Source organism: Microcoleus sp. AS-A8, assembly GCA_039962225.1.
Taxonomy (GTDB): domain Bacteria; phylum Cyanobacteriota; class Cyanobacteriia; order Cyanobacteriales; family Coleofasciculaceae; genus Allocoleopsis.
On record JAMPKV010000003.1, the window covers coordinates 346,027 to 403,697 of the forward strand.

The 57,671-nt window shown below is 47.2% G+C and carries 53 protein-coding genes, 1 tRNA gene and 1 pseudogene (1 of these 55 running past the window's edge); 22 read left to right on the top strand and 33 right to left on the bottom strand.

The features are described 5' to 3' along the window. Nucleotides 1-10: 10 nt before the first annotated feature. Nucleotides 11-478: a DNA phosphorothioation-associated protein 4 gene (locus tag NDI48_07030; GenBank protein MEP0830964.1), complete on the bottom strand. Its 468-nt coding sequence runs from the start codon at nt 476-478 to the stop codon at nt 11-13. A gap of 76 nt (nt 479-554) precedes the next feature. Here NDI48_07030 and NDI48_07035 point away from each other — a divergent pair, with 76 nt between their 5' ends. Further along, the gene (locus NDI48_07035) at nt 555-1,550 is read left to right on the top strand and encodes a site-specific integrase (GenBank protein MEP0830965.1); all 996 of its coding nucleotides are present in this window, start codon (nt 555-557) and stop codon (nt 1,548-1,550) included. A gap of 494 nt (nt 1,551-2,044) precedes the next feature. On the opposite strand, the gene NDI48_07040 is transcribed toward NDI48_07035, so the two are convergent. After that, nucleotides 2,045-2,701, bottom strand: coding sequence for a 1-acyl-sn-glycerol-3-phosphate acyltransferase (locus tag NDI48_07040; protein MEP0830966.1), 657 nt, complete (start codon nt 2,699-2,701; stop codon nt 2,045-2,047). A gap of 176 nt (nt 2,702-2,877) precedes the next feature. Between NDI48_07040 and NDI48_07045 the strand changes: the two genes are divergently transcribed. Next, nucleotides 2,878-4,452 carry a metallophosphoesterase gene (locus NDI48_07045; GenBank protein ID MEP0830967.1) on the top strand — a complete coding sequence of 525 codons (1,575 nt, stop codon included), beginning with the start codon at nt 2,878-2,880 and terminating at the stop codon, nt 4,450-4,452. A gap of 45 nt (nt 4,453-4,497) precedes the next feature. Then, entirely contained in the window at nt 4,498-5,148 is a 651-nt protein-coding gene (gene hpsU / locus NDI48_07050; protein MEP0830968.1) for a hormogonium polysaccharide biosynthesis acetyltransferase HpsU, read from the top strand. Between the two features lie 20 nt (nt 5,149-5,168). On the opposite strand, the gene NDI48_07055 is transcribed toward hpsU, so the two are convergent. The 3 genes from NDI48_07055 to NDI48_07065 form a co-directional block, all read right to left on the bottom strand. After that, nucleotides 5,169-5,378 carry a hypothetical protein gene (locus tag NDI48_07055; protein MEP0830969.1) on the bottom strand — a complete coding sequence of 70 codons (210 nt, stop codon included), beginning with the start codon at nt 5,376-5,378 and terminating at the stop codon, nt 5,169-5,171. Between the two features lie 340 nt (nt 5,379-5,718). Next, on the bottom strand, nt 5,719-6,933 hold the full coding sequence (locus tag NDI48_07060; GenBank protein ID MEP0830970.1) for a helix-turn-helix domain-containing protein: 1,215 nt from the start codon (nt 6,931-6,933) through the stop codon (nt 5,719-5,721). Nucleotides 6,934-7,229: 296 nt separating this feature from the next. Next, complete coding sequence (locus NDI48_07065) at nt 7,230-8,411, bottom strand: RtcB family protein (GenBank protein ID MEP0830971.1); 1,182 nt, start codon at nt 8,409-8,411, stop codon at nt 7,230-7,232. Between the two features lie 313 nt (nt 8,412-8,724). Here NDI48_07065 and NDI48_07070 point away from each other — a divergent pair, with 313 nt between their 5' ends. The 4 genes from NDI48_07070 to NDI48_07085 all read left to right on the top strand — a co-directional run bounded on the left by NDI48_07070 (nt 8,725) and on the right by NDI48_07085 (nt 10,932). Then, on the top strand, nt 8,725-9,615 hold the full coding sequence (locus tag NDI48_07070) for a methyltransferase domain-containing protein (GenBank protein ID MEP0830972.1): 891 nt from the start codon (nt 8,725-8,727) through the stop codon (nt 9,613-9,615). A gap of 8 nt (nt 9,616-9,623) precedes the next feature. Next, a complete protein-coding gene (locus tag NDI48_07075) occupies nt 9,624-10,352 on the top strand; it encodes an HAD family phosphatase (GenBank protein MEP0830973.1) in 729 nt (242 codons plus the stop codon). A gap of 62 nt (nt 10,353-10,414) precedes the next feature. After that, a tRNA-Ala gene (locus tag NDI48_07080) sits at nt 10,415-10,487 on the top strand. 232 nt (nt 10,488-10,719) lie between these two features. Next, entirely contained in the window at nt 10,720-10,932 is a 213-nt protein-coding gene (locus tag NDI48_07085) for a hypothetical protein (GenBank protein ID MEP0830974.1), read from the top strand. Between the two features lie 218 nt (nt 10,933-11,150). Here NDI48_07085 and NDI48_07090 read toward each other — a convergent pair whose 3' ends face one another. Further along, on the bottom strand, nt 11,151-11,786 hold the full coding sequence (locus NDI48_07090; GenBank protein ID MEP0830975.1) for a hypothetical protein: 636 nt from the start codon (nt 11,784-11,786) through the stop codon (nt 11,151-11,153). A gap of 122 nt (nt 11,787-11,908) precedes the next feature. Next, complete coding sequence (ribD, locus tag NDI48_07095; GenBank protein MEP0830976.1) at nt 11,909-13,066, bottom strand: bifunctional diaminohydroxyphosphoribosylaminopyrimidine deaminase/5-amino-6-(5-phosphoribosylamino)uracil reductase RibD; 1,158 nt, start codon at nt 13,064-13,066, stop codon at nt 11,909-11,911. 320 nt (nt 13,067-13,386) lie between these two features. Between ribD and NDI48_07100 the strand changes: the two genes are divergently transcribed. Both NDI48_07100 and NDI48_07105 read left to right on the top strand, forming a co-directional pair. Further along, nucleotides 13,387-13,944, top strand: coding sequence for a Uma2 family endonuclease (locus tag NDI48_07100; protein ID MEP0830977.1), 558 nt, complete (start codon nt 13,387-13,389; stop codon nt 13,942-13,944). A 61-nt stretch (nt 13,945-14,005) separates the two neighbouring features. Then, nucleotides 14,006-14,371 (top strand): annotated as a pseudogene (locus NDI48_07105) (nucleotidyltransferase domain-containing protein). Nucleotides 14,372-14,488: 117 nt separating this feature from the next. Here NDI48_07105 and NDI48_07110 read toward each other — a convergent pair. The 5 genes from NDI48_07110 to NDI48_07130 all read right to left on the bottom strand — a co-directional run bounded on the left by NDI48_07110 (nt 14,489) and on the right by NDI48_07130 (nt 19,858). Next, the gene (locus NDI48_07110; protein ID MEP0830978.1) at nt 14,489-14,791 is read right to left on the bottom strand and encodes a hypothetical protein; all 303 of its coding nucleotides are present in this window, start codon (nt 14,789-14,791) and stop codon (nt 14,489-14,491) included. A 33-nt stretch (nt 14,792-14,824) separates the two neighbouring features. Further along, a complete protein-coding gene (locus NDI48_07115) occupies nt 14,825-15,493 on the bottom strand; it encodes a hypothetical protein (protein ID MEP0830979.1) in 669 nt (222 codons plus the stop codon). Between the two features lie 111 nt (nt 15,494-15,604). Next, complete coding sequence (locus NDI48_07120; protein MEP0830980.1) at nt 15,605-17,251, bottom strand: GUN4 domain-containing protein; 1,647 nt, start codon at nt 17,249-17,251, stop codon at nt 15,605-15,607. 10 nt (nt 17,252-17,261) lie between these two features. Continuing rightward, on the bottom strand, nt 17,262-17,687 hold the full coding sequence (locus NDI48_07125) for a hypothetical protein (protein MEP0830981.1): 426 nt from the start codon (nt 17,685-17,687) through the stop codon (nt 17,262-17,264). A 170-nt stretch (nt 17,688-17,857) separates the two neighbouring features. Then, nucleotides 17,858-19,858 (bottom strand): serine/threonine protein kinase, encoded by a 2,001-nt coding sequence (locus NDI48_07130; protein ID MEP0830982.1) that lies wholly within the window; start codon nt 19,856-19,858, stop codon nt 17,858-17,860. 336 nt (nt 19,859-20,194) lie between these two features. Between NDI48_07130 and NDI48_07135 the strand changes: the two genes are divergently transcribed. Further along, nucleotides 20,195-20,992, top strand: coding sequence for an HAD hydrolase-like protein (locus tag NDI48_07135; protein MEP0830983.1), 798 nt, complete (start codon nt 20,195-20,197; stop codon nt 20,990-20,992). Between the two features lie 42 nt (nt 20,993-21,034). Here the strand turns inward: NDI48_07135 and mreD are convergent, their stop codons facing one another. The 3 genes from mreD to NDI48_07150 form a co-directional block, all read right to left on the bottom strand. Beyond that, nucleotides 21,035-21,580 (bottom strand): rod shape-determining protein MreD, encoded by a 546-nt coding sequence (gene mreD / locus NDI48_07140; protein MEP0830984.1) that lies wholly within the window; start codon nt 21,578-21,580, stop codon nt 21,035-21,037. Nucleotides 21,581-21,633: 53 nt separating this feature from the next. Beyond that, nucleotides 21,634-22,386 (bottom strand): rod shape-determining protein MreC, encoded by a 753-nt coding sequence (gene mreC / locus NDI48_07145; GenBank protein ID MEP0830985.1) that lies wholly within the window; start codon nt 22,384-22,386, stop codon nt 21,634-21,636. 114 nt (nt 22,387-22,500) lie between these two features. Continuing rightward, the gene (locus tag NDI48_07150; GenBank protein MEP0830986.1) at nt 22,501-23,508 is read right to left on the bottom strand and encodes a rod shape-determining protein; all 1,008 of its coding nucleotides are present in this window, start codon (nt 23,506-23,508) and stop codon (nt 22,501-22,503) included. 349 nt (nt 23,509-23,857) lie between these two features. Between NDI48_07150 and NDI48_07155 the strand changes: the two genes are divergently transcribed. Then, nucleotides 23,858-24,223 carry a single-stranded DNA-binding protein gene (locus NDI48_07155; protein ID MEP0830987.1) on the top strand — a complete coding sequence of 122 codons (366 nt, stop codon included), beginning with the start codon at nt 23,858-23,860 and terminating at the stop codon, nt 24,221-24,223. 106 nt (nt 24,224-24,329) lie between these two features. Here the strand turns inward: NDI48_07155 and NDI48_07160 are convergent, their stop codons facing one another. Further along, nucleotides 24,330-25,073 carry an SIMPL domain-containing protein gene (locus tag NDI48_07160; GenBank protein MEP0830988.1) on the bottom strand — a complete coding sequence of 248 codons (744 nt, stop codon included), beginning with the start codon at nt 25,071-25,073 and terminating at the stop codon, nt 24,330-24,332. 237 nt (nt 25,074-25,310) lie between these two features. Between NDI48_07160 and NDI48_07165 the strand changes: the two genes are divergently transcribed. The 5 genes from NDI48_07165 to sds all read left to right on the top strand — a co-directional run bounded on the left by NDI48_07165 (nt 25,311) and on the right by sds (nt 32,171). Next, on the top strand, nt 25,311-25,754 hold the full coding sequence (locus NDI48_07165; protein ID MEP0830989.1) for an EVE domain-containing protein: 444 nt from the start codon (nt 25,311-25,313) through the stop codon (nt 25,752-25,754). Nucleotides 25,755-25,903: 149 nt separating this feature from the next. Then, nucleotides 25,904-27,346: a cation:proton antiporter gene (locus NDI48_07170; protein ID MEP0830990.1), complete on the top strand. Its 1,443-nt coding sequence runs from the start codon at nt 25,904-25,906 to the stop codon at nt 27,344-27,346. A 358-nt stretch (nt 27,347-27,704) separates the two neighbouring features. After that, nucleotides 27,705-29,183, top strand: a complete 1,479-nt coding sequence (locus tag NDI48_07175; GenBank protein MEP0830991.1) for an N-acetylmuramoyl-L-alanine amidase — start codon at nt 27,705-27,707, stop codon at nt 29,181-29,183. Between the two features lie 159 nt (nt 29,184-29,342). After that, nucleotides 29,343-30,155, top strand: coding sequence for a glutamate racemase (gene murI, locus NDI48_07180; protein MEP0830992.1), 813 nt, complete (start codon nt 29,343-29,345; stop codon nt 30,153-30,155). A 1,044-nt stretch (nt 30,156-31,199) separates the two neighbouring features. Further along, a complete protein-coding gene (sds, locus tag NDI48_07185; GenBank protein ID MEP0830993.1) occupies nt 31,200-32,171 on the top strand; it encodes a solanesyl diphosphate synthase in 972 nt (323 codons plus the stop codon). Nucleotides 32,172-32,702: 531 nt separating this feature from the next. Here the strand turns inward: sds and NDI48_07190 are convergent. Next, entirely contained in the window at nt 32,703-33,200 is a 498-nt protein-coding gene (locus tag NDI48_07190; GenBank protein ID MEP0830994.1) for a hypothetical protein, read from the bottom strand. 88 nt (nt 33,201-33,288) lie between these two features. Between NDI48_07190 and hetZ the strand changes: the two genes are divergently transcribed. The 3 genes from hetZ (at nt 33,289) to NDI48_07205 (ending at nt 38,121) form a co-directional block, all read left to right on the top strand. After that, the gene (gene hetZ / locus NDI48_07195) at nt 33,289-34,452 is read left to right on the top strand and encodes a heterocyst differentiation protein HetZ (GenBank protein MEP0830995.1); all 1,164 of its coding nucleotides are present in this window, start codon (nt 33,289-33,291) and stop codon (nt 34,450-34,452) included. Between the two features lie 4 nt (nt 34,453-34,456). After that, the gene (locus NDI48_07200; protein MEP0830996.1) at nt 34,457-35,590 is read left to right on the top strand and encodes a hypothetical protein; all 1,134 of its coding nucleotides are present in this window, start codon (nt 34,457-34,459) and stop codon (nt 35,588-35,590) included. 200 nt (nt 35,591-35,790) lie between these two features. Continuing rightward, a complete protein-coding gene (locus NDI48_07205) occupies nt 35,791-38,121 on the top strand; it encodes a DUF3488 and DUF4129 domain-containing transglutaminase family protein (GenBank protein ID MEP0830997.1) in 2,331 nt (776 codons plus the stop codon). A gap of 91 nt (nt 38,122-38,212) precedes the next feature. On the opposite strand, the gene NDI48_07210 is transcribed toward NDI48_07205, so the two are convergent. The 3 genes from NDI48_07210 to NDI48_07220 all read right to left on the bottom strand — a co-directional run bounded on the left by NDI48_07210 (nt 38,213) and on the right by NDI48_07220 (nt 39,228). After that, nucleotides 38,213-38,479: an MFS transporter gene (locus NDI48_07210; protein ID MEP0830998.1), complete on the bottom strand. Its 267-nt coding sequence runs from the start codon at nt 38,477-38,479 to the stop codon at nt 38,213-38,215. A gap of 55 nt (nt 38,480-38,534) precedes the next feature. Further along, entirely contained in the window at nt 38,535-38,786 is a 252-nt protein-coding gene (locus NDI48_07215) for a hypothetical protein (GenBank protein ID MEP0830999.1), read from the bottom strand. A 154-nt stretch (nt 38,787-38,940) separates the two neighbouring features. Then, nucleotides 38,941-39,228, bottom strand: a complete 288-nt coding sequence (locus tag NDI48_07220; protein MEP0831000.1) for a DUF1830 domain-containing protein — start codon at nt 39,226-39,228, stop codon at nt 38,941-38,943. Between the two features lie 1,070 nt (nt 39,229-40,298). Here NDI48_07220 and NDI48_07225 point away from each other — a divergent pair. Further along, on the top strand, nt 40,299-43,970 hold the full coding sequence (locus NDI48_07225; protein ID MEP0831001.1) for an EAL domain-containing protein: 3,672 nt from the start codon (nt 40,299-40,301) through the stop codon (nt 43,968-43,970). A gap of 27 nt (nt 43,971-43,997) precedes the next feature. On the opposite strand, the gene NDI48_07230 is transcribed toward NDI48_07225, so the two are convergent. From NDI48_07230 to NDI48_07265, 8 genes are all read right to left on the bottom strand, one after another. Next, complete coding sequence (locus NDI48_07230) at nt 43,998-44,654, bottom strand: TVP38/TMEM64 family protein (protein ID MEP0831002.1); 657 nt, start codon at nt 44,652-44,654, stop codon at nt 43,998-44,000. 37 nt (nt 44,655-44,691) lie between these two features. After that, nucleotides 44,692-45,687: an arsenosugar biosynthesis radical SAM protein ArsS gene (gene arsS / locus NDI48_07235; protein MEP0831003.1), complete on the bottom strand. Its 996-nt coding sequence runs from the start codon at nt 45,685-45,687 to the stop codon at nt 44,692-44,694. A 49-nt stretch (nt 45,688-45,736) separates the two neighbouring features. After that, the gene (locus NDI48_07240; GenBank protein ID MEP0831004.1) at nt 45,737-47,311 is read right to left on the bottom strand and encodes a molybdopterin-dependent oxidoreductase; all 1,575 of its coding nucleotides are present in this window, start codon (nt 47,309-47,311) and stop codon (nt 45,737-45,739) included. A 111-nt stretch (nt 47,312-47,422) separates the two neighbouring features. Then, nucleotides 47,423-47,872: an ATP-binding cassette domain-containing protein gene (locus NDI48_07245; protein ID MEP0831005.1), complete on the bottom strand. Its 450-nt coding sequence runs from the start codon at nt 47,870-47,872 to the stop codon at nt 47,423-47,425. Further along, on the bottom strand, nt 47,847-48,725 hold the full coding sequence (pstA, locus tag NDI48_07250; GenBank protein MEP0831006.1) for a phosphate ABC transporter permease PstA: 879 nt from the start codon (nt 48,723-48,725) through the stop codon (nt 47,847-47,849). The genes NDI48_07245 and pstA overlap by 26 nt, the downstream gene beginning before the upstream one ends. Further along, a complete protein-coding gene (gene pstC / locus NDI48_07255) occupies nt 48,718-49,572 on the bottom strand; it encodes a phosphate ABC transporter permease subunit PstC (GenBank protein MEP0831007.1) in 855 nt (284 codons plus the stop codon). The genes pstA and pstC overlap by 8 nt, the downstream gene beginning before the upstream one ends. Next, nucleotides 49,553-50,407, bottom strand: a complete 855-nt coding sequence (locus NDI48_07260) for a phosphate ABC transporter substrate-binding protein (protein ID MEP0831008.1) — start codon at nt 50,405-50,407, stop codon at nt 49,553-49,555. Before NDI48_07260 ends, pstC begins: the two co-directional genes overlap by 20 nt. A 339-nt stretch (nt 50,408-50,746) precedes the next feature. Beyond that, entirely contained in the window at nt 50,747-50,911 is a 165-nt protein-coding gene (locus NDI48_07265) for a hypothetical protein (protein MEP0831009.1), read from the bottom strand. A 218-nt stretch (nt 50,912-51,129) separates the two neighbouring features. Between NDI48_07265 and NDI48_07270 the strand changes: the two genes are divergently transcribed. Both NDI48_07270 and NDI48_07275 read left to right on the top strand, forming a co-directional pair. Next, nucleotides 51,130-51,960 (top strand): endonuclease/exonuclease/phosphatase family protein, encoded by an 831-nt coding sequence (locus NDI48_07270; GenBank protein MEP0831010.1) that lies wholly within the window; start codon nt 51,130-51,132, stop codon nt 51,958-51,960. After that, complete coding sequence (locus NDI48_07275; GenBank protein MEP0831011.1) at nt 51,953-52,441, top strand: hypothetical protein; 489 nt, start codon at nt 51,953-51,955, stop codon at nt 52,439-52,441. The genes NDI48_07270 and NDI48_07275 overlap by 8 nt, the downstream gene beginning before the upstream one ends. Before the next feature lie 46 nt (nt 52,442-52,487). Here the strand turns inward: NDI48_07275 and NDI48_07280 are convergent, their stop codons facing one another. From NDI48_07280 to NDI48_07300, 5 genes are all read right to left on the bottom strand, one after another. After that, entirely contained in the window at nt 52,488-52,793 is a 306-nt protein-coding gene (locus NDI48_07280) for a metalloregulator ArsR/SmtB family transcription factor (protein MEP0831012.1), read from the bottom strand. Nucleotides 52,794-52,886: 93 nt separating this feature from the next. Then, nucleotides 52,887-53,855, bottom strand: a complete 969-nt coding sequence (gene arsM / locus NDI48_07285; GenBank protein ID MEP0831013.1) for an arsenosugar biosynthesis arsenite methyltransferase ArsM — start codon at nt 53,853-53,855, stop codon at nt 52,887-52,889. 367 nt (nt 53,856-54,222) lie between these two features. Further along, the gene (locus NDI48_07290; GenBank protein MEP0831014.1) at nt 54,223-55,593 is read right to left on the bottom strand and encodes a serine/threonine protein kinase; all 1,371 of its coding nucleotides are present in this window, start codon (nt 55,591-55,593) and stop codon (nt 54,223-54,225) included. A gap of 61 nt (nt 55,594-55,654) precedes the next feature. Further along, nucleotides 55,655-57,052, bottom strand: coding sequence for a serine/threonine protein kinase (locus NDI48_07295; protein ID MEP0831015.1), 1,398 nt, complete (start codon nt 57,050-57,052; stop codon nt 55,655-55,657). A 149-nt stretch (nt 57,053-57,201) separates the two neighbouring features. Then, nucleotides 57,202-57,671: the final stretch of an ATP-binding protein gene (locus NDI48_07300; protein MEP0831016.1), read on the bottom strand. It continues 898 nt past the right edge of the window; only the last 470 of its 1,368 coding nucleotides appear in the window; the start codon falls outside the window, past its right edge; the stop codon is at nt 57,202-57,204.

A 57,671-nucleotide genomic window follows, 5' to 3' on the forward strand; every position in this document is an offset into this window, starting at 1 on the left:
CTCAAAACAGTTATAAAAACCGACTCAAATCAAAATCCCCTTCAGGCGTTTCTTTTTTAAATCTTTCACCACTCAAAATCAACAGTAGCCGTTCAGAATAATCTACCGCTCCCCGCAACCCGTCTCGCAAAATTTCCAGCCCCCCATTGGCATATTCTTCAAAAATATGGATGCGTTTCTCCTCAGCGATGTCATCCGTGGGGGAGAGGATTTTGGCTTCTTTGGTTTGTGCGATCGCCAGTAACTTCAACACGCGATCGTATCCCCTGGAAACAAATACCTCTAAGGCAATGGGTGAGACTTCTTTGGTGGAGATGGTGCCCAAAGGCGATCGCTTTTTGCGCTTTGCCCCTAATGCGGCGGCAAACACCATCGCATCGGCATACGTTTGGAAAGGCCCCGTGGAACTTTCTGAGACGACTAAGGATTTGACCAACTCGGCTTTATCCTTAGCCACCCGAATTCTGTTTGCACCCATCGCCTTCTAATTCCCATAACAGTAATTATCGGATGTAAGAATGATAACATGAGTAAAAAATTCCACAATTTTTACCATGCAGGTTGCTGCAACACCAAGCCAAATCACTCCTCAACCTTCCAACCTAGCGGTTACTACCGCCAACCTCCTAGAAGTCTTTGCCGAGTTTCTTAATATTGATGTTGGTGCTGGCGATGCCGCGTCGGATACCCTGAACACATACCGCCGCCAAGTTCAGCAATTCGTTGATTGGTGCGATCGCCAAAAACTCCATCCCGCAGAAGTCACGAAGGACGACATCAAGCATTACCGCCGCTGGATGGTAGAAAAAAAGAAATTTAAGCCAGCGACTATATCATTAAAATTGTCCGTAGTCAAGCGATTTTATCAAGCCGCCGTAGAACAAGGGCTGATTTCTATAAATCCAGCCGCTGGCGTGAAACCCCCAAAGGAAAAGCGCGACCCAGCAGAACGCATTTCTTACCTAGAAAAAGCTGAAGTCGAGCAATTTCTGGAAGCCATACCCCAAGATGGAACCCTCAAAGCAGCGCGAGATAAAGCCCTGCTAGCCATTATGACCTTGGAAGGTCCACGTACAGTAGAACTACATCGAGCCAATATATCTGATCTGGTTAAGCAGGGAGGAAATATGGGAATTCGGGTAGAAGGGAAGCGAAATATTCGAGTTGTTCCTTTAACTCCAGATATTGCCAACCTTCTGATGATTTACCTGGAAACGAGGAAAGAGAGTGGGGAAACACTCAAACCATCCACCCCACTATTTATCGCCGTAGGAAATCGGGCCGGTGGACAGCGGATTTCTCGGCGTGGGATTCGGCTGATAGTGGATTACTATCTCCACCAAACCGAACTCAAGCAAACACCAGGGAGAACAATATCAGCTCATAGTCTAAGACATACAGCGGGGACTCTTGCCCTAAGGTCTGGTGCAGAGTTACGCCAAGTGCAAGATTTGTTGGGACATGCCGATCCCAGAACAACCTGTATTTATGCACACATCGCTGACCGTTGGATGAATAATCCAGCGTTGAAACTAGGAATTAAACTATAACCGTCTTAAATCATTCATGCGAACCTCTCTTTCTCTTCTCTGTGCCCTCCGAGCCTCTGTGGTTGGTTAAAAAAAGCCAACTTTACCAAGTTTAGAATTCCTACAGAGCGGATTGTAACAGACTCCTGTTCCGTTAAATTACGGAGACTTCAAAATAGCTTCTTATTTTTTTCAGTAGTTTTCCTGTTTTTTTTTCAATGAGTATGAAGTATCAATGAAGATACCCTACAAAAGGTATGAAGATGGGATACTACGATTTTAATGACCATTTCTGGTCACCCCTTGAAGTCTGCGCTCAAGCTCCTAAAAAACAGTCTTCAGAGAAAAAGATTAGGATAACAAATCTGATACACACTATCTTTAGCGTCACGTCTCGCTCCAACAAGAGCGTGACGAAAAAAGCGAGTAGCCTTATCCATTAAGTGTCTTAATAATAATTCACTATCTAATTTCCATAAAAGCTAGCAAGCCGGGTGCATCCCACACAGCCTCTCTCATGATGAATTGATATTTTCTAAACCCTTGAGTAACGAGTCTTGTAAAGCTTGAGTCAGTGCAACAGCGGTTTGCTTATCATTCTCCTGACGGTATTCATGGGAGTAAAGAGGAGAACTGATATTGATCAATATGTTGGCACAGGGATTAGCACCTGGGTCATAGCGAATTGCGATCGGAACAATAGGAATTTCCACACCTTCTGGTATCTTCGCTTCAGCTTGCAGAACCAAACGCGCTAAACCCGTTTTGAGCGGGCGCAAGGGTTGGTCGCGGACAATTCCCCCTTCGGGAAACATCACCAGTTTCTTCCTCGCTTGCAACAGTTCGATCGCACAGCGCATAGTAGAAACAGTCGGATGATTTAAGTCCACAGGAAACGCTCCTAGTCTTTCAATCAACCAACCCTGGAAGCCCTCAAACTGATTAGCATTGGTCATGAACCGTAGCGGTTCAGTACTGAGTAAAGAGATGACGAGTGGGTCCCAACGACTAAAGTGCTTAGGAGCAAGAACCACAGGGCCAGATTCCGGTAGATTTTCAGCTCCTTGGAAGATAATTTGCCCAAAATAAAGACTCAGAAAAATACGATGGACGGGGAAAAGTGTCCAGTAAAGCCAAGGCATTACAGAAGCGGCTGGTGGAAGAGACTTCATCCGGTTGAGTCACCTGTTGCTGTTTCGATGAGTTTTACTGGTTAAGCAGTTCTCGATTGCCTACAATACACCCGAAGCCAGGTCGTTTCGCTTAGCATGACAAATAACAAACAAGTGTTGCGTAAATCCTGAAATACAATCCTCGCTGAAGAATACCATCTGGGAGTTATCCAAGAATGAAATTCGTGTCCGATCCACCCATCTCCGTCAAAATCCGCAAGATGAAGCAGCGGGTGCGGTGGGGTGACCCAGTCATTGTAGAACGGGGAATCGACCAAACTCGGATGGTGTTAGACATCAATGAGTCAGATAATCCTGAATTTTCCTTCTTAGTCGTGGGGGATAGTGGTGCAGGACCCCAACGTGGTCATAACCCTCAACGACAAATCGCTGAACTGATGCTCTCACAGCGCGATACCAGTGATTTCGTGTTGCACACAGGCGATGTAATCTACCTCGTTGGCTCCAGCGAGTACTATCAAAAGAACTTTATTTCCCCCTATCGAGAGTTTCTAGTCGGTGGAGAGGAGTACAAAAAGATTGCCTATGACCAGATGGTCTTCAACATGCCGTTTCTCCCCGTGCTAGGAAACCACGACTACTACGACCTACCTTGGTTGTTTGGTTTGATGACAGGGACGACACTCCCCCTGCGCCGACTACTCTGGTCAAAACTAGATTTTGACATTGGCTGGCAGGGATCGGGTCAAGGCAGGGTTTATGCACAGGCATTCATGGATTACCTAAAAGCGTTTAATAACAAGGAGGCATTTGTCCGTCACTTAGACCAGCATTACACCGCTCAAACCGATACAGGACCTTGCCTACGTTACCAACCCGGACATTTCACCCGCTTACCCAATCGCTATTACACCTTTCGTTTCGGTGGGATCGACTTCTTTGCCCTTGATACGAATACCTTCAATGCACCATCACCCCTGCCCAGCACAAAAGAGGGTGATGAACTCCGTCGCGAACTCTATCAGCGCCGAGACGAGTTAGAACGTTCAGAGGAGAAAATCCTCAACGCTTGTGAGCAACTCAACCCCGACAACCCGGAGGAAGCGGATATTCTTGATGATCAGCAAGCTAAGTTGGAGCAGATTGAGGAAGCCAAGCTGGACATTGAGAAACAACTGACCACCGACAAAAACATTGTTACCGATTTTGAACAACTCGAATGGCTCAAACAAGGGCTGATTGAATCTTGGAATACCCAAGAGGTGCGCGGACGTGTCCTCTATTTCCACCATCCTCCCTACGTCACCGAACTTACCAAGTGGGACCAAGGACAAACGATGGAGGTTCGTTATCATCTGCGCCGTGTTCTGGATGCGGTCGCTGAAGCGGTTGGGGAACTGCCACAGGGGCGTCCCATTGTGGATTTGGTGCTTTCGGGTCACGCCCATTGCTTAGAACATCTCTATACGGGTGACACCGGACACGCCGACTCTCACATTAACTGGATTGTCTGCGGGGGTAGCGGTTACAGTCTGCGTCGCCAACGGGCTGAGGGTTCGGATTTAAGTGAGCGGTTTAGGGATAATGAAGGCGATCGCATTCGTCAAGTCGCAAAATCCCGCCTTTTTGTCGGTCGGCATGGTCATGGCTCAAAGAAGGGGCGACCCTATTCGTTTATCCGAATTGATGTCAAAGCCGGTTGCCCTCCCAAGTTCGTTGTTAGACCCTTGATTGCCGAGCGATTGGGGCGACAGTGGAGTCATAGCCATCTAGAACCCTTTGTCATTTAACATCCCCATATCGGACAAAGATTATTCTTATTGCATTTTGAACTTATGGATACAACCCCACCGACTGAGTTGTCCCAGAAGCCGGAAGTTACGGCTAATCCGGGAGACTTCGCTGAACAGCCCGTTTTAGATCAGCCACCCTTGATTGATTTACGTCAATATGACTCATCCAAGTACGAGCGCGGGCGTCCTGGATGGTTTGTTTTACTTTGGTGGTTGGTGCAAGCGATCGCCTTTCCCTTAAGTCCCCATACCTTCAACGGCTTCCGCAAATGGCTACTACAGTTATTTGGGGCAAAAATTGGTAACGGCGTGATCATCCGACCCACGGCCCGTTTTACCTATCCTTGGAACGTGGAAATTGGCGACTACAGTTGGATTGGGGATGATGTGGTTTTTTACAGCCTCGATCACATTCGCATTGGCTGTCACGGCGTGATTTCGCAAAAATGCTACCTCTGTACCGGTAGCCACGACATCCAAGACCCAGGATTTGGTCTAATCACCGCACCCATTGCGATCGGTAACGGCGTCTGGATTGCTACAGATTGCTTCATTGCCCCAGGCGTTCAAATTGGAGCCAATGCGGTGATTGGGGCGCGTAGCAGTGTTTTCAGCCATATCCCAGCCCAACAGGTATGCTGGGGTACACCCGCACGCCCCCACTATCAACGGCAAGTCCGGCAGAAAGCCTAAAAAGATAGGGATTTTTATCCTTACTCTTGAATCTCAGTTTCAGGTAAAAGAATCGTTGTTTCAAAACCCACCCTGCCAAAATCTGGTTCCGGCCCCATCTCCATTTCAATCGCATAAATCCACGTCTGATTTGAATTAGGTCGGTAGCTTTTGATTGTGCCTACACCGCCGCTAAAACTAACGGTTTGATTTCGAGTAAATCTGGGTACCATCGTAGAAATTGAGTTCATAAATCTGAAGACTCCTTTGGGGCTGGGGTCATGAGCGAGCGTCTACTGATACTATTTCCCTGTATCTTTGCCTGCCAGGGGACATGATTGTGCCCTACCGTTTATCTTCTACGCGATGACATAGCGATCAGTATGATTAAGCCACTGAGTCAAAACTTCTTAATATAGAAACCCTATCAAGCAAAGATGATGTTTACAGTTGTATCTAAAATGTACTTGCCGATAGCTCTATCGAGAGATTTGATTTGATTAAATATGTAATCTATCGAAGGATATAACTTTATTAAAATTACTTGTATCCCAGAAAACCTTAGACAGAAACATGCATCTAACCCCTTTCCTACTGATCTCTCACAATCAGATGGTGCTTAGCATCAAATGTAATCATCCCTTGTTTCTGTAACTGACCCAGTAGTCGCGTAATCGTCACTCTGGTAGTACAACAAGCATCGGCAAGATCTTGATGAGTCAGGCGAACGCTCAAACGAGTGCCTTGAGCCACAGGCACGCCAATTTCCTGCTTTAACAACAGCAACAGATGATGCAATCGTTCTTTAACTTGTCGCTTTCCAGAAATGGCTAACAGCAATTCTGTCTGACGTAGCCGCTGACTAATTTGAGGTAACAAAGTTTGGGATAGAGAAGAACAAGCGCTGATCTCTGCTGGAGAAAACGATCCTAACTTAACCGTCTCCGAAAGAGCGGTGGCTTGATAGGTAGGAAGGGAAGTCATTGTAGAGCCAAAAGGCATCGATGGTACTGCCAATCCCATGAGTACCTCATCACCGGTTTCACTCATCGTATTCAGCTTCACCACACCTTGAGCAACGACCCAAAGGCAAGTCGGTGAGAGGGGGATAATCTCTCCTTTAGAATAACTATGCAGGGGACGATCCTGGAAAAGGTTGTGGCTATTTTTGGAGAACGCCTTTTGAGACGCCTGGTAACTGGGGAGTTCGCGCAATATCCAGCGCAAAGAGACCACTCTGTGTTCATGGTCACAGACTGTATCTATAGTTACATCGACTTCAATGCATTCACTATTACGAGGCTGTAAACCTAATGTCCAGTTTTGCACCAAGTTACGCTGCTGCAACTGGTTGAGTTTGAAGCGAAACGTCGAACGCTCTTGTAAAGGAATAAAGTTGATCAGCAGTTTGTCTCTCAAGTGCGACAGATCAAGGTTGAGCAGCCTAGCCGCAGCACGGTTAGCCTCTTGAATTTTGCCTTGTGCATCCGTAATTAGATATGCATTTGGCATGAACTCGAAGAGTTCTTGGTAGCGCTGGCGTTCCACTTCTACCTGCAATCGCGTGAGGGCTAATTCCTCAGACTGCTTGTACAGCTCCTCAACAGCGACTTGCAACTCTTCCGAGGCGGTACCGAGTTCCTTGAAGGCGGTGGGCAGTAAGAAGTCTGGTTGCTGAGATACCGGAACATTCGCGCCCTCGTACAGCTCAGCTAAGCGCCAGTTGATCACCTGTATCCGCTTAGCGAACGCATCGACATTCACCATGTCTAAACCTCCGACACTCATGTTATCGAGCTGAAGCATAGGAGATTACCTGCTTTTTATGCACTGACCAATCGAGAGATTTAAAGCCCGCAATTGTCAAGTCTTATGAACCTAAGCGTAGAACATCGAAAATCATTGATGTTTTTGTTTAAACAATTGTCACTTGGTTAAATTTAATTGTATACAGTGTTACATATCACCTTAACGGTTAGCCCATTCTGTGGCTGCCTGTCCACGCCAGTAAAGGGATTCCTAACTCAGTCGTAGGGTGGGTATTAACCACCCTAGTTAAATTGATCCGTTTTAGCTGAATCAGGGGGTTTTGGGGGAGGATGTCACCCTTTCACACAGACGACTTGCTTGAGTGTGGCCACAACTTCAACCAAATCAGACTGATTATTCATAACCTCGTCGATTGGCTTGTAAGCGCCTGGAATTTCATCCAAAACACCCTCATCTTTGCGGCACTCAATCCCTTGGGTTTGCTCAATCAAATCATCCAACGAGAAGTGCTTCTTCGCCTTGCTGCGCGACATCTGACGTCCTGCACCGTGGGAACAAGAGCAATAACTGTCATGATTACCCTTACCCTTGACGATGAAAGACTTTGTTCCCATCGAACCAGGGATGATGCCGTAATCTTCTTCGCGTGCCCGAACAGCTCCCTTGCGGGTGACGTAAACGTCTTCACCAAAATGCACTTCCTTCTCCGCGTAGTTGTGATGGCAGTTCACCTCCAAAAGAGCCTTGGTAGGCTTGCCACCCGCGAGATGTTTCTCAATAATTCGCTTGAAGCGAGCCATCATCACATCGCGGTTAACGCGGGCATAATTCTGCGCCCACTGCAAATCCCGCCAGTAAGCCCCAAATTCGGGGGTTCCGGCGACAAAGTAAGCTAAATCTGGGTCAGGAAGAGATGTTTTTGTCATTTTGGCCAGTTCTTTTGCCGTACTGATGTGGCACTGAGCTAACACATTGCCAATGTTACGTGAACCGGAGTGCAGCATGAGCCACACTTGGTTCTCGGTATCGATGCAAACTTCAATGAAATGATTGCCCCCACCGAGAGAACCCATCTGTCTCATCGCTTTCCCTTGCAAATCTTGCACCCCTCGATGCAGTTCTTTGAAATCAGCCCAACGCTGCCAGTTCGCCACCGATTTTTCAATGTCTTTGTTCTCGTTAAAGCCAACCGGAATAGCGGCTTCCAGCTCTAGGCGAATTTTCTTGAGTTTACCCTCCAATTTGTCAGCCACAAATGGCGTTTTGATTGCAGCCATTCCGCAACCAATATCCACACCGACAGCCGCAGGCATGAGAGCTTCTGTTGTAGCAACGACAGAACCCACTAAGGCTCCCTTGCCCAAGTGAACGTCTGGCATTAATGCCACATGCTTGAAAACAAATGGCAGAGAAGCCACATTTTTTGCCATCTTGGTTTCTTCTGAACCCAAAGCGTGATTCGCCCAAGAAAGAACTGGCGCTGGAGTGGAAATTTTTAACTGTTCGTATGGCATAAACGTTTGCCTCTAAAAAATATCGGTGATTTATGGAGGAAGAGTTTTGTACAACGACTGATGTTTAGCTCAAGTCATCCGTAGCTAAAGATTTCTACGGGCTAGCTCTGAGATGAGGTTCGTCGTACTACATTAACACTACAATTTGCAAAACTAAATTCCAGAATGCTCTTGTACTCTCCTGTGGGTCTTTCACGCCAAAGTTAATGGCTCAGAGAGAAACTACATTACAATTTGTAAAGAAGGCAAGGTTTTCAACGGCTCTGCCCTCGATTGTGTCAAGAGCAATCCACACAACCCCACGTCTACTCCTATGGCAGTTCGTAAGGACACAATTTGGGAACGCTTCTTATCGCCGATTGTCCGCAGCTTGATTGATGAAGAAAAGTTACGGCAGTTGTATAACAGTATCAATTGGCAAGCCGAGAGCGATCGCTTGTCTAATCCTCAGGTCATTTACCCTCACTACTACAGTAGCCAAAACTTCCACGGCATCGAGGGGGGATACCTCAACCGCAGTGCTGCGGTTACCTACGATCCGATTACCCAGTATGTGCTGCCACCCAATGAAACTTGGGTACGCCAAGGCTTAATTGATCGCATTGGAGGAACACCGCGACGGATTCTCGACTTAGGCTGCGGTACGGGTTCCACCACCCTGATGTTGAAGCAAGCCTTTCCCCAAGCCCAGGTGATGGGATTAGACTTGTCCCCTTATATGTTGGTAATGGCGGAGTACAAAGCCAAAGCAGCAGGGTTAACGATCGAGTGGCGTCATGGTAATGCCGAAGAGACGGGATTGCCAGATGCGTCGTTTGACTTAGTGACAGCATCCTTATTGTTCCACGAGACACCACCCACCGTCGCGAAAACCATTCTGCGAGAAAGCTTCCGCTTGCTGATTCCAGGAGGAGAAGTATTAATTTTGGACGGCAATCAGAAAACCTTGCGTCAAGTAGATTGGCTCACAGAAGTATTTGAAGAGCCGTATATTAAGGATTATGCGACCGAGAGCGTTGAGGCGGGGATGGGTGCCGCCGGCTTTCAAGCGGTACAAACTCATGACCATTGGTGGATGCATCAAGTCACGCATGGCATTAAACCTACCCCAGTGGACAACTCTGCCGCCACCTCCCGACAGGGGTTCACCAGCAGCACACCCCAAGATTTTGGTTCACAGGGCACTCCTGCCCCAGCGTTTTAGCAGTAGGCATGACATTAAAGGCAGTTCTGTTTGATTTCAACGGCGTCATTATTAATGATGAGGCCATTCACCAACAGCTCGTTGAGGAAATTCTCCTACAGGAAAATCTGCGTCCCTCATCCGATGAGTATCGAGAAGTTTGTTTGGGCAGGAGCGATCGCGTTGGTTTAACCGAGTTACTCAAGCGTCGAGGACGATTTGTTACAGAAAGCTACTTAACCCAACTGATCACCCGTAAAGCCCAAGCCTATCAACATAAGCTGGAAGTGCTAGAAAAACTGCCGATTTATCCAGGTTTAGAGGATGTAATTTTCCAAATTCGCGCCGCGCAGTTACCCTTGGGGGTGGTGAGTGGGGCGCTGCGTTGTGAGGTGGAATTGGTACTCAATCGTGCGGGGATCGCTCAAAATTTTGCCGTGATTGTTGGGGGTGAGGACATTAAGGAAAGCAAACCCGAACCGGATGGGTATCTTTTAGCCGTTGAGCGACTCAATCAAAACTATCCCACCCTGAAAGCACAAGCTTCAGACTGCCTAGCCATTGAAGATACCCCAGCCGGCATTGAAGCCGCGAAACGAGCGGGGATGCAAGTGGTTGGCGTGGCGAATACCTATCCGTTTCACATGCTCCAGCGTCAAGCCAACTGGACGGTAGATTATCTTCACGATTTAGAATTGGATCGGGTACAGGAGGTTTATGAACGCCGTGAACATCAGCCCGGTGCTAGGACGTGTTAGAATAAAAAACGGTGACTCCCCACTCAGCGGTGAGGATTCAATCCAAAATCCTCTCTCCTTAGGGGGAATTAGCTCAGTTGGTAGAGCGCTGCGATCGCACCGCAGAGGTCACCGGTTCGAGTCCGGTATTCTCCATGTGTAGATATATCAAGATAATTGTCACTTTGTTAAGTGTTTTGTAACTCTTGTATCAACTTATGAGATCTGCTCGCTGTTATCTCTAAATCGGTTATTGTAAGAAAGAAAAGAGGATTCTAAAGGAATTCTTAATATCTAGCCGTGTTTCAAGGAATAACCTCACGGTGTTGTAAGACCAGTGTTCCCCTTCCCCTGCCCAGCAAGGGTTTTTACCTAGAAAGGAGATTTTATGACTCCCACAATGCTGCGTCAGCTGTGGTCTTTAATTGAAACGACCCAGGCCAATCTTCTACTAAAACTGGATGATGCAACTTTAGTTCAGTGGCTACTGAAGCAATACAATCAAGGACGAGCGCTTAACCACGAAGAGATTCACTTGTTAAGTGACTACCTCAACAATCGCGTATCTCTCATCCGGGATCTAGCTCAACAACGTTGTTAACGATCCGGACAATAGACACACCATCGCTCTTCTACCTACAAGATTGCGCTTCGGCATTACGGAATCGCAGGCATAATGCATACTTCAGTTCTATGTCTGTCCTCTGGTGGCTGATGAACTGTTGCGCTTGCAAGTTACCTGAGGAAGGTTGCTCTATTTACTCGTGCTTTTTGGTGAGAACGAGCTTGAGTTATTGAATGATTCAAAGATAAACGTTCCTATTGAGCTGGGGGGAAATTTTGCGGCGGGATATTCTCATAGGGCAAAGAGGGCGAGGCTGATTTCCCCTGAGATTGGGCGTTGGTGAGCAGATGAGATACTAACGTATAACCAAAATAGGAAGGAATGGTGAGTGCCATCAGAAATGCGATCGCACCGATCCAGCCTTGTGGTGTAAAGGACGACCCGTAATGGCAACGATAGGGGTCATGAGGAAGCTGTGACGAATCGAGAACATTGCGTAAAGCAATCAATCGCTTAAACCGCACTCGTCGATCATCGAGTTTTTCCAGCATAATCCAACCGGAGATAGCCTCTTCTTCACACAGCTTTTGCAAAACAGCAGGATTGCGAAATAAGTCGCGACTGGCGCGTACAATTTTAAATTCCCAACCCACTAGATTCGAGTCTGTTGATGCATGGCTGGAATAAGCCGCAGAGTCAACCTTCCCATTCCGTTGCGGCGTTTCTACCGATCCTAAGTTGTCTTTTGAGTCGAAAAAGGTCAAAATTTCTTCCTCCTCATGATGTTGCTGTCTGGTAACAATTTGCCTCCAGCGCAGCCATCCACTCACCACCACAGCCTGCCAACCGAGATTGCCAGCTAGCAGGCTCCAAATCGTCACTTCAAGCATTTTTAGGTCGTTCTTCCTCTATTTGGGTGGCAGGCTAATTGGTTGCAGGTTAACAGGTTGCAGATTAGGAGAGGTTTAAACATTGCAACCTCCCAACCGCACAACCTTCTAAGCTTCAACGTTCAACCCTTCAGGGGTAAATACCCCTCAACAACGTAATCTGGCCCCATCTGACGCCAAGTGACGCGTTCTAGGGTGAGAGCATCAGTCATCGTTGCCAACCCCAAATCCCCAACCGGTGAGGGAGCCACCTTGCCACCGACGATTTTGGGGGCAATGAAGGCCAAGACTTTTTGCACTGCGCCATCTGCAATTGCTCTGGCGGCTAAAGTTCCCCCACACTCCCACAACACGCTAGAAAGTTGTCTGTTATACAAGTACTCCATCACCTTCGCGGGGGTTAAGGGTGTCAACTCCACCACCTCCACTTTCTTTTTCACCAGCTGATGTTGGAAATCCGGAAGAGCGCCTACTTCGGTCAACACCAAGGTGGGAGCGTCATTGGTTTGCCAAAGATGGGCGTTTAAGGGCAAGTTGAGGGTGCGACTCATGACCACTCGCAATGGATTATGGCTGTCTGAATGATGGCTGGTCAGGTAAGGATTATCTAGACGCACCGTATTTCCGCCAACAATCACAGCATCACAAGCAGCTCGCAGTTGATGCACCTGCGCCCGTGCCTCCTGACCTGTTACCCAAGTGCTGTGACCACTGATAGTAGCAATTTTGCCATCTAACGTCATAGCATACTTTAAAATTCCCAGAGGACGCTTGTGAAGAATGCGATAAATAAAAGCTTCATTGAGTTGACGACAAGCTGCTTCTTCGACACCCACCACCACTTCAATTCCCGCTGCCCGTAATCGAGCCACACCGCCCCCTGCAACCAGTGGATTCGGGTCAACCATACCCACCACAACCTTCGCTACACCCGCTGCCACTAAAGCTTCTGAACAAGGTGGTGTTCGTCCGTAGTGATTACAAGGCTCCAGATTGACATAAATTGTGGCTCCCCTCGCCTTTTCGCCAGCCGCACGTAGAGCAAAGATTTCGGCATGGGGTTGACCGGCAAACGGATGAAACCCTTCCCCCACAATCTCCCCATTTTGGACAATCACAGAACCCACGAGGGGATTGGGGGTCGTTCGTCCGAGGGCACGACGGGCTAGTTCGATGCATCGTTGCATTATAGCGCGATCAAAGGGCGTTCCTATTTCTGGTGGAGACGCCGCTAACGCCTGTTGAGTATTGGTTTGGGCGTCTGCGGAAGAGTTTTCCATGAGCTTGCTGTTGTTAGGCTTACCCCTGAGTTTAGTTAATCAGCATGTTGCAAGCATATACTTTTGTTGCCGTCGCCCTCACCTGATGCTGGCGACACTGGATCTGATCTCGCAACGTTCCGAATTCCGAGGGGACTCACTAATTTAGCAGCCAATTACGAGGATTGTCACAACCGACGATGACGGTTTACCAGATAAAGGCGTTCTACAAAGCGGTGAACAAGACTGTTGAGGAACGGCCTAATTCCCTATTGCCGTTGAAATCAGAGGCTAATGAGGCGAAGTAGGATAGAGGTGTCAGCTACCCAGTTGTATTGCTCATGGTTAATACAGGAACCCAACTTACTCTAGAAGAATTTCTAGCTCTCCCCGAAGGAGATGTAAACTATGAGTTTGTCGATGGTCAGGCAGTTCCTAAAGTGTCTCCAAAATATTTCCACTCGACTTTACAGGCAGCTCTATTACTCCTCATACGTACCTGGTGCAAGGGCAAAGGTAGAGTTGGTTCAGAGTGGGCAATTCTCTTAAAGCGTCAGGGGAAAGATTGGGCACCTGTACCGGATTTGACGTATATCTCCTATGAACGTCTACCCAAAAGCTGGAAGCATAATGAAGCTTGTCCTGCCCTTCCCGAACTGGTTATTGAGATTATCTCTCCCGACCAGACGATGAAAGAATTTGAAGATAAGGCTAAGGACTACTTTGCTGCTGGTGTATCACGAGTTTGGGTTGTAGACCCTGAAGGTATCAGCATTAGGGTCTTCTTTCCAGATGGGTCTAGTCAGGTTTATAGGGATACCACGTCCATTGTGGATGCACTACTTCCTGGCTTGGAAGTAACAACAAGGCAGGTTTTTGAAGAGGCGGACTTGTTGTAGCGATCGCATGTTTATTTAAGTTTTACATAATAAATGAAAGTACTGCATTGGGGAACAGCGTATGAGCAACAACTTTGTCGAAAAGCTACCAAAAGAGCAGATCGCTGAGTTCTGCGATCGCTGGAAGATTACCGAATTGGCATTGTTTGGCTCGATTTTACGGGATGACTTTCGCCCAGACAGCGATGTGGATGTGCTGGTGACGTTTGCACCCGATGCCTAATGGGGCTTATTTAAGGTTGCTGAAATGCAACAAGAATTAGAAGGTATTCTGGATAGAGATGTTGATTTTGTCAGCAGACGAGCTATTGAACGTAGCCACAATTGGTTACGTCGAAAAGAGATTTTAGGTACGGCAAAGATTTTTTATGTCAAGAGACAACCAGACACTCCTAGACCTTGCGAGGTCAGCACGACTGATAATTGAATTTTTTGGGGTGAGGATGAACTCGCACGGGTGCAACCCTCAATTTACTGGTGCGGTCGCATGGTAGCCAATTTCGGAATGAGCGACCGCACTGAGACAGCTCTAAATATTTGGGGACTAACGCAATTGAATCTTATCTATACAAATGGTGCCTGAACCATACTTACTTAGAAAGGCAATGTAAATCTTCTCGATTTTACTTTTTTCAATTTTATTCTCGAAATGGCTCAGTGGAATGCTTATCTTTTTCCAATCACTAGATGCGACAGCTGAATAATCTGGGGGTTTTTTATTGCTTATATCTATCAGACCCACTTCAAATTTTCCGCTTCCAGAAGCACTTTTAATCTCAAAATCCAAGGTAGAGAACTTTGAGATGTCAAAACCATTATCATTATCCCAGTATACCGTCCATCCCATACTACTATCCCCTGGCTTTTTATCAGGAAATTCCTATTTGAGCTTGAGAACAGGTGAACTAGAGCCGCCACAATCTCTATCATTTGATGAAACATACGGGGAGGGGGAGGTAAATGGCTTGTCCTTGGGGTTTGAGCTTGTGTTTGGATATACCCAAGGGTCTTCTTTGCCATTGCCCACTTGAGGGAATATCTTACACAAATTTTCCGTAGGAGAGCATGGTGGAAATTTGGACTGGAATTGCCAATAGATCCCACCAATGCCGACTACGGCCAGAGTAGTGACAATACCTCCTCCGGTTACAAGCAGTGCTTTTTTTCTCTTGTCATTCGGTTTAGGTTGATCTTTTGATGGCGGCTCTTCTGGTTGGGGTGGATTTGGATTATCATCCTTAGCAGTTTCAAGGCCCTCAACCAGGTAACGAGTATAAGTTGATAAATCTGACCCCTGCGGTGCCAACGAAGATTGAACGTGTGTTGAAGAGGTGAGGACAACTTTCCCCTCTCCCCCTAGTTGGTTCTTGATATCCACAGAACCATCATCTTTAGCTAACCAGCCCTTGGCGAATGCCCCACTAAAGCAACAATCTAGAATCACCACCTGTCGCCGACAAATACTGTTGCACATGTAATACTGCACAGAGCTGGCTGAAACGGCTGTTGATTTGAGGAGTTCTCCTTGGAGATTTTTGCGATGGTACAACTGGGAATTTCGGACTGAATTGTTGTGCTGACAAAGGTTTACGATCTCGCAGTGGCGTATGAGTGCATCGCTCCCCCAATTTTAGCTCCTCATCAAGAAGGCGATTGAGTGCTACTCCTCACAAGCCTCAACCCGATAAAACAAACCCCCCCCAAAAAATCCCCCCGCCACAAACCCACTCACAAACACCCACCCCGGAAGATGACCTTCCGGCGCATCCAGCGAGAACCTCAAATTCCGATAGCCAACCCAGAAGTCATTCACCCGCCAACCAACCCGGTTGCCAAAATATTTCCAAATATCTACCTTGTCGTCCTGAATCGAATTCTCAATCTCCATCCAAATACGCTTTTGAACACTAAAACCGAAGCGTTCATTACTATACTTAACCCATAATTCATCAATAGTATGAAGAGCTTGACAAGGAAACACTTCCATGTCTGATTCTGTTAGCCACCCCTCTTGTTCTCGACCCGAAACTTTAAGCATCACCACCTCAGTTTCCCGATCAGCCTTTTGCCATTCTCCTGCTGCCAAAAACTCTTGCAATCGCCTATAATCGACTCCCTCTTCTTCTTTTTCTTCCTCAGAATCTAGTTCACCCGTGAGTTTTCCCAACTGAGCATCAAGTGCCACACGAGCAAGCTGAGTTGGGGATGAATCTGAATCCAAAAAGGCGAATGCAGATTCTATTTGTGCAAGAATTCGCATTTCAATGGGTGCGATATCTTCATCTCTAAGGCTCAAAACTTTTTGTAAATCCTGTAACTCACCACGAATGTAATCACTTAACGGGTATTCATGCTCGATCGCCTCCCGTAGTGCCTGCTCGTATTCGTGTACTTTTTTCTTATACTCTCGATAAGGCTTGAGAACTTCCGCCTCAATTAGTACCGCCTCCTCCCTAGGCAGTCCCAAACTGCTGCATTTGGCATTTAAGATTCTGCGTCCCACCGGCGAAATCTTGCCGCGATAAACATAACGTTCAACTTCTTTGCGATACTTTAGTTTTGGGTCACCAATAGGGACTTGAGCGAGGATAATTTTATACCCTTCCTTAACTGTATAAATTTCGGGTTTCATCGCAGGAGAGGCTTTCTGAACTCTGATACTCGCGTACTCATGCAACTCATCCGCCGAAATCACATCATCTTCATCTAAATCCGCTGCACCTGTCTCAATCCCCTCAACCAAGAAACGAGTATAAATCGAGAGATCTGATCCTTCCTGGGCGAAAGAATATTGAGTAGAGGTGGAAGACGTGAGGATAACTCGTCCCTCCCCACCGAGTTGCGTTCTGATATCCACAGAAGCGTCATCCTTCGCTAACAACCCTTCAGCAAACGCGCCACTAAAGCAACAATCGAGAATCACCACCTGTCGCCGAGCACGGCTATAGCTCATGATTTCCTGCACAAATCTGGCTGCGATCGCCGTAGATCGGATTAATCCTCCTCGCTCATTTTTGCGCGTCGCACGGGTTGCTAAATACAGAGTCCCACTCTCATCCTTGACACCGTGACCGGAAAAATATAAGAGTAAGAGGTCATCCCGGTTGCGATCGCCAAACAAATTCTCAATCGCAATTCCCATCTCCTGCGGTTCCGGATCGATCAGCGGAATTACTTGCTCAAAATCACCCATATCTGGGTGCTGCCAAACCCGCTGCATAGCCGCCACATCGCTTACCGCAGCAGGAAGCTGATTGAAACCAGCTCCATATTGGCTGACTCCAATCAACAATGCCACCTTAACCATTGATCATGTCCTAACTTCCTGCTGCTAAAAAGTCCTTAGCTGCCTCAATCGCGGCAGTTAATTCTTGCTCACTATAGGCTTTAACTTCAAGTTTTTTGCCGTTAGCCTCTACTGTTAGCTCAATCGGCTTACCCGACAATCGCTCCCAGATAAATCCCAAAAGTGCCTTGATATTGGCTAGATTAACCTCAGCCTGCAACAGTCCAATCAGAAATGCTGCATCAAGTGGCTTGCTGCCTGCGGGTGGATTTGGCTCTGGTATGCGATGAACTTGCTTGACTTCATCAATGTCCTTCATTTGTTGAAAAAGACGCTGTGTCAAGGTTTCCAGTTCCTCTGGAGCTAAATCCGGCTGTGAATTTCTCAAATCGATGGTAACGTCTAAATCCGAACCTTTAGGGGCTATCGCAACCTGAATATTGGATGTACTCGCCATTCCCAACCTTAAGTATCGTAGCTACAATTTAATACAAGCCCCGTCAAGTCTTTATCGCCCACGAATGGACTTGGCTGTTTTGAATTGTAGCGTCTCTTACTATTTGAGAACACGTTGACTAATATTAAATGGGACAGTTTTTAGCACGGCTCATCTGAGCCAAACTGACCCTAATTCGGCATTCGCCAAATTTTAATCGTACTGTCAGCACTGGCACTGACTAATTTCTTTCCATCGGGTGTTATCAAAAGTGAATTCACTGAGCTAGAATGCTCCTTCAGTGTTTGGATTTCTTTTCCGGTGGAAATATCCCAAATTTTGATTTCATGATCAGCACTGGCACTGACTAATTCTTTCCCATCAGGCGTCATAGCTAAGGGCTTCACGGGGCTGGAATGTCCGGTGAGAGTGAGGAGTTCTTTTCCAGAAGATAAATCCCAAATTTTGATAGTATGGTCAGCACTGGCACTCGCTAACTTCCTACCATCCGCCGTTATCGCCAGGGAATTAACTGAACCGGAATGTCCGATGAGGGTGAGGAGTTCTTTCCCAGAAGATAAATCCCAAATTTTAATAGTATTGTCAGCACTAGCACTGGCTAACTTCCTACCATCCGGTGTTATAGCGATGTAATTTACATAACTTGAATGTCCGGTGAGAGTGAGGAGTTCTTTCCCAGAAGATAAATCCCAAATTTTGATGGTATGGTCAGCACTGGCACTCGCTAATTTATTACCATCAGGGCTGATAGCAACATAATTCACATAGCTAGAATGCCCCTTCAGGGTTCTGATTTTTTTCCCCGAATCAAAATCCCAGATGGCGATTGTATTGCCAGTACCTCCTGTAGCCAGTGTCTGCCAATCTGGACTAATGGCGAAGTAATTAATCGGGATAGACGCTTCAATGAGTGTGCGAATTTCTTTTCCTGTAGAGAAATCCCAAATTTTAATCTTCTTATCGGCACTACTACTGAGTAAACTCTTCCCATCCGGCGTCATAATTAGGTAATTAATATAGCTACCATCTCCAACAATTGTGTTGACGAGTAAGCTAGCTGTAGGAAGATGGTTGTGGGAAAGCTGCCAAATACCATAACCTCCTAGCATCAGAGTCAGAGCCGCTACTCCTCCCATCAGCCATCTTTTTTTAAATGCTCTATCTTTGTGTTCGACCACAGAGAGATTCTCATAATATTGACTTGAAGTATAGCCATCTAAATGGGTTACTAATTGGGGTTGAGTCGCGTCTTGGGGAATCTTATAAATACTGGCAATTTCGTCTAAAATTTCCTGAGTATTTTTATGTCGCTTAGCGGCTGTGGGAGCCATTAGCTTATCGATTAAATTGGCAAACGGTTCAGAAATATTCAGAGCCAGTTTCCGCCAATGACAAGTATCCGTTAAGGGTTCATAGATGGCTGAATCCGTAGCCTGCTTACCTGTCAGTAAATAGACAAAAGTACGACCTAAAGCATAGAAATCGGATTGGGGCACGGCATGACCCTTTTCTTGCTCAGGGGGTGTGTATCCAGCCGAACTAATCTTGGTTACACTCCCTGCTCCGCCGACATCAGCCAGGTAAGTAAAGGTCAACTCTCTAGCCGTCCCAAAGTCAATTAATACCAATTGACCATTGGAGCGAATCATTATATTCTCTGGTTTAATATCCCGATGAAAATAGTTTTTTTGATGAACTAGATGCAAAATTTCCGCTAGCTGTTTTAACCAGTTAAACGCTTGCTTTTCTGAAATAGGGTGATTGCCTTGCTGCTTCATCCATTGCTTTAAGTTGAGTCCATCAATTTTTTCCATGATGATGCAATGCACGGGTTCGGTGCTATTGTTGGGAAAAAACTGAAAGTACCCATCTGGCTCAACTCTAGGGGTGCCAGGATGGTTCAGTTGGCTCAAGACAGCAGCTTCTTGTTGGAATAGCTCGATGATTCTGGGCTTATCGTTATGTTTCTGTTTAAGGATTTTTAGGAGTTTGGGGATTGCTCCATAGTAAGCTTCATAAACCTTGCCAAAACCGCTGCTATCACTCAGCAGACGCATGACTTGATAGCGCCCTTGTAGTAACAACTCGGAGCCACAATTGCGACACACGCGATTGTTAAGATTGGCTGGATCATTGGGCTGAGGACACTTGGGATTAATACAGTAGCTCATGGCTAGCTACCTCGTTGTTGTATCCCTAATCATAGGATGGTCATTGAGAAATCATCTAGTCAAGGAAATATTAATTTTATTCCCTAGGAGAGTAGAAAAACCCCCTGGTAGGGGCTATGACAGGGATGGAGTTCTCTGGTGAGGAGTATCTCTCCAAACCGATACTGGTTCACCCGTCATGTCATCTGGTTAAAGGCTCAATCTCCAACTCGGTCAGCCTTATATATTAAATCGATGATTTTAATACAAAATGTTGAAAAAACTGCACTAAACTTCGTGATAGAACTGCTAAGGTGTAAAGAAGCATTTCAAAAGAGCCAAGAAAGATAAAGATATATGAGCGGCGTTGCTACCTCCGACCTGCAACCACCCCAATGCTACCCACGTCACACCCCTGTTCCTCGATCGCATCAGCTAACCGTTTTTTGCGACTTTGATGGCCCAATCGTTGATGTCTCCAAGCGCTACTACAGCACTTATCAATTGGCATTGGCGGATACTCAGGAGTTCTACCAGCGTCAAGGTATAACTTTGCCCATTCAGAGACTCCAGAAACAGCAGTTCTGGCAAATGAAGCAAGATCGTGTCCCGGATGTAGAAATTGCGATGCGCTCAGGTTTACAGGGGGAGCAAATCGATTTCTTTTTGGGGCGCGTGATTGAGATTGTGAATCAGCCTGCCCTGTTGAATCTAGATCGGCTGCAGCCGGGAGTGAGTTGGGCGTTGGCTTTGCTACATTCTCAGCGTGTGCGCTTGGTGTTAGTCACGCTGCGCTGTCAGGAACAAGCGACGCAGATTTTAAGAAACTATGGATTGACTCGTCTGTTTAGTGGCATTTACGGCACCAATGACTGCGATGCTGCATATCACAACTATGCGGAAGGGAAAACACAATTGTTAGCCAAAGCGATTGCCGAACAATCTGCGATCGCTGGATGTTCAACTTCTAGCTGGATGATTGGTGATACAGAAGCCGATCTGGTAGCTGGACAAGCCCTGTCCATCCCTACAATCGCCCTCACCTGTGGCATCCGTTCTCGAATGTACCTCAAGCAATTTCACCCGACTCACATCCACACAGACTTACTTACTGCTGCTCATTACATCTTAGAAAGTTTGAAGTTTGAAGCCTAAAGGATGAAGAAGGCAAGGGGTTAAAGGGTTTATTTTCATCCTTCATGATGCCTCAAGTACATTGATCTGCTCCCACCAACGATTGAGCGGATAATAAAGAACGGGTGCCCAAAGACTACTAAGAATTGCAGAAGAAAGTGCGATACGCTGGTGGTCAGCCCAAATTTCGGCCAGGTTGCGATCGCCCATAAAACTATACTGAATCGCGGTCACCGTCTCTCCAACGACCGCCATACCAAATACAATTAACGCGACAGAAATAAAATCTTCCTGTATATAACGCTGCTTTTGAATCCGAGCCGTCAAGATTCCGACTAAGGCAAGGCTAATGATATGAGTTGGCTGAGGGGAAGTCATGCCATCTTGAATCAACCCCAGCACCAGCCCTGCTAAGGCTCCCTGTAAAACTGTACGCTTGAGGCTCCAGGCAACGACCCAAATTAACAGCCAGTTTGGAGCAATACCCAGTAATTCCATCCCCGGTAAACGTGCCGGTAACACGAGCAAACAGAGCATGACCGAACCAAAAGTCACTACCCAATTAAGAATTTGGCGAGCCCAGGGGGAAAACTGAGAAACGTTGTTCATTGCTCATTCATCATTAGTCATGAATAATTAGTCCTTGGACACGAGTACGCGGACTAATGAGTAAAAGTTGTTCCTTTCGGATAAACCTTGACCCATTCCAGGTAACTCACGGGTGCCGTCAACTCAATGACGGCTTCGGGAGCCGGACTTTTATCAAGGTTTACAGACTCCACACGCCCCAAGGGTAAACCGGGTGGAAAGAGTTGGCTAACGGGCGAGGTTGACACTACATCACCCCGTCGGACATCTGGCACCTTATCAAAAAACTGTAATACGGCACGATTAGAGCCTTGTCCTCGAATGAAGCCCATGCTACGACTACGGCTGAGTACAGCCCCCACCCGACTGGTGGCATCGCTGATGAGCAAGACACGACTGCTATTTGGTGTCACACTAGATATGCGGCCCACTAAGCCACCCGGTGCCATGACAATATCGTCGACCTTAATGCCCTCATTACTTCCTCGACCTAAGGATACTTGTTGCCACCAATGGTCAGCACTACGTCCCACAATCGGAGCAACAATTCCTGGTTGTTTCTGAGTTTTAGAATAATCTAACAGCTCTTTAAGCTTTTGGTTCTGGCTTTCAAGTTCGACTAAGCGCTCTTGTAGTTCCACGACTCGCGCATCAGTAAGGCGCTCTTCTTTTGTTGGACCGACTTGAAAGGGACGAGTTATCAACTGGTAAGTTTCATAGATTGCTGCCCCTTGGGTCTGGCGAACCAACCAGGCAGCACTCAATGTTAGTCCTCCCAGCACAATAGCTACCCCATGCCGGTCCCACCAACGACGCATTATAAACATAGCTCTCTAGCAACGCTCAGCGTTTGGCTGACGTGTATCTTCTAGGGTTACAGGTATAGGGATTGTGTAGTTAAGAATATAACTCCTCAAAGCGAGATATTCGCTCGCTGAGCTTTACATATGGCGAGAACGCCCACTAAACACCCGTTCTAACTGTTTGAAGTTCTCTAGCACTCGACCCGTTCCTAAGACAACGCAGCTCAAGGGATCGGCTGCCACATGGGTGACAATTCCGGTTTCATGACTGATCAGTGTATCCAGCCCTCTTAGTAAAGCGCCGCCACCCGCCAGCATAATGCCCCGGTCAATAATGTCAGCAGCGAGTTCTGGAGGAGTCCGTTCGAGCGTCCGCTTCACCGCATCCACAATAACTGAAAGCGGTTCTGACATACTTTCACGGATTTCAGGTCCTTTGATGGTGACAGTTCGTGGTAAGCCAGAGAGCAAGTGTAAGCCCCGTACTTCCATATTGGCATCATCATCGTAATGAGTCGGGTAGGCTGAACCAATCTGAATTTTGATTTCTTCAGCGGTGCGTTCCCCGATAACCAAGTTATGAACCTTTTTCATGTACTGGGTAATCGAGTCACTCAGTTCATCTCCAGCAACCCGCACGGATTCACTCAGAACCGTCCCCTGTAAACTGAGTACGGCGACTTCAGTGGTGCCGCCACCAATATCAATGATCATGTTGCCTGTTGGCTCGGCTACAGGTAGCCCAGCGCCAATCGCTGCTGCCACAGGCTCATCTATTAAGTAAACATCTCTTGCGCCCGCCTGAGACGCGGCTTCCATGACAGCCCGTCGTTCGACGCCTGTCACACCACTAGGAATGCCAATCACAATCCGAGGTGAAACCAAAGTTCTGCCTTCATGAACCCGCCGGATAAAATGCTTAAGCATCAATTCAGCGGTATCAAAGTCGGCAATCACGCCGTCGCGGAGAGGACGAAGGGCAACCACATTCCCTGGGGTTCTGCCCAACATTTTTTTGGCATCCTCGCCTACGGCTAGCGGAACTTTTAAGTCCTGGTCCATAGCGACGACGGAAGGCTCTTGAAGAACAATGCCTTTTCCAGATACGTATACTAAAGTATTAGCAGTACCCAGGTCTATACCCATGTCCCGTGATAGGGAAAAGCGACTGAAAAAACCCACTCGTTTCTACGCCCCCAAAGTCAAATGCTGCTGTATACGACCGAAATGTAACTGAACCGTAACCGATGTGGATTCTATTACGTTTCTTGAGCTGAGTCTAGTGAGGTAAAGCAATTCATTATCAGAAATCATCAACAATCAAGCTGAAACTATCATTCATCTGAAGTCATACCTCATCCGGGCGAAAGTTAAATTCAGTATATTCCTTCCTTATTTAAAGATTTAGTAAAGTTTCCCCGCCTCAGTCATTGTTATTGTCTGGTTAAATTCGTTAAAGTAGATCCGCAAGATAAGTACAAGAGTACTAAAAACGATGAGTCTTAACGTTGTCAATCTAGTCGGTCGGGTGGGTGGAGATCCAGATGTGAAGTATTTCGAGTCTGGCAAGGTTAAGTGTAAGCTAACGCTGGCAGTGGATCGGCGGACGCGTAACAACGATCAGCCTGACTGGTTCAATCTAGAGCTATGGGGTAAGACGGCAGAAGTTGCGGCTAATTATGTCCGAAAGGGGAAGTTAATCGGGGTTCAAGGGTCTCTGAAAATCGATCACTGGAGTGATCGAGCAACAGGAGTAGAGCGTTCAACCCCAATCATCCAAGTGGAGCGCCTGGAATTGCTAGGTTCTAAGCGAGATAATGACACCAGCGCAGTGGAGCACTACAACGATACAGAATTTTAATCGTTTGCCATTGTCGGGGTGTCGGCTTAACTATAGCTTATACTCGGTGTTAAACAACAATCTCCAGAGGCAGAACTTCCTTCCCTACTAGCCTGTACTCTCAGAACTAGTAGCTGATTTGTAGCGTTACAGATGCCTGCACCTCTTGTTCACCGCCAATGATCGGTGAGGTAGCCAATCGACTCTCTAATGCATCCTGACCCGTGAAAACCGACATCGGTGAGGGTGGGGTAGCACCATTGAGTTGAATGCTGACAATGTCTTTACGGGTGAGATTGAGGGTACTCAAAACAGCATCGGCTTGGCTTTGGGCATCCTCTGTAGCTTTCCGCAGGGCTTGTTTTTGCGCTGACGCGATCGCATCATCAGACGCCGTAAAACTAACACCCTCAATCCGCGTCGCACCGACTTGAACCGCATCATCCAAGAGCTTACCGGCTTGCTCGGTAGAGGTGCGAAAACTAACTGTATTAGTACCTGAATAACCGGTGATCTGGGGTGCCTTGTTGTTTTCGGAACGATAAACTGGGTTGAGTCGGATGCCCGTCGTTTCTAACTTTTCCACATTACGCGATCGCAGCAACTCCACCACAGCCGATGCTCGACGCGCCACTTCCTGCTGAACCTCTGTCGCCGTCTTCCCCTGAACTACAACACCCAACTGAACCTGAGTCTTCGTTGTAGAAATTGATTCCACACCACGCCCAGTTACGGTAAGGGTTCGTAGCAGTTTCTCCTGTGCCAGCGTCGGGTTTGTCAGCATCAGAGTCAGGAGCCCCACCATTACAGAAACAGTCGGCAACCGCTGAGTAGAGACATGGCGGAAACGAGAAAGAAAAGTTTGATTCATGTCAAGGATTCTCCTAATCTGAAACAAGGCTAAATCTTCCTGACCCATAGAATTTTTAGGCTTTCGTTAGAGTCGTAGCGTAAGAGGTATGACTGAAAAAACAGCATGACTTGATATCATGAACCTGTCGTTGGCTTCTACTGTGCCACAATAGAGCGTCAAAATTTTCAGCCGTTACCGTTTTAGCAACTAGGCTACAGTTGCCTTCTTTTAATTTGTAGTTTTTCTCTTCAACCAATGGCCTACTGGCTACTCAAAAGCGAACCCCAAGAATATTCCTACACCGATTTAGAGCAAGCTGGATGTGGCATCTGGGATGGTGTCAAAAATCCTCTTGCCCTGAAATATCTCCGTACCATGAAATTAGGGGACAAAGTATTGATTTACCACACAGGCCAAGAGCGGCAGGTCGTGGGGATGGCTGAAATTATCTCATTGCCCTATGCTGACCCTAAACTCAATGACCCTCGTCGTATGGTTGTGGACATTCGCGCCGTGCGATCGCTCCCCCAGCCTGTTACCCTAACACAGATCAAGCAAGATCATCACTTCACGCGCTTCGACCTCGTCCGTCTGCCTCGACTTTCCGTCGTCCCCGTTTCTGCTGAATATTGGCAGCGAATTCTTCAACTGGCGGGTGAGTCAACTTTTTGTATAGCACTTAACTGCCCAGCAGAATAAACCCGAGGAAGGCTTGATTTCGTTAAGAAACTTGTAGAGTAGAAAGAATGAATTTTTCGCAACTACCACGAATGGCTGACATCACTGCCTGGGTGAGTTTCTTCGACCCTACCAACCTGTTTTCATCTTTCGGGACTCACCCTCTGCTGATGGCAGAGGCAACTCCCAAGGAATCAGCAAACGAATCACTGATTCTCGCAGGAGTACTACTGAGTTTGGTCGTGATCTACTTCGCCAGCAAACTGGGCGGTGAGATTTGCGCTCGACTGAACTTACCACCCGTATTAGGGGAACTCGTAGGCGGTGTAGTCGTAGGAGTCTCTGCTCTTCATCTGTTGGTGTTCCCAGAAGGCAGTGCAGATGTAAGCAATTCTTTGCTGGTAAGCTTTCTCCAAACGACAGCGGGTTTGAGTCCAGAAGCCGCCGTTTCAGTGTTTCAAGCCCAGAGCGAGGTGATCTCGATCTTGTCAGAATTAGGCGTCGTGATTCTATTGTTTGAAATTGGACTGGAGTCGGATCTAAAAGAACTCATCCGCGTTGGTCCTCAAGCGGCTGTTGTCGCCGTTATTGGGGTCGTAGTTCCCTTTGCTGCTGGTACGGCTGGATTAATTTATTTATTTAATATTCCCCCTATCCCGGCGATTTTTGCGGGTGCGGCTTTGACCGCCACCAGTATTGGAATTACGGCAAAAGTTCTAGCAGAAATTGGTCGTCTTAGTTCTTCAGAAGGTCAAATTATCATTGGTGCAGCCGTTCTGGATGACGTCCTTGGAATTATCGTTTTGGCAGTTGTTGCGAGTCTGGCGAAGACGGGTGAAATCGAGATCGGCAACGTCATCTATCTGATTATTAGTGCGGCTGTTTTCCTGGTTGGGTCTATTTTGTTAGGTCGTTTCTTAAGTCCCTATTTCGTTGCCTTAGTCAATGAAATGAAAACTCGCGGTCAGCTATTGCTGACAGCACTAATTTTTGCCTTTATTTTGTCCTACATTGGCGCTGTCATTCACTTAGAAGCGATTTTGGGAGCCTTTGCGGCGGGACTGGTTCTAGCAGAAACCGATAAGCGCCGGGAATTAGAAGAACAGGTGATTCCCGTTGCCGATATGCTTGTCCCGATTTTCTTTGTCGTCGTCGGGGCAAAAACGGATCTGGGTGTTCTTAATCCAACCGTTCCTGCTAATCGAGAAGGCTTGATTTTGGCGGTTTTCCTGATTGGAGTCGCGATTCTGGGTAAGGTAGTTACTGGTCTGTTTGTATTCGGTCAACCTGGAATCAACCGCTTAGCCATCGGTGTTGGGATGATTCCTCGAGGCGAAGTGGGACTCGTTTTTTTGGGTGTAGGCTCGGCTAGTGGTGTCCTATCACCAGCTATGGAGGCTGCGATTATCATGATGGTCATTTTAACAACCTTTGTCGCCCCTCCCTTCCTGCGATTAGTTTTTCAGGAATCCGAGTTGGAGACTACACCTTCAGAAATACCGGCCTTAGACGCTGCAAGTATAGAATCGGTGGCTGTAGAACCAGCAGTCAACCGACAGCAGGAGTCATTTGAGGACATTGAAGCGATTGAGGAGCGAAAGAAAGGTTCGTGAAAACTGAGTTTCATGGATTAATCTTTTCAAGATTGCTCTTGTTCGTACACAACCCAACCTATATTTTTGATTGGGGAAATTCTGTGTATACTATTTCTCCTGAAACTTAAGTTTGCTAGTCTACGTCCCTTGAGGTTGACTGTCTTGAGCAGACAGATGCCCATTCGTATGCATTGAAGAGTGCGGCAAAAGGCTGGAGTCAGAGTTGGAACAAACGTGTAGTCAGAAATCATTAAGATGTCTTGACAAACGTGAAGAAACGTGAATAAATTCTTCACGCCTACAACTCCCTTGATCTTGGTTCATCACCCAACCGCTGTTTCGATGCAACACCGCGCTTTAACGAGGAGCAATAATTGTGAAATTTCGCTGGCTACTAGTACTTCCCAGCTTTTTAATAGTTTTTCTTCTTTCATCTGCCGCCCAAGCGCGTCAACTTCTACAGTGGCGTTTTGATAACAATCAGAACCGATTGGTGTTTATCACCGACAGTGGGGTTCAACCGAAGGCGTTACTGATGACCAATCCGACACGGATAGTCATTGACCTGCCTGGGATTGAGCTGGGACGCCCAACCACAAATCAACGGGTGAGTGGGGCGATTCGAGAAGTTCGCGTGGGACAACTGGACAACAATACAACTCGGATCGTAATTGAATTAGCGCCCGGTTACACCTTAGATCCGAAGGCCGTGAAATTCCGAGGGCTTTCGCCACGAGAGTGGACGGTGCAATTACCTACACCTCAGCGGATAGGGCCATCCCCTAGCCAACCCCCTGGAAATACACCTCCCAGGAATCAATCCTCCCAGATCCCACCGTTGCTGGGCACACCCAATCGACCGATTTCTACCTCTGATGCGGGTAAAGTAGCGACGATTGAGTCCGTTGAACTGGCTAACAACCAGACTCAGCTTTTAATTCGGGCTGACCAACCGGTCAGGGCGATTAGCACTTGGGATGCGATCGCCAAAGCTTACCGCATTACAATCCCCTCCGCTCGACTGGCTCAACGAGTCAGAGGACCGCAACTCGATGCCAATAGCCCTTTGTCGCGGGTACTGCTCCGGCAGCAAGATTTACGCACGGTTGTGATTTTGGTACAAGCGGCAACAAATGTCCAGATTGGGGAACTCAATCAGCTTAATGACGAGCTTTTGGCGCTACAACTAACGCCCTCCCAACCCGGAACGCCGCCCATCAGCTCAATTCCTGTGCCACTACCGGAAAGGGATACTCCTGCGCCACCCCCTGCTATCAATAATCCACCTGTGTCATCTCCCCGTGTACCCAAGGGGCGCGTTCTGGTCATTGTCGATCCGGGACACGGTGGCAAAGATCCGGGTGCGATCGGCCTTGGTGGATTGCGAGAGAAAGATGTTATCCTGCCGATTGCCCAGCAGGTAGCCTCACTCTTGGAACAACAAGGTATCCAAGCCGTGATGACGCGAACATCGGATTACTTTGTAGACCTGGCACCACGAGCCACTATGGCTGAACGGGCAAATGCCGACTTATTTGTCAGCATCCATGCTAATGCCATCGGTCCTAGCCGCCCCGATGTGAGTGGCTTAGAGACGTATTACTACTCAAGTGGTCAGCGCCTTGCCCAAACCATCCACAGCAGCATTTTGCAGAATCTGGATGTTAAAGACCGGGGTATCCGACGAGCGCGGTTTTACGTCCTGAGAAAGACTTCTATGCCATCGGTCTTAGTAGAAGTTGGTTTTGTCACGGGAAGAGAAGATGCCGCCAAACTGTCTAACCCAGCTTACCGCAGCCAGATGGCACAAGCGATCGCTCGTGGTATTCTCCAGTACATTCAGCAAAATAGTTAAACATCTTTCTCCTAACAAACATCGGTGATCAACTTTTCCACCTCCTCCCTCAGTGACCCTCACGGGCAAAATCCCTCTGACCCTTATACCGCTGACTTTCCCAGCGAGGAAACCGATAATCCTGCTGATCCTGCCAAGGAAGAACCACAGCAGCGTCGTATCGGTGTTTTCGACAGCGGTGTTGGTGGTCTCACCGTTTTGAGAGAACTCTATCGACAACTCCCAAACGAATCGATACTTTACTTTGCTGACACAGCGCGCCTACCCTACGGCACAAGGTCGCGTCATGAAATTGTGCAGTTCGGTTTTGAGATCTTGAGCTGGATGGTGCAACAGGACGTCAAAATGGTTGTCCTGGCCTGTAATACAAGTGATGCTCTAGCGTTGGAAACCTTACGACGTGAGTTTAACCTGCCAATTTTGGGGCTAATTTTACCAGGTGCTCGTGCGGCGGTTCAGCAAGGTCGGCGCATTGGGGTGATTGCCACCCCAGCAACGGCTTCTAGCAATGCTTATCGGCGTGCCATATCTGAGATTGAAGCGACAGCACAAGTCTGGCAAGTTGGCTGTCCAGAGTTTGTGCCGTTAGTTGAGCAAAACCGTGTCCATGATCCCTACACGGCTGAGGTGGCGCGGCAGTACCTAGACCCTTTACTACAGCAGCGAATCGATACCCTGATTTATGGCTGTACTCATTATCCGCTTCTGGCTCCCGTCCTGCGGACAATCCTACCTCCAACCGTCCAACTCGTTGACCCGGCTGTACATGTCGTGGCGGCGGCGGCACAAGAACTGGACATCCTCGGACTGAGGAATAATCGCGCACCGCTACCAACTAGCTTTTGTGTGAGTGGTTGTCCTCAGCAGTTTGCCCAACTCTCTGTGCAATGGCTGGGCTGCACTCCAGTGGCTGAAAAAGTATGTCTGCCAGCCGTATCCTCCCCGGTGGCTCCGCTAGAATCAGTAGAGTGATCGCAGCTCTAACCAATGGGAAATCTTCTTTCATGGTTAGAGGTGGCGAGGAGAGAAGCACAAAAAAAACGCCCACAAGGGGCGGTGTATTGGTCTTTAGGGAATAAAAAATTAATCTTGAATTATATGGGAGAGAGACTAAGAACCCGAAAAAATCCTGATTTTAGTCTCTCCCCCATTCGGAGCCACTTAAGATACACTACTGGCCTTTTGAACGTTTGACGCTGGCCTTATAGGAGGTGTTAACTCATCAGAGGCTAATGAAGTTACACTACTCATCTGAAATAACCATCCTTCAACCTCATCGGTCTGATGGGTTTGCTCGGTTGACACGAAAGGAGCGTAAGCGTCGGTCAAAGAGTTGTCCACGTAACGCGAATTCTTGATCGTCCGTTGCGCTAGAGTCAATAGCAGATAAATTGTTAATAGATAACCAGTCGCCAGAAGAGGAATAATCACAGGCATATCCATATAAATCATAGTGTGGACAAGAGGGAGGGAAAGGAAAAGTCAATACAAATTCTTCCAACAGCGTCTTCCAAATCCTTATGGACTCAAGACACTGTTGGCATACAAATATCTAGGGAGACAGAGTACGTTCCCTCTAACTTCACTGTTGGTTCCCGTAAGTCAAGTTTCTGAACAGGACGTTGCGGCTCGGCTCAGAATCTCTGCCCAGCGAGAATTTTATTATGTCTGACAGACAACCGTCCCCAGTGATACCACTGGGGAGTTATCCCGAAACATCAGGCACTATGCCTACTGAATGCGTATTACACCATCGGCATAGGGGAATATTTTCCTCTATCACCTTGGAATCAATAAATGTATTAATTTTTTGAAACCCTTACTATTTAGATTAACACAACAATCCTGGCGAGTTACACTAATTTTTTCAGGGACTTAATATGTCGATACAAACCCTGGTATTACGCTTGGGTACAGCGATTAATCCAACAAAACTTCCCTGTAGGGGACGCTTCGCCTAAAATTAAAAAAAGAAATTGTAAACTTTCGTAACCTAATCTCTGAGTCGGCTGATCCATGACCTCAGTAACCTCCCTTTTCGCCCCTGTAGAAGCAGACCTGTGTCTGCTGACCGAGAACTTAAAGAACCTGGTAGGTGCCCGTCACCCCATACTCTATGCCGCAGCCGAACACTTATTCGGGGCACAGGGAAAGCGAGTTAGACCGGCAATCGTGTTTTTAATTTCGCGAGCCACCATGCTCGACTCCGACATTACCTCGCGACATCGTCGTCTGGCCGAAATTACAGAAATGATTCACACGGCGAGTCTGGTTCATGACGATGTCGTCGATGAGGCCGAGGTACGTCGCAACGTTCCCACAGTCCATAGTTTGTTCAACAACCGTGTGGCGGTACTCGCTGGGGATTTCTTGTTCGGTCAAGCCGCTTGGTACCTGGCTAACCTCGGCAATTTAGAAGTCGTCAAGCTGTTGTCAGAAGTGATTAAAGACATGGCAGAAGGCGAAATTCAACAAGGGCTGACTCGATTTGATACCACCCTGACGATGGAAGCCTACCTGGAGAAAACTTATCGTAAAACAGCTTCACTTCTGGCGAATAGTGCCAAAGCCGCGGGGCTACTGAGTGGTGTCTCGGCGGAGGTGGCAGAAGACTTGTACTCCTATGGGAATCATTTTGGGTTAGCCTTCCAAATTATCGATGATATCTTGGACTTTACCGGTTCGACGGAAGCCTTAGGTAAACCAGCCGGCTCGGATTTAATTAGTGGCAATCTTACCGCCCCAGTTTTATATGCCTTGGAAGAAAAACCCTATCTAGAGGTACTCATTGAGCGAGAATTTGCCCAACCTGATGATATTCCTCAAGCCCTCGCTTTGGTTAAAGAGAGTCAAGGAATCGAACGTTCCCGCGCCTTAGCTGCACACCACGCTCAGATAGCCGTACAAAGCTTGGCTGTTCTCAAGCCCTCAACATCGGCTCAAACGTTGATAGACTTAGCGGATTATGTCCTGAGTCGTTTGTACTAAGTACAGTAAGTACAGCCAATCATTCGTCACCCCTATTCATCCAGTTCCGACTTTTGTGAGTTCCTTATCCGTCCTAACCATGAACACTTCATTGTCGTTTCTTTACATAATATTGACAAAGCCAAAGAATAATAAGTACCTTTACAGAGACTGCCTAATTTTTCAGGAGTCAATCCAGGTTTTGTGACAAAACTTAAGGATTAAATAGCCAGTTGTGTGAGTATCGAGTCAGAATAACAGTAGGTAAGTACACAAGCCATTTCAAAGAGTGCCAAGAGAGGGTCACCCGTGGAACCGTGGAGTGAAGCTCACTCGTAGTGCCTTGCGGCTCCTGATCGATGGCTGCACTCTAAAATGGAAATGGATCAAATTCACAAAACCAGGGTTCAATCTGCCGCTACGAAGCTCTTAGGATGGAGAGGGAGTAATCCTTGCTAGACGCCCTCCGCGTTGGGCTAAGGACTAAAAAGCATCTCCCCATCAAGAGAAAGGTTGAATCTACCATCTTTATTAAAAGTTGGCAAGAGGTACTCAAGCAATATCTGGAGGAAGCTTGCTAGGATATGACCTAGGTACGGACTGGCTGTGTTGCAGTTGCGTTTGAATTAAAGTTTGTAGCTCATCTCGACGTACCTCTGTCCCAGCAGCTAGATTACCGGGTGTATCGAAGAAAACTATACTTGTAACGGCGTCTAGCGCCAACATTTGGAACAGAATGTGAGTGACAGGTACAGCAGCAGCGAGGATTTGAGGGTCAGAAACCGACTGAAAATCAGCAGCATCTTTGAGAGTCCCAAAAGCATAAATAACATTTTTCTGGATCTCAGGTTGAGCGCGATTACTCAGTGTAGTGAGAAGCCAACTCTCGTCAAGAGTTTGGAGAATGTGATACTCCGAATGTCGTAGCTGAGTGGCAACGAGTTTGAGTACAGGTGCGATCGCTTCCATAATTTGAGGCGTCGTCCCGTCTTGTGGTGCATTGTCAATCAGAACTTGAATTTGTAGGTCTAAATTCATGAGAACTGTCATCAATGGTGCTGCTATCTTGAGTCTAAACCCAGATCAAAACAGTCGAGCGTGCGGAAAGTGTTAGGGTCTTTGTTAACCAATGAAAATCATGAGGGAAGTCTGCCAGGGCGTGGAGGCAATTTTTCAGCTGCTGTATAACGAATTCCGGCAGTCTGTTCGTGCTTCCGATCAGAATTGCCGCGACGTGGCAGCACGTTTAGCCGATGAAGTCAGTCGAATCTGTAACGAAAGCAGTCGAATACAGACTTCAGGAGATGTTGAGAGTTGGGCGCATACCCTGGCAACCCATCGCCTCAAGCAAGTTTTAAGCTACTACAAACTGGGGTCACAAAGGGGACGAATTGAGCTTCAGAGTACTCTGAGTGCGATCGTCTACCGCTACATTACACCCCCACAGGCACCAGCCAGCTACCAAGCGCGGCTGACCTTAATCGAAGATTTCTTACAAGGATTCTACGTGGAAGCCTTGAATGCCTTTCGGCGGGAGAACTTAATTGATGCCACTTATCGTCCGCGAAGTCTTTTGGAGTTGGCGGAATATATGGCCTTTACCGAGCGTTATGGGAAGCGGCGTATTCCCTTACCCGGTCGTCGATCTCAGCAATTAATCATTCTGCGAGCGCAAACTTTTTCCCAACAGCAACCGCCAGAAACCTCGGTTGATATGGATACCGCCGCTGAAGGTGCAACGCCAGAGTCCGACACGAACTGGAATGATGCAGCGATCCAGCAAGTACGGGAGATGATGGTCGCCTCCGAACCCGAACCCCTAGAAGCGAACCTGCGGGATACGGTGATTGAGGAATTACTCGCCTATTTAGAAGAACGTCAGCAACATGATTGTGCCGAATACTTTGTCTTACGCCTGCAAGACCTCCCCACGAGCGAAATAGAGGAGTTTTTAGGCTTAACCCCTCGACAGAGGGATTATTTGCAGCAACGCTTTAAGTATCATTTAATCCGGTTTGCCCTATCTCACCGATGGGAACTGGTCCATCAGTGGCTTGAAGCGGATCTAGAGCGGAATTTGGGACTGACGCCGTGGGAGTGGCAACGGTTTCAGACCAAGATGAACGCCACTCAGAAAGAATTACTCGATCTCAAGCAGCAAAGTCGCTCAACGAATGAAATTGCCCAAGCCTTAGGTTGTACGGTTACCCAGGTGGAAAAGCGTTGGTTTAAATTACTCGAACTTGCCTGGGATATTCGCAATAGTTCAGTATCCGGATCTGGTGCATCTCAAGATGAATAGTGACATGTATAACAACTCGGACACCTTATATAGCCGTTTAATTACCTGGCTACTAGAAGAGTCCGTTCCCGCTGCTTCACCCCCGGCAGAGGGTCAGGCAGACCATTCTGTCTCTCCTAAGGAACTTAAAGCAGCGGATTTTGAATTGGAGCCAATAGACCCAGTTGATTTAGAAGAGTTGAACATTGCATCTTTTAACACCAACGAAGCGGATCAATACCGCGCATGGGCAAGTTCGGACCCGATCCTTGCTCGTGAGGACGATGTACCGGGCGGTTCAAGCCGCCCTTACGACTTGGGAGAAATGCCGACCGTGCAAAACCGTTTCCAGGCAATATTAAAACGCCGACTACAAGCTGAAATCGAACGTCATCCCCCCTTATTTCCGTGGGAGACGGAACTTTCTGACTATGAATCCAATACTTCTGACGCTGTAGAAGATAGTTGGGTTCCTCCCGTTCGCTTGTGGATGCCTCAGTTATTTAACCTGACTCTACCGGTTACCCTACCAGAAAATGTTTTAGCACAACTCTTAGATGCCTGTTCTGAGGCTGTGTATTCCCGACGGCAGCTCGGAGCCAAACTAGTTCATGCGGTGGAAAGTCTATTCCCCGACCAATTTCAGGCGCTCAACCATTTCGCCGGAATGGTGCTGTTGTCTCCAGCCTTTGGTGGTACCAGTGTTAGAGGCTCTCGCAGCGAGAGTTCCTTTAATTCAAGCGCCAACGAACAACTGCTATCCTTGCCGAGCAGTTACGAGGCGGCGTCTAATGAACAAAAGATGACGCTGGCACTATTGGCGGCGAAGGAGATTATCAGCGCTCTGACTGTGCCGATTTCTCCGAATCGAACTCCTGTAGAGCGGCAGTGGCAGACCTCTGTGGGCGTTGTAAGCGTTCAGGCCGAATATGAGATGCAAGAGGGAGTGCCGAAGCTCCGCGTCACCGCGCGTTTACCTCGCGGTGGCACTTTGACCCTGCGGACTCCTCAGGCATCAGCCAGTGCACAGCGCATCTATCCAGGCTACGTGAGTGTGGAATCCTTTGATTTGCAAGCGAACCAGACCTATCCGTTAGAAATTCGTTTTCATGATTCGGAACAAACACCCTTAATTTTTGCCATCTGCCCGACGATGTAAGTTGAAAACCCTTTGGGCTAGCATATTGGAAACCTGGTATTTGTCAGTTGTCAGTTGTCCCTCACGATTGACGACTGACGGATGATACCATTTGGGATTTTGGAGGCAAGGATTTTGACAGGCTGGCGATTTGGCAGCTTCAGAAATTCAAGCCAGTCTCAACCTCAATGGTATGACCACTGACCACTGACTAATTTGCTATGTCTAATTTCTCTGGAATGCGGCAAGGCCGTCGTCTACCCCTTTTCGGTCAGTTGTGGCGGCGTCTTCAAGCCATGCCGACTCCTGAGACAGAAAACTCAATTGGACTGCGGGTGCTGGTGCAGGCGCTGGTGATCGTTGGGATTATTGCCACTGATCTGGCAGCGGAAACTCAGCTAAGCTTGTGGGCTGTACCGCTGAGTGCGGTTGGAGCGACTTGGAGTTGGTACCGCCGCCGAGAGCGCAACATCACCGTCAAGTTCATCCTGGCGATTGGGATGTTGTTGGCCATGGGGGCGTTTTTTGCTCGGTTGTTAGGTCAGCTCAATGATACTCGCTTGGTGCTGGCAGAGTTATTAATTCAGTTACAAATCCTGCATAGTTTTGACCTGCCTCGCCGCAAAGACTTAGGGTATTCGATGGTGATTGGGCTGATTCTGTTAGGCGTAGCGGGTACCCTGAGTCAAACGTTAGCCTTTGCTCCGCTATTGTGCATATTTTTAGCGATCGCACTTCCCACCCTCGTCCTTGATTATCAGTCGCGCTTGGGGCTATTGCGAACCCCAAAACGCCGAACGGCCTCACCCATTCAGCCTAATTCTTCACCCCTCTCACTTCGACGTCTGGGTGTATTTCTCGTGGCAATCGTGGGTTTGGGACTGGCGATTTTTGCCCTAATGCCGCGCTTTCCAGGCTATCAACTCCAAACATTTCCCGTGAGTGCGCCGGGAAATTTTGCTGACCAAAATTTTGACGAGAATCAACAAGGTGGCATTATCAATCCGGGCTATGTGCGCGAAGGTAGCCAAGGTAATCGTGCTGGCGAGAGTGGGCAAGGGGGAAGCGGCGACTCTGGGGAGATGGATGATACGTTTTACTATGGCTTTAACAGCAAAATGAATCAAAACCTCCGGGGTACACTCAAGCCTAAGGTCGTATTACGGGTACGTTCTCAGGCACCGGGGTTTTGGCGGGTGCTCGCCTTTGACCGTTATACAGGTCAGGGATGGGAAATCTCTCGTGACGAAAAAGTGGTTAGGGTCAATCGACCGGAGTGGTCGTATCGATTTTTCCTCCCGATCCCCTTGACCGCTGAGCGAACCGAACAGGTGGTTCAAAGTTACACCGTAGTCTCAGACTTGCCGAATCTCATCCCCGCTCTGGCTTATCCTCAGCAACTTTACTTCCCATCGCGGGAAATCGAGGTAGACCCGGAAGGGAGTTTGAGAGCGCCTGCTAGTTTAACAGAGGGACTCACCTACACGGTGATTTCGGAAATACCGTATCGCGATCGCTCTCGGCTGCAACGGGCAACAGGTAATTATCCCAAGTCTGTTGAAAAATACTATCTGGGCGTTCCCCCCAAAATTGCGGATAAAGTCCGACAACAAACAGAAGCTCTGTTAGCCACCTCACCCAAGCCCATCACTTCCGCTTATGAGAAAGCCCTGTATTTAGCTCAATCCCTTAAACAGCGCTACTCACTCCCCACAGACCCCTTTAATCTACCCACGTTTGAGGAAAATGAAGACTTGGTGGAAGCCTTCCTATTCAAGTACAAAGGCGGGTACCCAGACCACTTTTCCACCGTACTAACCATCATGCTGCGCTCCATTGGCATCCCAGCGCGACTTGTCGTTGGGTTTGGCACAGGTGAGTTCAATCCCTTCACGGGTTTTTATATTGTTAAAAACACCGACGCCTATGCGATGACCGAGGTGTATTTTCCACAACATGGCTGGTTTGCCTTTGACCCGATTCCCGGTCACGAACTGATTCCCCAGAGTGTGGAGGAGACTGAAACGTTTGGCGTCTTACGCCAGTTTTGGCAATGGATAGCGGGTTGGTTGCCCACCCCAGTGAAGAGTTATTTGGGCGAGATTGGGAATTGGCTTATTGGTGGGATAGGCCGAATTATTGCTTGGGTGTGGGGGATTGTCTCTAACGGTTGGGTTGGCTTTTTCATCGGTTTGATTTTAGCGATCGCCCTTGCTTTTTTGGGTTGGTTGGGTTGGACCCAATGGCGAACTTGGCGCTATCGTCGATGGCTAGCTGGTTTGCCTCCGATGGAAAATCTCTATCAGCAAATGCTGAGGCTTTTAAGTACTAACGGCTACACCAAGCACCCGGCACAGACACCCTTAGAATATGCCAGAGGCTCGCATCAACACCATGCTCCCCCCTCTGCCGAGGTGATTGATGAAATTTCCCAAGCTTATGTTAGCTGGCGTTATGGTAACCAGACACCGAATATCAAACACCTGCGACAGCGACTGCGTGATTTGATCAAGAGTACTCAACAACTGAAGATAATGAATAGGGCGAAATAAACCCAAGTCAATGGGGAATACATAGCTATCACCCCACAAACAGTTCCCAAAATTAGATGCCGTTGAGCCGAAGACACCACATGGGCAAAGCTCACCAGAGCCAGAACCTGGTGCGATCGCTGAGCCAATCAATGATCGGGTTCTTAATCGCATCCCAAAGTTTGCCAACGAGTAAGACGTTTCTCGCTAAGGTAGGATTTAACCCAGCTACAGTGGTGAGGAAGAATAGCAGGTAAAACACCAATATGTTGTTAGGCAGCTCCCCTGGGAGTTCTCCCAAGCCATAGGACAGTTTGGTGGTTAACGTCAGCGTTTTGCTGTGAGCCTTTCGGGGGACATTATCGAGTAAATGATTCATCGGGGAAGATTGCAACTATATGGAGGAGAACCTAGCACAACTTCCCTACCACAGCCTAAATTATCCCCTCATCAATCCCTAATTGCTCTTTACTTTTCTGAAGCCGCTCCCACAAATATTTAATGTCTTCAAAAGCCTGTTGTGGAGATAGCTTACCATTCGTTTGCAAAGCACTAATGTAACTCACTTGCTGAGCAAATTCCTGTAAGTTAGCATTAAAAACTACGTGTTGGGGTGTCCAATCACCGTAGTAGCGCTGCTTTGGGCAAATAAAGTTCAATCGCGTCGTTGGATCTGTTTGGGACATTTCAGGCAGTGAATGGAGAGGACAGATTAATAATTGGTATGCCAAGAATAAATTAGGTAGAATTGACTCAGATTTGAATGATAATACAGATGCTTATTTTTTGACCAAAATATATTGAATAGAGAGTGGATTGAAGTCTTCAACCCATTTGAGGTTATGACTGAATGAGCTGATTTAATGTTCCCGTTGCAGTCACACTCAACTGATGGCAAGGAACAACAACGCTTAGGGTCTGATTGGACTGAATTTCTAGTTGGGCTTCTGGCACAGCTTCAAACATCAGACGCTCACCCGGAAAAATGACTCGCTCCAAATACAAATCAGGAATATTTTTAATCCGAATAATTTCAAGGTTACGAGTTACATTCGTATAAGAGCAGAGAATGCGATTGGAAGAATTAATATTTAGAGATTTCCCTGAGGAAGTAATTGTGTGAATCATGATTACCAATAGGAATGAAGAAAACCTGAGAGTACTGACCCGAAAAGTAGCTAACCGTTCCGGTGAGCAGAGGCCAAGCACCATTAGTTTGTGCTATTGTCACCTTTGCAGAACTCCCAGGTATCGCTCTTGCGAATTGCAGCTAATCTGAAGCATATCGATTGCGATCGCCGCGTGACTTCTTCCTAAGGAACAAGGTTATTGTTAAAATCGTCTGTATCAGAAAGCACAAAAAACTGAATACAACTTAAGATACCAACAATAATTTTTTTCCAATCAGAGTTATTGAAAGAAAAGATATTTCTTCGGCAAAAGTTAGGTGTTTAGAAAGTTGGGATCTCAGGAATTGTGTAGGTGATGAAAAGAGAGCTTAATCGATGACTCCTAGAACTCCGGGCATTTTCTTAATCAATCGTTGTAATTTAAATTTAGCTGATTAATTCTGTAAAATCCCAAAAATTGGCCTATTTTTCCTTAATCAAAGTGGCATTATCGGTAGCAAAGCGTGTACACTAAGACATGTCTTACGCTGTGCAGCTACCAACACATTACCTGTAATGTTCAAAAGTGAATTTGAACTTTATCTGTAAGGTTCATGCGTAAGTCCTCTAGGTACTCAAAAAAAAGAGCACGCATCTGCGCTGTTAGGAACAGGGTGTCAGCCGAGTAGGGTGCGGCAGTAAGATACACCTCTGACCAAGCCTGTAAGAGCTGTGAGTCTCTAAGGGGGTGTATCCAGGGTGTTTAGGGAAAATTGTAGCAGTCAGTGCCAATTCCCTAGGGCATCCCCAAGAAATAAACAACAAAACACAAGCGCGTCCTGTGTTTTGCGGGTTGTTTTATATCAACACCCTGATTAGATGGAAATCATCCATCGAGCCAATTTCCATAGCCGCTGATTGAAGCTTCTGTGAAGCGTGAAACTTTTGCAACAGGCTTGGGAGCAAATCCGGCATGATCTGAATCTGTCTTAAAAAAATTTACCTCGGTTCTAAACACAGTGGTGAGGTACGGGACTAAGAGTGTTTATATTGAACTGCTTTGAAACTCTGTTGTCTGACGGAGTACTGATGATCCAACAGCCTTGGGTGTTCTGGACACCAAAGCTGAGTTGGCTCCAGGTTTCTTCTCATGCATTAATTGTCCTATCTTATTACTCGATTTCCATCCTGATCTTCTACTTTTTGTTCCAGCGCAAGACTCTGCCTTATGCCGGAAGTTGGATGCTGCTTGGGACTTTTACCCTGACTAGCGGCACCGTTGAATTGATCACTGGATGGACACTAGGGTATCCCAATCATTGGTTAGCGCCGGGAAGCGAAGCCATCGCCGTAGCCATAGCATTGTTGACCGTGTTCCTACTGGCGCTGTTACTCTCCAAAGTCCTAGCACAGCCTGACTCTACTCACCTACAAGCCTCGCTGCCGAGCCAACTTGACTTGAATACTATTCACGCCGCCGCTTCAGATAGTCCAGCCGTAGCCAGAACAGAAGAGCCAGCACTTGTGGCTGACAATAATATGTTGCAACCATCTCAAACTCAATCCCTAAACATTGATTGGGAACAACAAGTCAACCAGCAGATAGCACAGTTGCAGCGAAATCACCCCCAATTAAACGGTGACCTTCCTGGGCGAGTCCGTTGGTTAGAAGAACTCGGTCTGTTACAGTCACTCAGTACCCTGATCAGCGACGCTCCCGATTTTCACTCCGCACTGTGTATGGCGGTGCGCTTAGTGTGTGAAGTCACAAACTGGGACTATGGCGAAGCGTGGCTCCCTCGCCCCGACGACCGTGTTTTAGAATGTACTCCGGCTTGGTATAGCAAAACCCCAACACTAGAACCGTTCAGATGCTCCAGCCAAAAGCTGACATTGCCCCCCAATACGGGTTTGCCAGGACGAGTATGGACTTCGAGGCGACCTCTTTGGATTGAAGATATTTCGGCGTTAACCGACACGTCTATGGTTCGCCCCCAGGCTCAAGTGGCGGGACTGAAGGCGGGGTTTGGAGTTCCCATCCTCATGGGCGATCGCGTCCTGGCAGTTCTCACCTTTTTCATCAGCCACTCTCGTGCGGAAGACGATCAATTGGTGGAACTGGTGTCTGCTGTGGCAACCCAGTTAGGGTTAGTGATGCAGCGCAAGCAGTTAGAAGAAGAACTGCGCCAAGAACGAGACTTTAGCAAAACTCTGATTGAAACAAGTTCTGCCTTTTTTGTGGCTGTGGATGCTCAAGGCAGAATCATCATGATGAATCAAGCCCTCCTCAATGCCGTGGGTTATACCTTGGTTGAGGTTTTGGGGGCTGATTATTTATTGACGTTTACACGCAAGTGCGATCGCAAGTTGCTCTACAAAAACTTTAAGCAACTGGTGAAATCGAGGCAACCTATCCTGAAAGAAAACTACGTCCTCACCAAAGATGGACGAGAGCTTTTAGTGGAGTGGCGGGGGAAATCAATCTTCAGGCATTCCCCGGCAGAGGCAGGGAACGAGGAGGAACTGGATTTATTGTTTGGTGTGGGCATTGATATCACCGAACGAAAGCAATTAGAGCAGGAACTCCGCCACAGCGAGGAGCGATATCGCGCGGTTGTGGAAGACCAAACCGATCTCATCTGTCGATTTGTCGCGGATGGCACCATTACCTTCGTCAACGACGCCTACTGCCGTTATTTTGGCAAAACCCGCGAGGAACTCCTCGGCAGCAATTTGTTGCAAATGATTCCCGATCCGTATCGGGAAAAGACCCAAAGGCACATCGCCAGCCTGAGTTTGAAAAACCCAGTTGCCACCAGAGAATACGAAATTCTCATGCCTGATGGCGAAATTCACTGCCTACAGTGGACAGATCGGGTGATTGTTGACCCAGAAGCCAAAAAACGCGGGGAATGGCACGTATCTGGTTCATTCCAGTGTTCCTCAACACCGGGATATGACTCGATCGTTGAGTTTCAATCCGTGGGACGGGATGTGACAGAACGCCGCCGCTCAGAACACGAAACCGCACGGCTGGCTTCCATCGCACTCCTCAGCCCCAACCCCATTGTGGAAACGGATTTAGCCGGTAACGTTCGTTATCTGAATCCAGAAGCGATGCGATTGTTACCCGATTTACAAGAGTTAGGTGCAGAGCATCCGTTTCTCACCGGAGTACCCTCAATGACTACGGTACTGCAACGCAAAGGTTCCATGCGGCGGGAACTCAAAATTGGTGAGATTTATTATGAACAAGTCCTGCACTATTTAGAAGAAATCCAGTGCTTTCGCATCTATGCCTTTGATATTAGCGATCGCAAACAAGCCGAACAACAATTAATTCACAATGCCTTTTACGATCAACTCACAGGGCTACCGAACCGAGCTTTATTTATGGATCGCTTGAAACAAGCGGTGCAACGTGCCAGACAGAGTCGTAGGCGTGACTCACGCGGCGTACCTTATTTGTTTGCTGTCCTGTTTCTCAACCTTAATCGCTTTAAGTTAGTCAACGACAGCCTAGGAAACGAGGTGGGGGATCAGGTACTCCAGGAATTTGCCCAGCGTCTCCAAATGTGCCTGCGTCCTACAGATACAGTAGCCCGTTTGGGAGCGGATGAGTTTACGATTCTTTTGGAAGGGATTCAGGATGTCAATGACGCCACACGCGTGGCAGAGTTGATTCATGAAACGCTGAGTACACCCTTTGAGCTTAATGATTGCTCCAACCAAAACTCCTCTGAGGACACCGCCAGTGGCAATCGCGAAGTGTTCATGACACTCACCATGGGAATTGCTGTCAATACGAATCATGAGGAGCAACCGGAAGACTTGCTCCGCAATGCTAACCTGGCGATGTATCGGGCGCGATCGCCTGTAGCACTGCGCGGAACGCAATCGCAAGGCAAAGCTCACTATGAAGTCTTTGACGCCGCCATGCACGAGATTGCTGTCGAGCGATTGCAGATTGAAACTGACTTGCGGCGAGCGATTGAACGGGAAGAATTTCGGGTTTACTATCAACCCATTGTGTCTCTCTCCACCGGCAGCATTATTGGATTTGAAGCCTTGTTACGCTGGCAGCATCCACAACGCGGCTTAATTTCTCCCAATGGGTTCATCTCCACAGCAGAAGAAACGGGACTGATTAGCCCCATTGGCTGGTGGACGTTGCGGGAAGCCTGTCACCAACTCAAAGAGTGGCAGGAGCAATTTCCGTCTGCCAAGCCATTAACAATGAACGTCAATCTTTCTTGCAAGCAGTTTACTCAATCGGATTTGCTCGAACAAATTGACACCATACTTCAGGAGGCTCAACCCGCCGTCGGCAGTTTAAAGCTGGAGATTACAGAAAGTGTCGTCATGGAAAATCCCGATTGGGTGAAGGATGTCTTACTCGAACTCAAAAAAAGGATGATTCCGTTGTGCATCGATGACTTTGGTACAGGCTATTCTTCCTTAAGTCGGTTACATCACTTCCCAATTAGTACGCTGAAAATTGACCGATCATTTATCAGTCGGATTGGGGCATTAGGAGAGAACTCAGAAATTGTCCAAGCGATCGTCACATTAGCTCAAACCCTGAGTATGGATGTTGTAGCAGAAGGAATTGAGGTTTCAGAACAGGTTTCACCCCTACTGGCATTGCAATGCGAATATGGGCAGGGATATTTCTTCTCTAAACCGGTGGATAGTGAGGCGGCTAGAGGGCTTTTGATGGCAGAATGGGAGCAACGAAATCAGGAAGTGGGTAATGGGTAATGGGTAATGGTATAGCCCCATAACCTCTTATTTTTTCTTCATCACTAAAGGTAATACAGAAAGAAGAGTCAGAAAACCGAGCGCGATGAAAAAAGGGAGGCGATCGCCTCCCCGCAAAGCTTCTTTCCCAGCTACTCCTAACCACGCATAAGCCAGCGTTCCAGGTACAATTCCCAAGAACGTACCAACAGCATAATCAACCCAACCGATCGGGGTCAGACCAAATAGAAAATTGACTACATTAAATGGAGAAATGGGAGCAAAGCGCACCGATAACACAAAAGCCAAGGGTTTATCCATCACGGCTTGATTGAACCGTACCAATGCTTTGTGATGTCCAAAGCGGCGAACCGCCCAATTCCGCAGCAAGTAACGCGCCACCCCAAATGCTCCAATCGCTCCCAGGGTGGCACCTACCACCGACCAGAAAGTGCCCCAAACCAAGCCAAAAACTACACTCCCGGCAATCGTTATGACCGTCCCCGGAACTCCCAAAACCGTCGCCACCATGTAAACTAGGACAAAAAAACAGACAGCCCAATTGCCCCATTGTTTTAACTGCTGCACGAGGAATTGCTCATTCAACAACTGTTTGCATGGAGTCAAGCAGCATAATAGGCACACAGCTAACAAGGCGATCGCTAGCCACAATCGAGGAGTTTTCAGGCGTCTGCTCAGAGTCATCGGTATTTAAATCTCATATCCACTTTCCAGTTTGGTTCTAAACCAAAGCACCCCCGCAACTCGAACCACAACCCGCTGTGCAACCATAGCAATAGGAAGCCGTGCGAATCTCATCAATTAAGTCTAAACTATCCGCTTCCAAGAGCTTCCCCACCGTCAAGGTTTCCCCAGTGCGAGACTTCGCCCCTAGATTTTCCATTTGGTTAAAGTCGCAATCGTAAACATTTCCCAGATAATCAATCGAGAGTTCATCGCGACACATCAAATGTTCTATTGTACTTGCATTATAATTTCCCTCAAGAAACTTGAGATAAGGAGAATATAACTTTGTTCGTTGCAAATGAAACTTACTTCTCCCTACAGGCAAATTTGTGATGGTAAAGAGCTGGTTAAAGTGAATGTCAAAATGTTCTTTTAGGAACCTTTTATAATCTTGCTCTAAGTTAACCTGATTGGGAGCCAAAGAAAACTTTTCGCTCAAGGGAAGCGGGGGATTATACACCAAATCGAGAATTAATTTAGGGTCTTTTCCATAGCCTAATCGATTGAGCCATTGAATGGCACGAATAGAGTCATTATAGACACCATTACCTCGCATTTTATCCACATTATCTTCTAAATAACAAGGCAATGATGCCACCAGTTTTAATTGATTTTTGGCAAAATATTCAGGAAGATAGTCAAATCCGGATTCAAAATAAATCGTCAAGTTGGAGCGGACAATTACATCCTTGCCCGTTTCCCGTGCTGCCTCAACAATTAACTTAAATCCATAGTTCATCTCCGGTGCGCCACCTGTAAGGTCAACTATCTTAATTTGCGGAAAGCGATGAATCAGGTCAATGATTTGATTGCAGATTTCCGGTGAAAGTTCTTCGGTGCGTTTGGGGCCAGCGTCTACGTGGCAGTGACTACAAGCCAAATTACAACGCTTACCTAAATTAATTTGTAAAACAGCAATTCTGTTTTTAGTTAAGGGTGCATTCAGTTTGGTTCTAAATGGTGTTACTACTGGCGCTTCTATCTGAGTCATTCCTTAATACCTAACGAGTAAATTTTTTTACTTTTGACTTTTGACTTTGTTAAGCTTTCCTCACCCGGCAAGCAAAGCCTTTGTAGACTTGCTGACTTGAAAGATTGTCGTAATACTTGTCATCTACCAGGGTATTGGCGGCTTCATAGTAGGGAGTTCCGAGTTCTTCAGCCATTTTTTGCATAGGGCCGAACGTGTGAGGAACAAAGATGGTATCCTCACGAATACCCTCCCAAATTTGTGCGGTTCCGGTAATCGAACCTCTGGGACTTTCTACTGCGATCGCATCCCCATTCTTAATCCCCACTCTCTGCGCTACTTTAGGGTGAATCTGAACTAGCCGAATGCCATTCATTTGCTTGCCTGTGTACGTCCACTGCGTCACTGTGTGGAAATGCACAACACTCGGCCTACCAATCATCCCCATCAGCGGATACTCTTGGTGTACTTCCCCAGAGGAAATTCCGCCTAACTTGACCTTTTGGGTTAGTGCTTGCGGATTTATTGGGTTTTGGACAAATTCTTTGCTGTACTCGATAGTTGGATTTTTGCCCGTTACTTCAGGGTGGGTGTAAAAGATGGGTAAGGCTGCGTGTCCGGCAACGGCCAACTTTTTCTCTAATTCTGAGGTATATATTTCTACTTTGCCACTGGGGGTCAAAAAGCGCTTGCTCTGGTTTCCAGAAGTAGTTGTAACTCCTCTATCGCCCTCAGTGTCCTGACTCGCTGTATCAGCGTTCCTGATACCAAGCCCTTTCACCGCCTGGTACCAGGAGGGATGGTCTAAGTAGAGGGTGCTGACGCCAGGATGATCCAGAGAAGGACAAGGCCAGCGCAGGGGTTCCGCCCGCTTTTCCATGCGTTCCTGGGTCATGCCGCCCATGCCGGGGGTATTCTTGACAAAAGTTGCCCAGAGATTGCGGTAATCTTTCCATTCCAAGGGGAAATTCTCTGTCCAGTAGGCGGGTGAGTTTTTCTTGTCCAACTTAGCCATAGTGTGTGCCAAGTCGATCCAAATTTCCCAATCCGGTTTGGACTCTCCCACACGGGAAACGGCTTGTTTCTGCCAGCGAATTGCCCTGTCGTCCCGCCGCATGTAGACAGTTTCCATCTCAAAGCCACTGCACACAGGTAGGATGATATCGGCGTAATAGGCAGGTTCTTCCATGAATAAGCCAGTGTAGACATAGAACTCTAGCTGGCGGTAAGCCTCTTTTACCTTATTTGTGTTGGCACTGGAGACAAGGGGATTTCCCGCAGTTGCGATCGCTCTTACCTCCCCAGCATCCCGAAGCGCCAGAAACTTCGCCGCAATGGTTTCCAAGGCTTCATCCCAAGAAATCGGCTCAAACTTAGAATCCGCTTTCAGCCGACACAGAGAATTGCAGAATTGACAAGCGCTGTCTACAATCGCGTCCGGCTGTAATGCACCCGATTGCTGAGTAAAGTCAAATTCAGGGGATGGAGAACTCGTTGCAGGATAAAAGCCATCTTCCGTAGCTTCAGCATTTCCTTTGAGCAAATCAGTTCCAGTAACTGCTGCTGCACCAATGGCAGCACCTTTCAAAAATCCTCGCCGGGAAAAACCCTGACGGGATAGGTTCTTTTGATCGTTTGACTTCATTAAAACCTCTTGGTAGATTTTCCCTGTTTCAGGTAGAGATTTGGGCCAGGAAAGGCAAACGTAAAAAGGAAAAATTGTTTGGTGCTGTTACTTTTGCCTTGTTAGTTTGCTTTACCCTCTTATCCCGTTTACATAAGCTGCGGTTAAAGCCTCCTGCGGCGTTTCAAAAATCTGCTGAACACACCCATATTCAACCAATCGCCCAACCCCGTCTTGAACCCAAAAGAGGGCAGCATAGTCCGCAATTCGCCGTGCTTGGGCTAAGTTATGGGTGACAATTAGCTGGGTGTAACGTCCCCGTAGACTGGCAATTAAATCCTCCACTACACCGCTGGAAATTGGATCGAGAGCACTACAGGGTTCATCTAACAAAAGAACTTCAGGTTTTAAAACCAAAGCCCTGGCAATGCACAATCGCTGCTGTTGTCCACCGGAGAGGGAGAGAGCAGGGGCATTCAACCGATCTTTTACCTCGTCCCACAAGCCAACATCTTGTAGAGTTGTTTCTATAATTTGATCGACTTGTTCGCGGTTCCTAACGCCATGTTCGTGCAGGGGCAATGCTAGGTTTTTCCAAATTGAGCAGCAGCAAAACGAGTAGCACTAAAGCCGAAGCGTAAGCATTTTTATCCCCTCCAGCAACATTCATCGAAAGGTCGAAAATGTGGATAGATAGAGCACGCCCAGAATCTAGTAGAGACTCTGGCATCCGATCCACATAGCCACTGGTGAAGATTAGCGCGGCTGTTTCGGCGATCGCTCTACCCATTCCTAATACCAATCCCACCATAAGTCCCGGAACCGCCGCAGGTAGGAGCAAGTGCCACAACGTCGTCGTGCGCGAAAAGCCTAAAGCCGCTGCTGAGAGCCGATAATGGTTGGGAACAGCACGAAACCCCTCTTCTGTAGAGCGAATCAGGATTGGCAGCACCATGCACGCCAGCGTCAGTCCACCGGACAAAATGGAGAAGCCCAACCCTAGTGTGTTACAGAAAAAGGCATTTCCAAACAGTCCGAAGACAATCGACGGCACGCCTGCCAGAACATCCAAACTGCGACGTACCAAACGCCCAAAAAAACCTTCCTCCGAGGTGAACTCTGCCAGCAGCACAGCAGTACCTATGCCGATGGGAACCGAAACCGCCATGCAGACGAAAAGAATTAGAAGCGTCGAGACGAGAATCGGGCCAATCCCTCCCCTGCGTCCCGCGTTCTCAGGCGCAGCGGTGAGAAACTCCCACGAAAGTTGTCCCGCACCATGCCAAATGATGTCGCTCAGTATCCAGAGAAACACAGCAGTTACCAAAGCTGCGATCGCCCAAACGACAACTGTAGGAAGTAGAGAGTAGAGAGTGGGAAGATTCTGTTGTCTCCTGACGACTGACGCCTTTCTCCTGACTCCCGTTTCACTCATAGATTCGCCCCTTGCTGATTACCTCAGCACCGACAACCAGTGCCACAATCAGTGCCATCAGTACCAAGCCACTGACGAAGAGTGCTGAACGGTGATTTCCCGTTGCATAAGCCATTTCCAGCGCAATATTTGCCGTTAGTGTCCGTATTGGGTCAAATAAGCTCTTGGGTGTTTGAACCACATTGCCGCAAACCATCAGAATTGCCATTGTTTCACCAATAGCGCGTCCCGTTTCCAGAATCACACCTGTAAAGAGTCCCGATTTTGCTGCTGGGAAGACAATACTGCGAATTGTCGCCCACCGGGAAAGTCCCAGCGCCGCCGCACCCCGCAGGTATTCTGGGGGAACCTTGGCAAGACTGGCATCTGCCATGAGTGCGATCGTAGGCAGAATCATAATTGTCAGGATGGCAATCCCAGCCAGCAGGCTGGTTCCCGGCGGTTGGATGCGTCCAATTATCGGCACCAGCACGACTAAACCCCAGAACCCGTAGACAACTGATGGAATTCCTGCCAGCAACTCGATGAGCCGTCGATAGAGTCCAGCAATCGCAGGGGGTGCGTAGTAGTGGCAGAAGACGGCAGATAGAATTCCCAGTGGCGTCGCTACTAGCACCGAACCCGCCATTGCAAGTAGGGTGCCCCAAAGCATGGGGGTAAGGTTGTAGAGTCCTTCTGCGGGATTCCAGGATGCATCAGTGAAAAAGCGCAAGAGTCCGACGTGCTGCAGGACGGGCAGTGCTTCCAACCCCAGAAACACCACAATCAAAACGACGATCGCACCCGCAACAACCGCGCATCCCCGCAGCGTCCAGATGAGGATTTGGTCACTTTGATAGGGAGACAAAATTCTGCTCTTTGACAATGTTCTGCACCTGTTGCGATCGCGCGAAATCAATGAATTCCTTGTCCAACCCTTGCGGCTGGCTTTTCGTCACCAAGTTGAGGGGACGGGAAATGGGGAACGTCCCGTTTTGCACATTCGCCGTTGTGGCTGCTACCCCATTAACGGGCAGTAGCTTGACAGGAACGCCGTTTGCCGAATTATATTCCGCTGTGCCAATCGACACGTATCCAATCGCATTGGGATTACCCGTCACCGTCTTGATTCCCTGCTCGTTGTCACCAATCACTACTTGAGCCTTGATGTCGCTATTCTTAAGCTTGAAGTACTGCGCGAACAGTTCTAGGGTGGAGCGTCCTTCTGCTTTATTGACTACAGTTATCGGGGCGTCCTTGCCTCCTACCTGCTTCCAGTTGCCAATCTTGCCTGTGTAAATATCAACGACTTGGCGATCGCTTAACGACGGCACCGAATTATCTTTGTGCAGGATGATTGTCACACCATCACGGGCGATCGTAAAAGCTTGGAGGTCTTTTTCGTCCTCCTTGAGGGCGCGAGAAACCATACCAATGTTAGCCAGTCCTTTGCGAGCATCCGTAATACCGCGAGAGGAACCGCCACTCTGCACATCCACCCGTACAGCGGAATTTTCAGCCTCAAATCGCTTGCCGATTTCAGTCACTAGGGGGGCAACTGTGCTGGAGCCTGTTAATACTAGCTTGCCTTGTAACTTATCCGTCGATTGTGTTGACGCCGTTGGAGGATTGGTACAGGATTGCAACCCGATACAAGCCGCCAAACCCAGAGAAAGCGGTGCCAGTCTTCGTAAGTTTTTCATACATAAGTGATGCACTGAAATTATCCTGTCGAAATCAGTCAAAAGAGAGGAGGCAGCAACCAAGGTCAATTGCCCTATCAGGGGAGGATGAGGAAGGGGTTGGGGGAGAGGTATCCCTTGCAGTATTGAGACGAGTGGTGTCTGGCAGAACTCTCAGCTTGCGGGCACAAAAAGACTGGGGTAACTCGCTTTTCTGGCTCATGACTCATCGTCTGCATGGATTGAACCGTAATTCATATGAAATTATATTCATGTTTTTACTAAAAAAACCGCAACCTAACGTTGAGGAACTCTCCCTAAACGGGGAGACATTCCGTTCATAGGTATACCAGGGTAGCCTTAGAATATCTTCGCGTACCGTAACTGGTACAGTCTGAGCTGATACTGAGACAGGGGTGTGGAGTGTGTCTGACTCCTCACTGGCAAAGCAACTGCCCAATTAGCTGTGCCAAGCGAGGCGAGGAGAGCTGCGATCGCCAGGAGCAAAAATCTAAGTTTCATCATTAATCTCTGAAGAGATTTTCAGTCTATACTCTCTAGGAAATTTAGTTATAAAAGACAATATGGCGATCGCTCCTGCTTGGGTCAGTCATCTGAAATGAGATTTGAGCAAGCTTGGATAGGAATTCTCTTAACCCAGTGAGCCACTTGCACCAGAACGTGGAATACACGACTTGACATAATTTAAGTCAAGCTTTTACAAAGCTTAATTTTATTAGTGTATGGCTACAATCCTTTTCTGGAATATCAAAAGAAAGCGATTATTTGAAGAGATTATATCTCTTTGTGATGAACATGAAGTTGATATTTTGATTTTAGCGGAAGCAAAACCAAAGATATCAGATGCAGAGGTAGTGATAGCATTGAATTCAGGCCGTGAAAATGTATACATTGCACCGTTTAATCCGTCTCCACGTTTATCATTCTTTTTTCGATATCCGGCTGAATCAATTGGACTCGTAGCTGATGAAGGAGGTATCGCGATTAGAAGGATATCTCCACCGATTGGAATTGATATACTTTTAGTGGCGCTTCATCTACCTAGTAAGCTTCATATGAAGGAAGCCAATCAAATGTCCTATGCAGTGGACGTATCTGCCCTGATTCAAGAGGCTGAGAGTAAAGTGGGACATACTAGAACCTTAGTAATTGGCGACCTAAATATGAACCCGTTTGAACCAGGGATTGTTAGCGCAAATGGATTTCATGCTGTGATGGCTCAAACTATTGCTCGAAAGGGTAGTCGAAGAGTGCAGGGAAAAGACAGGCAGTACTTTTACAATCCAATGTGGGGACGAATGGGCGACTCTTCTGGAGGGCCCCCCGGAACATATTACTATGCTGATTCATACATCAGTTACTTTTGGAATACATTTGATCAAGTGCTTCTCAGACCCGCTCTACTGGATTTCTTTTCACAGGCTGATTTAAAAGTTATTTCCCAAATTGGAGATAATAATTTAATGACGGAAAACGGTATTTCTTCTTCTTACTCCGACCATCTACCAATAATAGTTAAACTTCAAATTGAAAGGATGACCCAAAATGACTAATCAGAAAAATCTATGGGGTGAGTTACCAAAGCCTGAAACTATACGCACTCCTTATACTCTGCTAAAAGAGCAGGCATCGATACTTAGTGAAATAACGAATGGTTTGCTCATTGGTGAGGTTATTAACGATCAGAGAGATAAGTTTTTTGTTAATATTCTTAGAATAAAAGCACCCTCAATTAATAACTACACCTACTCGGTGGTACAGGTGCAATACCCAATCCAACTCTATCCTGTTTTTGTTAAAAATTTAACTTCTGATAAGTTTAATAACCTGGAAAAAAACCTAATGAATGCAGCGAATAATCCGTTAATAGGTTTTGTTGACCCTGGTGGGTTGCTTGTACAACAGGGGTACAATAAGTATTCCTCTGAGGAAGAATTTGAAAACGCTCTTGGTGAAATCTTATCATCTGAAGAAGTTAAACAAGTTATCTCAGCTTTACTAGCTCAAATTCATGCAGATATACCAAAGCAGTGATTGATGTTCAATCAAGTTAGAAGCGCTCATCTGTTTATTGTCAGTTTCAGTTAAAGGAAAGCAGGCAACAGCCAAGATCAATTGCCCTACCAACCTTTTTCTGCCAGACGGCGGGAGTCAAACTGTAAAGCACCGCCTTACCATCTCGTGTCGCCTCAACGAACCCCTCCTCGCGCAGAACTTTGAGATGGTGCGATAGCAGACTTTGCTCCACATCTAGAACAGCGTTCAACTCCCCAACATGTTTTGGCCCTTCCATCAGGATTTCCAAAACAGTTAAACGAGTGGTGTCTGCCAAAACTTTCAGTTTGCGGACACAAAACGACTGGGGTAACTCGCTTTTTGGGTTCATGGAGTACTGCCTGCATGAATTGAACCGCGATTGATATAAATATAATTTCATATCAATCGCCAAAAAAACACGCTTATACTCTCTTTTGCCGAATTAGCAGCAACCACCACCAACGTAGTGCCACGTTGAATCTGTAATGATCACATCTTCTGGTAGTGACTTCCCTAGGTTTGCGGCTGTCTTATCGCAGACAACGGCAGGTACACCACGCTGGAGAATGTGTCCTGCTGAGTCATCAAAAAATTCTTCGCTACCTTTGTAAATCGCCGTTTTTCCCGTGAAAATGCAGGCACCATCTTCAGGAATCGGGACTTTGAAGGCAACACAATCGAGACTTTCTAACAGCAAATCCTCGTCCAGATGGTAGGTGTGACGATCTAAGAGTCGGTAAGGACGACGAGTGCGAATTTCCACCTGACCAAAGCCAGCATCAATAATGCTTTGAGTATACTGCTCGTAAGTCAGAGCACCAGATAGACACATCGCCCTTAAGCGTTCATCTTGTTGCAAATGTGCTGGGATAGGACGAGTGGCAATGGGGTCGCTCATTTGCAAGCGTCCGCCCGGTTTTAAGACTCGGTAGGCTTCTTTTAACGCCTTAGTTAAATCATCCGGCTCAAAGATATTAAATAAACAATTTTGTGCCACGACATCCACACAGGCATCTGGCACAGGCAGGGCAAAGGCATCTCCATCGCGAATTTCGACGAAACTTGGGTCAAACCAGGGATTTTCTTGGGCAGCCAGTTCTAGGTTACGGGTAGCCGCTTCCCGCATGGCGCTGACCGGTTCAACAGCAATGACGCTACCAGGACGCCGGGAAAAATAGGCAAATTGCAAGGCTTCCAAGCCGCCGCCGACACCGACATACAGCACGGTTGGCTCGTTTGCGAGTTCAGCCGGATGAACCGTTGTGCCGCAGCCGTAGTTCATTTGCTGCATGGGTTCAGGAATTCTCAGTCCTGGCAGTCGCAGAGGGCTGCTTTGGACGCAACACAACCCGACTTGGGGCGTTTGGGCGACTTCACTGTAAAATTCGGCAGTTGTTTTAAGATAAGTCATGTGAATCCTCTGTTGAGCAAAGGCTTTAACAATACTGCAACTTTGGGTAAATGCCATACACCCAAATCAGTAAATTCCTTGCTTCAGCTTTGATGCTACTGAACAATGTGTTCTGCTGACTCGGATTACAGGTTTTTTCAAGATTTTTGAGAAATTATATCGAATTCGTTGGAATTGGTATCCTATTTTTTCAACGCAGAGAGCGCAGAGGAGGACGCAGAGGGACGCGGAGGTTTTTGAATAATTGGATACCAATGAAAATAATATTAAGCTCTGAAGAGGTTTGGAGTGAGGTTTTCCAAAGCCCGTGAACAGTCAACATTTAGATGGGTAATAAACAAGGATATTGTCGATTACCGACTGGCAATCATCTCATTCCTAACCAATCTTTAATCTCCTGAATCAGCCAGAGGCGCTCTACTGTCGCTAAAGGGTTAGTCGTATATTTTCGGCTACCGGTCTCAATCGTCACGCCCTTGGGTGCTGCTGTTCTCTTGATTTCCTCTTCACCAATTGCAATAATCCTTGACGTTTTAGCACGTCGCCACCAATAAGGAAAACCAAATAATTTTCGTCTAATTTCAAAATGGTTGCGATCAAAATACAAATAAGTTTGTGCAAAGGCAGGTAATATTACGGCACTCATCACCACTATCCCTAGGGCACCTATCACAGCAGTAAGCACCCACGGAGTGATTGTGTAAGAACTCCAGCTCCAAAATATGTTGAGGTAGTTCGGTAGATGAATTAAGAAAGGAACAATGAACCCAAGTAGGTAAAACGCTCTAAACGCTTTTTTCCCACGTCTAGGAATTCTAATCTCTAGCTGACTGGCAGACTTCTTCAGTTGAATCTGGCTACCCGTCGGCTTATGGCTGGTAATTGCAGGACTGAGCGTATGTTTATTTTTAAGTGCCTCTAAAGCTTGCTGAACTGTACTTATCCGTTCTGATAAACTAGGTTCTGTAAGTTTGCCAATCCAATTCACAAAACCGCGATCGAGGCTGACTCGATCGGCAAATTGAATGCGTGCATCGTGTTGCGGTAAATCAGCAGGAACAACACCTGTTAAAAGATGAATTAAGGTTGCGCCTAAAGCATACAAATCAGATGCAGGAACTGCTCGACCGCCGAATTGTTCCATGGGTACATAACCATAGGTTCCTACCACTGTAAAGGTTGCACCTTCTAGCACAGCTTGGTCTTGTACGGCTCCAAAATCAACCAGATAGACCCGTCCATCTTCGCCCCAAATTAGGTTACTCGGTTTGATATCTCGATGGATTACAGGAGGATTTTGTTCGTGCAGGTAGACCAAAATATTCAATACTTCAACAGCAATTTTTTCGACTTCTGTCTCAGAGAAGCGCTTACCTTCATTCAGTAATTGTTGAACAGAAGTACCTGGAATATAACTGTGTACCAAGCCAAACCAGGAAAATCTTGAACCGGGTTGGTGGTCGAGTACGAAGTAATTTCGATACTTAGGAATTCGGGGATGGTCTAGTTTTTGCAGAATTTGAGCCTCGCGCTCGAACAACTGGCATTCATGCAGGTGCATTTGCGGGTTGAGAGCTAACAGCTTCACCACAACCTGTTCTTGGGTGTGTGAAGCCAAATCGATTGCCAGCCAAGTTTGACGACTGGCATCCTGTCCTAATTTTTCCTTGAGTTGGTAGCGCTGAATGAGATTTTGTTCCGCTAAGCTCGCCTGTAATACCTGTCCCGCTTGTGGCATCGTCCAAGCCTCCCTAATTGCTGATCTTCAGTGGTATGTGAATCTCACGACTCTTGCTGTTTTATTGAAGTCCCAACCAGTTTTTGATTTCCTCCATTAACCAATAGCATTCTGTATGAGTGAGAGGGGGATCGAATCCACCGAATACATATTCTTGAACGCCAAGGGCGAGGGTTACTTCGGGAAATTTTCGGTTGAATAAACCATGATTCTCACTCTTAAAGACTTGGTCAATTGCTAAGGTAGAACCTCGATGTCGTCGCAAGCAAAAACCGAATAATCTCCACTCAATCTCAAAAGATTGATGGTTGAAATAAATAGTTGTTTCTCCAAAAGCAGGCAGCACCAGCCATCCTGCAAACAAAATTCCTAGTATCAACCAGCTTAAATACAACCAAACCTGGGACACCTGACCCAAGTTCATTAGCCGTGATGCCAAATTGACTAAAAACCAGCTCCAAAACCCCAGTCCAATCCCCACAGCTAGTTGTTTGGGGTGGGTTAATGCTCTGCGCCAGCGCACAGGAATTCTAATCTTGAGCTGAGTGGGGGATTTTTTGAGTTGAATCCGGCTATTAGAGGGCTTTGGATGAGTTATTGCAACACTAGCCATCTGATTTTCCAGCAACGCCTCAAGTGCTTGGTGTGCACTACTGAAGCGTTGCGAGAGATTGGGTTCAGTTAGCTTCTCAATCCAGCGGACAAAACCTGGATTGAGGCGAACTCTATCAGCAAACTGGATGCGACCCTTTTGCTGTGGCAAATCAGCCGGAGCAACGCCTGTGAGCAGATGAATTAGGGTGGCTCCAAGGGCATAAAGGTCAGAGGCGGGAGTGGCTCGACCTCCAAGCTGTTCTAAGGGTGCGTAGCCATAGGTTCCCACCACTGTAAATGTAGCTCCCTCTGCGGCTGCTCGATCTTGCACGGCTCCAAAGTCAACCAGATAAACTTCTCCTGTCCCCTCAGAGTCAGGGAAACCCCTCCCTTGGTAAGGGGGGGATTGAGGGGGGGTTCCCCAGATTAAGTTGCTGGGTTTGATATCGCGATGGAGTACAGGTGGACTCAAACCATGCAGATAAACCAGAATATTGAGGATGTTTTTTGCGATCGCATGAACTTCCGATTCGCTGAAGGTCTTGCCCAGAGTCAATAGTTCCTTTAGGGATGAACCGGGAATGTATTGCTGAACTAACCCAAACCAGAGCATTTGGTCATCGATACAAAAATAGTCGCGATACTGGGGAATCTGGGGATGGTTAAGCTGTTTGAGGACTTGAGCTTCTCGCTCAAACAACCTCAGGTTGTCCCATTGCACTTGGTCGCTAAAGGTCAGCAGTTTGACGACGACTCTCTGTTGGATGCGAATATCTTGTGCTAGCCAGGTTTGACAACTGGCATTGTCTCCTAACGTTTGTCTAAGCTGATAGCGATTCTGGAGAATCTGTTCGGTTTGCACCATAGCGTCGCTACTCTTTAGAGTCTGGATGGGCTTTAATTTGGACTATTAAGCACTTTCCCTCAATTGACCAGACTGTTTCAGGACATTTCAGACAAAATCTACAGAATGAACGGACAAGATGACGTATTTTCTACTTCCTACGTCACACTTCATACTTTTTGGTGAGGAATCCTGACCGTAAATGTTGTTCCCACTCCTAGTTCACTTTCCAGCGTTATTTCTCCCTGGTGGAGTTCCAGACATTTTTTAACAACCGCTAATCCCAAACCTGTGCCCGTAATGTTGTCAACATTTTGACCGCGATAAAATGGCTCATAAATCTGCATTTTATCGTCGGGATGAATACCTATGCCTTTATCTTTAATTTGAAAAATAGTCGCCTCTGGCTCACAGCTTAAAATTAGATATATATCTCCCCCTCCAGGTGAGTACTTAATCGCATTTAATAGTAAATTACTTAGGATAGAATATAGTGATTTTTCATCCAGATTCACACGCACACATGAACCTTGCCTGATAAATTTAAGAGCATGATTTTTCATGCTAAAGAATTTAATGTCTTCAACTAAGTTAAGGCATAAAGACTCCACATCAAGAAGTTCAAGCTTATACTCTAATT

What these genes read in the sequence shown, in the direction of transcription:
- NDI48_07275 (MEP0831011.1), top strand. Translation starts at nt 51,953, where the DNA reads ATGACTAATCAGAAAAATCTATGGGGTGAGTTACCAAAGCCTGAAACT.
- NDI48_07165 (MEP0830989.1), top strand. Translation starts at nt 25,311, where the DNA reads ATGGCCTACTGGCTACTCAAAAGCGAACCCCAAGAATATTCCTACACC.
- NDI48_07085 (MEP0830974.1), top strand. Translation starts at nt 10,720, where the DNA reads ATGACTCCCACAATGCTGCGTCAGCTGTGGTCTTTAATTGAAACGACC.
- NDI48_07190 (MEP0830994.1), bottom strand. Translation starts at nt 33,200, where the DNA reads ATGACAGTTCTCATGAATTTAGACCTACAAATTCAAGTTCTGATTGAC.
- arsM (MEP0831013.1), bottom strand. Translation starts at nt 53,855, where the DNA reads ATGACTTATCTTAAAACAACTGCCGAATTTTACAGTGAAGTCGCCCAA.
- NDI48_07200 (MEP0830996.1), top strand. Translation starts at nt 34,457, where the DNA reads ATGTATAACAACTCGGACACCTTATATAGCCGTTTAATTACCTGGCTA.
- NDI48_07070 (MEP0830972.1), top strand. Translation starts at nt 8,725, where the DNA reads ATGGCAGTTCGTAAGGACACAATTTGGGAACGCTTCTTATCGCCGATT.
- NDI48_07260 (MEP0831008.1), bottom strand. Translation starts at nt 50,407, where the DNA reads ATGAAAAACTTACGAAGACTGGCACCGCTTTCTCTGGGTTTGGCGGCT.
- NDI48_07075 (MEP0830973.1), top strand. Translation starts at nt 9,624, where the DNA reads ATGACATTAAAGGCAGTTCTGTTTGATTTCAACGGCGTCATTATTAAT.
- mreD (MEP0830984.1), bottom strand. Translation starts at nt 21,580, where the DNA reads ATGAACAACGTTTCTCAGTTTTCCCCCTGGGCTCGCCAAATTCTTAAT.
- NDI48_07035 (MEP0830965.1), top strand. Translation starts at nt 555, where the DNA reads ATGCAGGTTGCTGCAACACCAAGCCAAATCACTCCTCAACCTTCCAAC.
- NDI48_07295 (MEP0831015.1), bottom strand. Translation starts at nt 57,052, where the DNA reads ATGGTGCAAACCGAACAGATTCTCCAGAATCGCTATCAGCTTAGACAA.
- NDI48_07220 (MEP0831000.1), bottom strand. Translation starts at nt 39,228, where the DNA reads ATGATTCACACAATTACTTCCTCAGGGAAATCTCTAAATATTAATTCT.
- NDI48_07270 (MEP0831010.1), top strand. Translation starts at nt 51,130, where the DNA reads ATGGCTACAATCCTTTTCTGGAATATCAAAAGAAAGCGATTATTTGAA.
- NDI48_07205 (MEP0830997.1), top strand. Translation starts at nt 35,791, where the DNA reads ATGTCTAATTTCTCTGGAATGCGGCAAGGCCGTCGTCTACCCCTTTTC.
- NDI48_07210 (MEP0830998.1), bottom strand. Translation starts at nt 38,479, where the DNA reads ATGAATCATTTACTCGATAATGTCCCCCGAAAGGCTCACAGCAAAACG.
- sds (MEP0830993.1), top strand. Translation starts at nt 31,200, where the DNA reads ATGACCTCAGTAACCTCCCTTTTCGCCCCTGTAGAAGCAGACCTGTGT.
- NDI48_07030 (MEP0830964.1), bottom strand. Translation starts at nt 478, where the DNA reads ATGGGTGCAAACAGAATTCGGGTGGCTAAGGATAAAGCCGAGTTGGTC.
- NDI48_07170 (MEP0830990.1), top strand. Translation starts at nt 25,904, where the DNA reads ATGGCAGAGGCAACTCCCAAGGAATCAGCAAACGAATCACTGATTCTC.
- NDI48_07125 (MEP0830981.1), bottom strand. Translation starts at nt 17,687, where the DNA reads ATGGCGAGTACATCCAATATTCAGGTTGCGATAGCCCCTAAAGGTTCG.
- NDI48_07240 (MEP0831004.1), bottom strand. Translation starts at nt 47,311, where the DNA reads ATGAAGTCAAACGATCAAAAGAACCTATCCCGTCAGGGTTTTTCCCGG.
- NDI48_07215 (MEP0830999.1), bottom strand. Translation starts at nt 38,786, where the DNA reads ATGTCCCAAACAGATCCAACGACGCGATTGAACTTTATTTGCCCAAAG.
- NDI48_07055 (MEP0830969.1), bottom strand. Translation starts at nt 5,378, where the DNA reads ATGAACTCAATTTCTACGATGGTACCCAGATTTACTCGAAATCAAACC.
- NDI48_07150 (MEP0830986.1), bottom strand. Translation starts at nt 23,508, where the DNA reads ATGGGTATAGACCTGGGTACTGCTAATACTTTAGTATACGTATCTGGA.
- NDI48_07225 (MEP0831001.1), top strand. Translation starts at nt 40,299, where the DNA reads ATGATCCAACAGCCTTGGGTGTTCTGGACACCAAAGCTGAGTTGGCTC.
- NDI48_07290 (MEP0831014.1), bottom strand. Translation starts at nt 55,593, where the DNA reads ATGCCACAAGCGGGACAGGTATTACAGGCGAGCTTAGCGGAACAAAAT.
- ribD (MEP0830976.1), bottom strand. Translation starts at nt 13,066, where the DNA reads ATGGAAAACTCTTCCGCAGACGCCCAAACCAATACTCAACAGGCGTTA.
- pstA (MEP0831006.1), bottom strand. Translation starts at nt 48,725, where the DNA reads ATGAGTGAAACGGGAGTCAGGAGAAAGGCGTCAGTCGTCAGGAGACAA.
- NDI48_07130 (MEP0830982.1), bottom strand. Translation starts at nt 19,858, where the DNA reads ATGAGCTACTGTATTAATCCCAAGTGTCCTCAGCCCAATGATCCAGCC.
- NDI48_07230 (MEP0831002.1), bottom strand. Translation starts at nt 44,654, where the DNA reads ATGACTCTGAGCAGACGCCTGAAAACTCCTCGATTGTGGCTAGCGATC.
- NDI48_07040 (MEP0830966.1), bottom strand. Translation starts at nt 2,701, where the DNA reads ATGAAGTCTCTTCCACCAGCCGCTTCTGTAATGCCTTGGCTTTACTGG.
- mreC (MEP0830985.1), bottom strand. Translation starts at nt 22,386, where the DNA reads ATGTTTATAATGCGTCGTTGGTGGGACCGGCATGGGGTAGCTATTGTG.
- NDI48_07100 (MEP0830977.1), top strand. Translation starts at nt 13,387, where the DNA reads ATGGTTAATACAGGAACCCAACTTACTCTAGAAGAATTTCTAGCTCTC.
- NDI48_07265 (MEP0831009.1), bottom strand. Translation starts at nt 50,911, where the DNA reads ATGATGAAACTTAGATTTTTGCTCCTGGCGATCGCAGCTCTCCTCGCC.
- NDI48_07135 (MEP0830983.1), top strand. Translation starts at nt 20,195, where the DNA reads ATGAGCGGCGTTGCTACCTCCGACCTGCAACCACCCCAATGCTACCCA.
- NDI48_07280 (MEP0831012.1), bottom strand. Translation starts at nt 52,793, where the DNA reads ATGAACCCAAAAAGCGAGTTACCCCAGTCGTTTTGTGTCCGCAAACTG.
- hpsU (MEP0830968.1), top strand. Translation starts at nt 4,498, where the DNA reads ATGGATACAACCCCACCGACTGAGTTGTCCCAGAAGCCGGAAGTTACG.
- NDI48_07090 (MEP0830975.1), bottom strand. Translation starts at nt 11,786, where the DNA reads ATGCTTGAAGTGACGATTTGGAGCCTGCTAGCTGGCAATCTCGGTTGG.
- NDI48_07160 (MEP0830988.1), bottom strand. Translation starts at nt 25,073, where the DNA reads ATGAATCAAACTTTTCTTTCTCGTTTCCGCCATGTCTCTACTCAGCGG.
- NDI48_07045 (MEP0830967.1), top strand. Translation starts at nt 2,878, where the DNA reads ATGAAATTCGTGTCCGATCCACCCATCTCCGTCAAAATCCGCAAGATG.
- arsS (MEP0831003.1), bottom strand. Translation starts at nt 45,687, where the DNA reads ATGACTCAGATAGAAGCGCCAGTAGTAACACCATTTAGAACCAAACTG.
- NDI48_07120 (MEP0830980.1), bottom strand. Translation starts at nt 17,251, where the DNA reads ATGGTTAAGGTGGCATTGTTGATTGGAGTCAGCCAATATGGAGCTGGT.
- hetZ (MEP0830995.1), top strand. Translation starts at nt 33,289, where the DNA reads ATGAGGGAAGTCTGCCAGGGCGTGGAGGCAATTTTTCAGCTGCTGTAT.
- NDI48_07060 (MEP0830970.1), bottom strand. Translation starts at nt 6,933, where the DNA reads ATGCTTCAGCTCGATAACATGAGTGTCGGAGGTTTAGACATGGTGAAT.
- NDI48_07155 (MEP0830987.1), top strand. Translation starts at nt 23,858, where the DNA reads ATGAGTCTTAACGTTGTCAATCTAGTCGGTCGGGTGGGTGGAGATCCA.
- NDI48_07065 (MEP0830971.1), bottom strand. Translation starts at nt 8,411, where the DNA reads ATGCCATACGAACAGTTAAAAATTTCCACTCCAGCGCCAGTTCTTTCT.
- NDI48_07110 (MEP0830978.1), bottom strand. Translation starts at nt 14,791, where the DNA reads ATGGGATGGACGGTATACTGGGATAATGATAATGGTTTTGACATCTCA.